Origin of the sequence: Nocardia sp. NBC_01499, assembly GCF_045040275.1 — a bacterium.
In the GTDB taxonomy this organism is placed as follows: Bacteria; Actinomycetota; Actinomycetes; order Mycobacteriales; family Mycobacteriaceae; genus Nocardia.
The window spans coordinates 3,968,191-4,024,714 of the sequence record NZ_CP109426.1 but is presented as its reverse complement, the minus strand read 5'-3'; the positions used below and the strand labels follow the sequence as shown (position 1 = coordinate 4,024,714).

The following is a 56,524-nucleotide window of genomic DNA, read 5'->3' as shown; positions in this document are numbered from 1 at the left end:
CGGCGACGACGTGCGCATGTACGGCGTGCAGGTCGGCAAGGTCGACGGCCTATCACTCGACGGCGTGCAGGCGCGAGTCCAGTTGTCGCTGAAGACCGATGCGCCGATCTACGACAACTCGAAACTGGCCATCCGCTATCAGAATCTCACCGGACAACGCTATGTCGACCTGCAGCAAGAGCCGCAGCCCGGCAAGCGCATCCCAGCCGGCGCGACCGTCGGCGCCGACCACACGGTGCCATCCTTCGACGTGACCAGCATGTTCAACGGCCTGAAGCCGGTGCTTGCCACCATCTCTCCGGAGGAGATCAACCAGTTCAGCGCGAGCATGGTCGCGCTGATCGAGGGGGACGGCAACGGGATCGGGCCCGCGCTCGAAGCCATCGACAAACTCGCGGCGCACGTCAAGGACCGTCAGACGGTGATCGACAAGGTGCTGCAGAATCTGTCCGATCTGCACGAGACGGCGGGCGGGAAGATCCACTACATGGTGCCGATTCTGGCCAGGCTCGCTGATGTCATCTCCGGGCTGCAATCCAATATGACCGGGTTGGCGCAGTTCGCGGCGGCCGCGCCCTCGGTGCTCGGCCCGCTGAACAACCTGTTCGACTCGCTCGGTCTGCAAAGCCCCGACGACGTGGACGCGTTGATACACAAGATCTTTCCCGATCCCCAGCAGGCCCTCGAGGTGTTCGACAAGCTGCCAGGGCTGCTTGCCGGTTTCGACGCGGCCATCCCCAAGTCGGCCGTTTCGGGCTGGAAGCCGCAGTGCGCCAAGGGACAGGCTGACGTGCCGCAGGTGCTCGGCGTACTGATCGCAGGACAGCAGGTGGCGGTATGCGCTGGTTGAGCACGTTGTTCGCCGACCGCCGGGTGATCGGTGAGCCGGAAAAGAAGCGGCGCGAGATCCGGCTCGGCCTGATCGGCGTTGTGCTGGTGGCGATTCTGGCCGTCGCGGTCGGCGTGCTGTATGCCGTCCCGTTCGGCAAGAAGACCTACACGGCCGAGCTGTCGGAGGCACAGTCGGTGAAGTCCGGTGACGATATCCGCGTCGCGGGGATCAGCGTCGGCACGGTGAAATCGCTGGAGCTGAAACCGGATCGGGTACTCATGCGGTTCACCGTCGACTCCAACGTCTTCGTCGGCGACCAGTCAACGCTGGACGTGCGCATGCTCACCATCGTCGGCGGTAACTATGTGGCGCTGTTCCCGTCTGGGGCAAAACCGTTGGGCGCCAAGCATATTCCGACCGACCGGGTCCGGCTGCCGTACAGCCTGGTGCAGACCTTCCAGGACGCGGCCGAGCCGCTGCGCAAAATCGACGGAGATACCTTGCGGCGCAACCTCGCCGCGCTCGGTACCTCGGTCGCGCAGGCACCAGACACCTTGCGCACCACCCTCGACAGCGTCAACAGTTTCGTCGACGATCTCAATCGCCAGCACGTGATGATCTCCAAGGCCATCGCCAACGCCGACGAGTACACCACCATGTACGACGGCGCCAAGGGCTCGCTCGGCAGGCTGGTGCAGGCCACCAACCTGCTGGAGGACCTGGTGCTCGGCAAGCGCGCCGAGCTGGCCGAGGGTATTCGCCTGTTGAATCAGGTGATCAGCAAGGCTGCGGCGATCGCGCCGACCTACGCCGAGGCGAAGCCGAAGCTGCAGCCGCTTTTCGACGCGCTGCCGCGGATGGAGGAGCTGCTGAATCGACTGGATCCGGTGATCGGCTCCGTGCAGGACATCCAGCAGAAGGTGTCGGCGATGGCCATTCCGGACGGTGGCGTGACGGTCGATCAGTCCGGTCAGACCATCACCGCGCCCCCCGCCGCGATCGCGCGGGTGTGCGTGCCGCTACCGGGGAAGGATTGCTGATGTTGCACAAGGTCCTTGCCTCACGGGCGTTCATGTCGGTCTCGGGCGCGGTCGTCGCGGTCATGCTCGTCGTCGTCGGCTATTTCATCGCCTTCGATCCGCTGAAGAAGACCGAGAGCTACTGCGCGATCATGCCGGACACCGTCGGCCTGTACGTCGGCAATCAGGTGACCATGCGCGGCATTCCGGTGGGAACGGTGACATCCATTGCCGCGCAGGGCAAATCGGTGAAGGTGGAGTTCGCCGTCGAGGCCGACAAGCCGGTGTACGCCGACGCGGGCGCCACCACGCTGGCCGACAGCATCGTCGCGGCAAGGCAACTGGCCGTGGTGTCGAGCGGTAAGAACACCGCGCACTGGAACTCCGCGCAGTGCATCACCAAGACGATGACGCCCAAGAGCGTCACCGAGACGTTGAACGCCGTCGCGCAACTGTCGGCGGAGATCTCGGGTCCGGACGCCAAGACACCCGACGCGCTCGCCAACGGGTTGTCCCAATTGAACGCGGCCACCGCGGGAACCGGGCCGCAGATCAACGAGATCATCAAGCAGTTGAGCGGCGCGATGGCCGCACCCGACGCCGATATCGCGCATCTGGTCGGTGTCTTCGACGCCTTCTCCTCGGTCGGTAAAAAGGTCGAAGAGCATTGGGGCGACATCGAATCCATGTTCACGCGGTTGGCGCCGGTGCTCGTCACGGCCAGGGAAGACCTCCTCGAACCGGGCGCGAGCGTGATCGATGGTCTCGCGCAGCTGCTTCCGGTGCTCAACGACCTCACCACCGCCTTCGGCGGCCCGCTCGGCAAGGCGCTCGACTTCACCGTGCCGCTGGTGAAGTTCCTGAAGGCAAGGGTCGGTTCGCTGGCCCAGGTCGTCTCGATGATGCCGGTGCTGACCGACGCGTTCCGCTCGGTCGGTAACTCCGGGATCGCTTACGCCCCACCGAAGGTCGCGATTCCGCAGCCGAACGCCGACCTGGTCTGCGCGGCGGCGAACGCCATCGCGCCGGGGCGCTGCACCGCGGACGGCGGTCTGGTGCAGGTCGATATGGCGGCCCTGGTGTTCGGATCGGCAGGTGCGCGATGAAGATCCAGCGAGACGGGACGGGGCGGTTGCACATCGTATTCCAGCGGAGCGGCGAAAGCCGTACGGGTGGTGCGCGATTCGTTGTCGGCCTCGCGGCGGTGCTGGCGGCCGTGCTGCCCGCCGCCGGCTGTGCCTTCGACCCCTCGTCGGTTCCGGTGCCCGGCGCCGAGGTCTCCGGCGCTACCTACAACATTCAGATCCAGTTCGAGAACGTGTTGAATCTGCCTGCGCGGGCAAAGATCATGGCCAATGGCGCTCAGGTCGGCACGGTTTCCGATGTGTCGGTGGTGGATCCGGCCAAGGCCGGTGGGCGCGGCGGCTATGTGGTTGTCGATGCCCGCATCTCGAAGTCGGTGCGGCTGCCCGCGGCCACCCGCGCCGAACTGCGGCAGAACACGGTGCTCGGCGATATCCACCTCGCGCTGATCACGCCGCCGAATGGCTTCGACAAGCTGCTGCCCGAGGGCGGCACCATCGGTCTGTCGCAGACGAAACCGCCAGTGCAGCTGGAAGATACGATGGCCGCGCTGGCCACCTTCACCCAGGGCGGCGCGGTGCAGCAGGTGCAGGACACCATCGAACAGCTCAACGACGTGCTGCCCAAGGACACCGCAAGGACCAAGCAGATCGGCAAGACCATGGCCGACGACGCCGTCGATCTGGGCAATCATCTGGACAAGCTCGATTCGCTGCTCGACGGCATCGACAACAACTCCAATGTCCTGCACGAGATCCGTCCCGAGCTCGCGCAGCTGCTCAGCCAGGAGTCGGTGGACCAGATGAACGGCATCGCCCCGTCCATCATCGGGGTGACCAAGATCTTCAACGCGCTCGGCCCGATCGGCACCTCGCTCACCTGGCTCGGCCCGCTGCTGACCAGCGCCGACGGCACGGTGCAGGCATTCCTGCCGTTGCTCGCCTCGGCCAAGCCGCTGGATCTGAGCCAGCCGTCGAATCTGCAGACCTTGGTTTCGCTGATCCGCGACAAGATCATTCCGTTCGCGGAGCACGGCCCGAAGGTGAACATCGTCGGGGTGAAAACCGAAGGCGCGGTGCCCATTCAGGAACAGACGGACCGAATCATCCAGACGCTACGCATGATCGGAGTCGTCCGATGAAGCTCGGACATCTCGCCTCGCTCGGCGGCATCGCCGCCATCATCGTGCTGGGCGCGGGCTATCTGACCTTCGGGGTGGTGCGGGTCGATCCGCTGGCCGACTACACCCACGCCACCATGGTGCTCGCCAATTCCGGCGGGCTGGCTGTCGGCTCGCCGGTGCTGCTTACCGGCATGGAGGTCGGACGGGTCAATTCGGTGACCAACAGTGTCGGCGGCATCGAGGTCGGCCTGAAGCTCGTCGCCGACCGCCGGGTGCCCACCGATAGCGTGGTCACCATCGAGCATCTGTCGGCGCTCGGCGAGCCGTACGTCGAGTTCCGGCCGAATTCCGATGGCGGACCGTACATTCGGGACGGACAGCAGCTCAAGACCGCGAATGTGCGTACGCCGCTGTCGATTCCGGAGGTCGCCCGGCTGGCCACCCGAACGCTGAACCAGCTCGATCCTAAGGTCGTCGGCTCGCTGGTGAGCACGGCCGAGCAGTCCCTGGTCGGCACCGACGCCGCGATCCCCAACCTGGCGCGCGCGGGCGATCTGCTCGCCGCGGCCGTCATGAGCCGCAACCCGCAGATCGTCTCGCTGCTCAACAGCCTGCAGAGCACGGCGACCAATATGGACTGGGTCGGCCCGTCCTTCAGCGCCGCCGCGCCCGAGTGGACCAAGTTCGCCCAGGCGCTGAGCAATTTGGTTACCCACGTTGGCGGCATGGTCGACAGCGAGCCGGTCGATCAGTACACCACCGGCAATGGGGTCGCCCCGTTCACCGAGAAGACCATCGCCGCGTTGCGTGAGCTCCAACCGGAATTGAGCTCCCTGGCGCCGATCCTGCGTCCGCTGGTCGACGCGACCGTCTCGGCCGCACCGCGGATCGACCTGTCCGCCCTGATCTCCCAGGCCCTAGCCGAGGTCGACGCCGATGGCGCGGTCAAGGTGCGGGTCGCCATCAAATAGGAAAGGAGGCCGCGATGTCGAACGACGTTGTGACCGAACCGAAGCCGACACCTGATGAGGAGAACGCCAGCGCGCCAGCGCCCGTGGCGACCAAGAACGCGCGGACCGTGTCGATCCGCCTGTCGACGGTCGCCTTCGGTGCCGCGGGGGTGGCGCTGGTCGCCGCGACCGCGGTGTTCGCCTCGCTGTGGGTATCGGCGCGCGGTGACCTGAGCGATCGCGACGCCGCGGCCGAGGCCGACAAGCACGCCGAGCAGATCGCCACCGACTACGCGGTCGGCGCCTCCAATATCAACTTCCAGGATGTCAACGCCTGGGTCGCCAAGCTCAAGACCAACACCACCCCGCAGCTGGCCGGCAAGTTCGACGCCACCGCGCCGAAGCTGCAGGACATCCTGGTTCCGTTGAAGTGGACGTCGACCTCGACCCCGATCGCCGCCAAGGTGATGAACACCGACAACGGGATCTACAAGGTGAATGTCTTCCTGAATGTCACCTCGACCAGCGCCCAGACGCCCGAGGGCGCGCAGACCACGGTCACCTACACGGTGAACGTCGATCCGAACAACGGCTGGAAGGTCGCCGATGTCGGTGGGGTGGCCGGCGCGCTGCCCAAGCAGTGACGCGCGACTTCGAACCGCGGTGAACACGCGCGTCGCCAGCAACCGAGTTTATCGGTAGCTATTTCTTGTAAATGGTCTCTACCTGCGTAAATGAAATTCTCATAAAGCGATCATCGACCCAGCAACCTTCGGGTAGCGTCCGGTGAAGATCAACATTCGTACCGGTATTTCCCTGTCCGACAGTGAAGGCGGTTTCGATGGTGACACCCGGCGGCAGTCACGAACCCGAAGACGGGAGCGGGCCCGACAACCGCGCCCTGGTCATCGCGGCCGTGCTCGCCGCCGTCCTGGTGCTCGTGGTCGCGATCGGCCTGCTGCTGCGGTCGAATGAGGACCCGAAGGACGTCAAGTCGTCGGCGGCGACCGCCTCCGCGACCTCCACGAGTCCGTCACCCAGCACCGCCGTCACCCAGGCACCGGTCAGGGTGAGCCCAGGTCCGGCGACCCCGGTCGCCCCCGTGCCGCAGCCCGCCCGCAAGCTCGGCGACGACTGCTCTGCGGGTGGCATCGCGGCGCAGTGGGACCTGCGCGCCGGCCAATGGGCGTGCGTCCCGCACGGCCAGGGCGGTGCCGCGCACCGGATCGGTGACGACTGCTCACACGACGGCCTCGCCGCCCAGTGGGGCCGCGGCCCCGACGGCCGCTTGACCTGCCTTCCACAGCCGCAGGGCCGAGACGACCGCCAGGTCGGCGCGGACTGCTCACACGACGGCATCGCCGCCCAGTGGTCCCTGACCCCCGACGGTCAGTGGGTCTGCGTCCCACAGGAACAAGGCGCCCCCGAACCATTACCCGCCCCGCCGGTGAATCCGGGCCCGCCCCCTGCCAACCCTGGACCACCGGCCGCGAATCCGGCACCCCCGCCTGCTAACCCAGGACCACCGGCCGAGAATCCGGGACCCCCGCCTGCCAACCCAGGACCCCCGCCTGCCAACCCAGGACCACCGCCCGCGAACCCAGGACCCCCGCCTGGAATTCCGGGGCTGCCGCTTCTCAACCCTGGACCACCGCCCGCGAATCCGTGACCGCCGCCCATCGACAGAATCTGCACCCTGACTCGGGATTCGCACTCGGGCGGATTCAGGCGGTCGTTGCAACACCGGGTGGATTGGTCGGGTTCGAGAGTAGTTCGTCGAGTGCTTCGGCGGGGTTGGCCCAGTTGAGGGTTTTGCGGGGTCGGTTGTTGAGTTGGGCGGCGACGTAGTCGAGGTAGTCGGTGGGGAAGATCGAGAGGTCTTGTCCTTTGGGGAAGTATTGGCGTAGTAGGCCGTTGGTGTTTTCGTTGGTGCCGCGTTGCCAGGGTGAGTGGGGGTCGCAGAAGTAGATGTCGAGATCGGTGGCTTCGGCGATCTGGGCGTGGTTGGTCATTTCCCGGCCCTGGTCCCAGGTCAGTGTTTTGCGCAGGATCGCTGGGAGCTGGCTCATTTTGGTGATCATCGCTTCTTGGACCGCGAGCGCGGAGTGATCGGTGGGTAGGTGCAGCAGGATCACGAACCGGGTCATCCGTTCGACCAAGGTGCCGATCGCTGAGCCGTTGTGGGCGCCGGTGATCAGGTCGCCTTCCCAATGTCCGGGCACTGCCCGGTCCTCGACCTCGGCGGGACGTTCGCTGATGTTGACCATGCCCGGGATGCGTGAGCCTCGTTGCCCGAGCGAGCGACGGGGTTTGCGCACCGCGCGTCCGCTACGCAACTGTTGATGCAGATCACGACGCAAACCACCGCGGCCTTGGACGAACAAGGCCCGGTAGATCGTTTCGTGAGACACCCGCATCTGCTCCTCGTCGGGAAACTCCGCCCGCAGCCGATGGGCGATTTGTTCGGGACTGTACTTCTCGGCCGACCAGTCATCGACGTGACGAGCCAACCGGCCATCATCAGCCAGCTTGCCGGTTTTAGGTCGTCGCGCCCGAGCCTCGGCGCGCTGCTGGGCCACACTGGCGCGATAGTGCACCTGCTGGACAGGTCCCCTGCGCAGCTCGGCCCCGATCCGATACTCATGCCGATACCTGATCGGGCGGCCATACCGGTGCGGGCTGGCATTACGGCGGATCTCCCGCGAGATCGTCGAGGCCGCGCGACCGAGCCGATCCGCGATCGAACGCACCGACTCTCCCCGCTCGACACCGACCGCGATCTCCTCACGCTCGACCACACTCAACCGAGCCCTCGCCTTGCCTGAACCCGCCACCACCACACGAGGTTTCACCCCACCAGCCTCAACGAACAACCGATGACCGGTTCTATCCGACACCCCCACCGCCACCCCCGCAACCGACGGCGAGACCCCCTCACCCACCAACCCCCAAAACTGCCTCAACACAGCACCCGACACACGAACCATCACAACACTCCCTGATCAACAGTGTTGCAATGACTCCCTGAATCCGCCTCGGAATAGGGCCCTATTCTCGGTGCGGATCCCGAGTCTGGGTGCAGATCTTTACCGTTGCTCGCGCCCGGCGCCGACTAGGTCGACCATAAATCGATCGACACGGCTGGGATGCTCGTTGTCGTGATTGTTGTGCCCGAATTCTTCGCTACTCGGCTGGCCGACCAGGAGGGGGCGGCGGCCCGTGCGTGGCTTGATCGCCTGCCTGACCTTGCGGTGCGGTGCGCCGATCGATGGCGGCTCACCTTTGATGGGCCGTCCATGCACGGTTATGGCGGGCTTGTGCTGCCTGTTCGTCGCGCGGACGGTAGCCCGGCCGTGCTCAAACTGAACTATCTGACGCCCGAAACCAAGGACGAGCCCGTCGCGTTGGCCGCGTGGCAGGGTGACGGCGCGGTGCTGCTCTACGAGAGCGACGCCGAGAACGGGGCGATGCTGCTGGAACGTCTCGACGGCGATCGCTCACTGCACACCGAGCCGATCGACGATGCCGTGCGGATCACCTGTGAACTGTTGCGTCGATTGGCTGTCCCAGTGCCACAAGGGATTTCGCGGAACCTGCGGAACGAGTCCGCTGGCTGGGCGGAGGAATTGCCGCGCGAGTGGGCACGGCTCGGCGCACCGTATCCGCGCAAGATGTTGGACGCGGCCGTCGAGGTCTGCACCCAGCTCGGGCCCACCGCGGATCAGCTGCTGGTGAACGAGGACCTGCATTTCGAGAATGTGCTTGCGGCAGAACGTGAGCCGTGGCTCGCCATCGACCCGCAGCCGCTGGCCGGCGATCCCGAATTCACCACCCTGTCCCTATTGTGGAGTCGCAGAACCGAATCCGCGCTCGACGACCGCTTCGCCGCCATTGTCGACATCGCCGGACTCGATGCCGACCGAGCGCGGGCGTGGACGCTCGTGCAGTGCGCGCGAAACTGGCTGTGGTTCGCCGAGGAGGAAGACTGCGACGACCCCGGCTACCCGTCCGTCCAGGAGATCGGGCCGTGGGCGCTGCGCTGATCCACATCGCCAACCTGATGGCGAAGACCGGCACCATCAACCGCGTCCAACTGGCGGTCCTCGGCATGCGGGGTCGGTGAAATTAGCTGGACACAGCTGAGAGGCTCGATAGGTGATCATTGTTCCCGAGGGTTTCGCCGAGCGCCTTGCCATGTACGAGGGGGCGGCGGCGCGGGCATGGCTGGCCGCGCTGCCCGCACTTGCCGAGGAATACGTGCGACGCTGGGACCTGAGCGTCGACGGTCCTGTGATGCACGGCTGTGTCGGGTTGGTGCTGCCCGCCACCAGGGCGGACGGCAGTTCGGTTGTGCTGAAACTGAGCATCGTGACGCCGGAGACCCGCGACGAACCGCTCGCGCTCGCCACCTGGGACGGTGCTGGCGCGGTGCGCTTGCTCGACAGCGATCCCGAGCGCGGCGTCCTGCTGCTGGAACGCCTCGATTCGACACGATCCCTGGTGACCGAGCCGATCGACGAAGCAGTGCGGATTGCCACCGGTCTACTACGCCGCCTCGCGATCCCAGCTCCGCTCGGCCTCGGGCGGGACCTGCGGCACGAGGCCGAGCGATACGCGGCGGAACTGCCGAGGGACTGGCAGCGCCTCGGTGCGCCGTTCCAACGCAAGCTGCTCGACGCGGCAGTCGATGCGTGTAACCAATTGGGCCCCAGCGCAGCTCGGCTGCTGACCAACGAAGACCTGCATTACGAGAACGTGTTGGCCGGGACACGCGAGCCATGGCTGGTGATCGATCCCAAACCGCTCATCGGCGACCCCGAATTCACCACCCTGTCCCTGATCTGGAACCGCCGATCGGAATCGGCACTGGACAAACGGTTCGCCGCGATCGTCGACGGCGCCAGCCTCGACGCCGATCGTGCCAGAGCGTGGACACTTGTTCGCGCCGTGCGGAATTGGCTGGACTTCCTCGATGACGACGACCTAGATGACGACGGCTACTTCGCGGTGCAAGAGATCGCACCGTGGGCGCTGCGCTGAGTCTGCCTGCTATGCGCCGAAATTGGGTACGACGAACCGTTCGACCAGCACCCGCTCCGTGGCGAGATCGGCTGCGGGCCAAAACGACAGTGACAGCACCACCCGGACGATCCAATGCCCAGCGACGGGGTCGCCGCTGGCGATTCCGCTGAGCGCGAGAGCGGCATCGGCGAGCCGTTCCGCCTGGTTCCCGGTGCGGCCCAATGGTTTCCGAGCATCTTCGTCCGACGCCACCTGCCCCGAGGGCGCGTCAGGGAATCGCGGCCTCGATCTGGGCGAGGTGAGCGGCGAGGATCTCCTCGAACGCGGCGCGGCGGTCGACCCCGAGGGGGCGGATCTCGCGGGCGAAATGCGCCAGAGCGGGGTAGCGGTCGGGGTCGGCGCCGAGGACCGCGACACGGAACTGCTCCATGCCCTGTTCGTACTCGACGGGAGTGAGGGTGTCGATGCCAGCGTCGGCGGCGATCAGCGCGGCGAGAAGGATGACGATCCGGTGGTAGCGGGACGGAATCTGCGCATCGGGCAGGCCAGCGGCCCGTAAGGCTTGGAGTATCTCCTCCATGACCAGCCGGGAACCGGTGCCGCCGGACGCGTAACGCCCCCAGATCGCCGCGAGTTGGGGGTGCTGGCCGAAGGCCTCGCGCAGGCGAAGGGCCGTGGCGGTGACGCGCTGCTTCCAGTCGCCCTCGGGGCGGTAGTCGTCCATGGCGGCCAACAGGATTCGGTCGGCGACCGCGCGCAGCAATTCGGTCTTGTTGCGGAAGTGCCGGTAGAGGCTGGAGGAGTCGGTTCCCAGCGCCGCGGCGAGCTTGCGCACGCTGAACGATTCGGCGTCGCTCGTGCGCAGCAGCTCCGCCGCCGTGTCAAGGATTTCCTCGGTCGACCAACGTCGTCGGCCAGTCATCTCGCCCCTCTCGTCCTGGCTCAGTCTAACTTATGCACTTGATGATGCACGCGGTGCGTGCAACACTGATGCGCATGAGCGAGACCCTTGCTGTGACACGGCCACCGGAGCCGGACTTCTCGGCGATCACGACCGAGGAACTCATTGCCTACCGCGAGGCGGAGAACCGCTGGCGGGCGTCCAGCGCGGCGCTGCCGATCCTCGGGGAGCCGGACCCACGGGTCGCGATCGAGTGGCACGACGTCGCGCTGCCGGGCCGCGACCTCCCGGTCCGGGTGTACCGGCCGACGTCGACCACCCGGACCGACCTGCCACTCGTGATCCATGTGCACGGCGGCGGTTTCGTGGGCATTGCGGCGCAATGCGACTGGACCAACAGCCACCTCGCCGCCAATCTGCCCGCACTCGTCGTCTCGGTCGAACACCGCCTCCTCGCCCCGGACAGCCCGCTCGCGAACGCCGCCGACGACGGCTGGGACGTGCTCGACCACGTGCTGCGCCACGCCGCTCAGTGGGGCATCGACCCGACGCGCACGGCCGTCTTCGGCGAGAGCTGCGGCGCGCTGATCAGCGCCCTGACGGCCATCCGCGCCCGGGAGGCTGGCCTGCGGCTCGCGGCTCAAGTGCTGGTCAACCCCGTAATCGACGTAACCGAGACGATGTTCGACTACCCCTCGATGGCCGAGTACGCGTACCGCCCGACCCGGGCCCTACCGCTATTTCAGCTGTTCCAGCGGCTCGCCGTCGCGCCGGGAACCGACGCCCGCGCATCCTCGCCGCTGTCCGCGCACGACCTGAGCGGGCTCGCCCCCGCACTGCTCGTGGTGCCGACCCTGGACGCGGTCGCCGATCACGGCCGCCGCTACGCCGAGCGACTGCGGGCGGCCGGGACGACCGTCCGGCTCACCGAATACCCAGGAGCGCGGCATGCGTTCCTCACCTTGCCCGGTGTGGAGCCGCAGGCCGAAATCGCTCGAGCGGAGATCCTCGAGTTCCTCCGCGCGGCCCTGGCAGTGTGACGAAAGGACGCGGCGCGTCAGTGTGGGTGCTGCGCAGCGTATTTCGCGCGTTCGATGGCCCGGCGGCGGGTGCGTTCCGGGTTTTCCAGGTCGGCGGGCAGGCCGTGCTCGGCGAGGCGGTGGGCGCGGTTCATCGGCATGAAGGCCGCCGTGTAGAACAGCGCGAGGAGCACGGCGAGCAGCACCATCGAACCGCGTAACCACAGCTCACCGGGGAAGAGCAGGAAGACGACGAACAGCGGGGTGAACGGGATCATGCCGCGCAGGATGTGGCGGCTGGTCGCGTACTTTCCGGCGAGGTCGTTGCGCACCCAGTCGATCATCGAATCGGGCAGGCGGCGACCGAAAGCGTAGCCGATCCACTGAATCGGGTTGGGACGCCGCGATTGTCGGGACATGCGCAATCTCCTAACGGGTAGGGCTAGACCGCAACGGATCGACGTGCGGCCGCGTTGACGCGAGTGAGCACGTCGCGAAGTTCCTCCAGGTCGGCGAGGGTGACGCCGAGCCGCTCGACCACCGAGGGCGGGATCAGTTCGGCCTGCTTGCGCAGGGCGACACCGGCCTTCGTCAGGTTCACGACCAGGTTCCGTTCGTCGCGGCTGTCCCGTTCGCGGGTGATCAGCCCGGCGCTTTCCAGCCGCTTGAGCAGCGGTGACAGCGTCGGTGAGTCCAGCTGGATCGCCTCGGCGATCGCCTTCACCGACATCGGCGCCTCGCCCCACAGCGCGAGCATCACCAGATACTGCGGGTGGGTCAGCCCGAGCGGTTCCAGCAGCGGGCGATAAACGCCGAGCACCGCGCGATTGGCCACCGCCAACGCGAAGCACACCTGCCGATCGAGCTGCAGCGGATCGTCCATCTGTCCTCCTGTCGAACCGGCCTCAATGTTAACGCACAAATAGTTAGTGCATGAACTATATGCGCGACATCACGTCGGAGAAGCGTGGTTCCGGCGCGAGTGATCATTAGTTTGAGACGCATGCACAACGAGGCGGGTCGCATCCACGAGCTCGACGCCGTGCGCGGATTCGCCCTGTGCGGGATCTTGGTGGTCAACATCTGGCAGCTCACCGACATGGCCGAGGTGCGCGCGCCCGGCGAGATGGTTCCGCTGCGGCACCTGCTCTCGGTGCTGTTCGAGGGCCGGTTCTTCCCGATCTTCTCGTTCCTGTTCGGGCTGAGCTTCGCGTTGTTCCTCGACGGCGCGGCCCAGCGCAGCGATCGCCCGCGACTGATCCTGGTCCGCCGGCTGGTCGCGCTCGGTGTCCTCGGGCTCATCCATCACCAATTCCAGCCCGGTGAAGCGCTATTGCCTTATGCGCTAGTCGGATTGGTGATCCTGCTGCCCGCCGCCAGCCTGCCGCGCCTGGCAGTGCTCGTCCTCGGGCTCGCGGGCACGGTCGGCGTCGCGGTCACCCTCGGCGGCGGCTTCGGCCTCGTGCCAGGACTGTTCCTGCTCGGCCTTGCCGCCGCCCGCTACGACCTCGCCGACACCCTCGACGAACGCGGCTGGCAAATCGCTGCCCTCTTCGCCCTCGCCCTACCCGCCGCGGTCCTGACCGCGATGTGGGAATACCGCACCCCCTACCTCGACCTACTGACCAGCAACGCGCCACCCATCGCCGGCCTACTCGGCGCCCTCGCGTACCTGACCGGACTCCTGCTGGTCCTGCGCACCGAGGTCGGCGCCGTGCTCTCCGAGGTGCTCGAGCCCATGGGCCGAATGGCCTTGACCAACTACGTCTGCGCGACAGCCCTGATCCTGCTCGCCGAACCACATCTGCGCCTATCGGATTCCGACAAGTACGGCATGCTCCTAGCCCTGGCCGCCGCCATCATCGCCATCCAGGCGATAGCCAGCCGGACCTGGCTGAAACTCTTCCGCTACGGCCCCCTCGAATGGATCTGGCGCTGCCTGACCTGGTGGGAACTCGTCCCCGCCCGCCGCACCCCAGAACCCATCCGCTACTTGTAACCCCCAGCGGCACTCACCCCAACTTCACCGGCAACGTAAACGGCCCACGATGCCGAAACCCCGAGCGCCACACGATATCTCGCTCGTTCACGGTTAGCGTGGTGCCCGGCCAACGGGTGAAGATGTGGTCGAGCACCGTTGCGGCCAGCGTGCGTACCAGCGCGTTACCGAGGCAGGTGTGCAGGCCGCAGCCAAGGGCGAGTTGTGCGTGGGGTGCGCGGGTGAGGTCCAATTCGTCAGGGCGGTCAAAGATTTCGGGGTCGCGATTGGCTGCGGCGAGACAGAGCAAGACCGTCTGGCCGGTGCGGATGGTCTGGTCGCCGATGGTCAGATCGGTGGTCGCGAAGCGTGGTCCGGCGAGGATCTGCGGTGACAGGTAGCGCAGCAATTCGTCTACCGCCGAATGCTTTTCGGTGGAGGTGCGCAGGATCTCCACCTGATCAGGGCGGCCGAGCAGGGTCAGCACCGATCCGGCGATCAGGTCGACCAGCACCTCGTACCAGACGAAAAGTAGATAGAACAGCAGCCCGGCAAGCTGGTCGGCGTTCGGCGAGCCGGTGTCGTCGTGCGCGGCGACCAGCCTGCTGAGCAGAGTGTCGGCGCGTGCCGACCGACCCTGTTCCGTTGTCGCGGTGATGATCGCGTGCATAGTGGCGAGGGTGTCCCTGGCACGCGGGGGAGTGGCCGAGGCAAGCAGTGTCGAATTCGCCCAGCCGAGCAGGCTTTCGCGTTCGGTCGGACCGAGCCCTAGTAGTTCACCGAGCACAGCAGCGGGCAGCGGAACGGCCAGCCGTTCGACGAGATCAACCTCGGTGCCCGAATCCAGCTCTTGCAGCAGGGAATCGACCAACTCGGGAGCGCGGCGTGCCCATTCGCTGAGCCGCCGCGGCGACAGCTCGCCCGTCACGAACCCGCGCAAGCGCGCATGGTCGGCGGGCTCGGTGACGAGGAATGCGAGCAGCGACGGCGGGACCGCGAAACCCTGATAGTCCTCGGGCCCCGCTCGATGAACGTTGGTCGACAGCCGATCGTCCAACAGCCCGGCGCGCACATCGCGATACCTGGTCACCAACCATGCGGGCGGCCCATCCGGAGTCCGAATCCGATGCACCCCACCTTCGGCATGCAGCCGCGCGAGCGTCGGCCACGGATCTGCCGCGAACCCGGCACCGAATACGTCCGTCACCCGATCATCATCTCGCATTGCGCGCCAAGACTTCTCGATGGCCCGATACCCGTCGCCGACGGGACAACCGCTACCGGGCGGCAAATCTCGGGCTGTCGGTCCGGCGCGGCGGGCGAGGAACTGTCGCGTTTCATCGCAGACTGGACGGTCATGGACCAGTTGGTGCTGATGTTCGTCATCTTGTTTGCCGCGATCTTTGCTGAGCCGCTCGGTAAGCGGATCGGGGTTGCGTCGGCGGTGTTGATGACGGTGTTCGGGTGTGTGGTCGCGCTGGTTCCGTTCGCGCCGCGGATCAATATTCCGCCGGATCTGATTTTGCCGCTGGTGTTGCCGCCGCTGCTGTACGCGGCGTCGCGGCGGACGTCGTGGCGGCAGTTCGCGGAGAACTGGGGGTTGATCGCATTGCGGGCGGTCGGTCTCGTGGTGGCGACGGCCGCCGCGGTGGCCGCGGTCTTTCACGCCTGGTATCCGGGGTTGCCGATCGCCGCCGCCGTCGCGTTGGGGGCGTTGGTCGCGCCGCCGGATCCGGTGGCGGCCACCGCGTTGGCGGGCAGTCTCGGGCTGCCGCGTCGTCTGGTGGTGGTACTGGGTGGTGAGGGGCTGTTCAACGATGTCACCGCGATCGTCATCTACGGTGTCGCGGTTCAGGCGGTGGTCACCGGCCGGTTCTCCGCGCCGAGGGCCGCCGCGGAGTTCGTGCTCTCGGCGGTGGTCGCGATCGCCGTCGGGTTGGTGCTCGGCTGGGCGGGCAGCCGGTTGACCAACTATCTCGCGGAGGCGACCTGGCAGGTGGCGTTGAGCCTGCTGCTGCCGTTCGCCGCCTATGGACTCGCCGAGGCGTGGCACGGCTCGGGCGTGCTCGCCGTGCTGGTCTGCGCGCTGTATCTGACCGATGCCGTCACCGAATTCGGTGACTCGGCCTACCGGCTGGTCGGAGCTTCGTTCTGGGACATCATCGAAATGTTGTTGAGCGGCTTCGCTTTCGGCCTCATCGGCTTGGAGCTCGGCGCGGTACTCGACGCGACCGGCCATGAGTGGCCGAAGCTGCTCGGTGGCGCGGGCGCGGTGGTCGCGGTCGTGGTCGCTCTCCGCCTGGTCTGGCTGTTGACCACCTGGGCGATCGGCCGAGCCTGGTGGCCCAATGCCGATGAGCCCTACACCTGGCGGGAGACGGTCGTCACCTGGTGGGCTGGGATGCGCGGGGTCGCGACCGTCGCACTGGCACTGGCCATTCCGTTCGTGACCGACGACGGGAAGGACTTTCCCGGCCGCACCGAGATCCTGTTCACGGCCTTCGTGGTCGTGCTGTTCACCCTGCTGCTGCAAGGACCGACGCTACCGCTCGTCGTCCGGCTCACCGGCGTGCACGCGGACACGCAGAAGGAACGCGAACTCGAGCGCCAACTGTGGGAACGCGTCATCAAGGCGGAGATGGCCCGCCTGAAAGAGATTGCCGCCGAACAAGATCTACCCGACGACGTCTACGAACGCCTCCGCGACGGCTTCCGGCAGCGGATGGCACGCGCCGACCCGCAAGCCGCCGACGCGGACGCCAAGTCGGACGCCGCACGAAACATCAAGCTGGCCAGGAAGGTACGCGACATCCGTGAGGACGTCATCGAGGCGGGACGTCGCGAAGCCCTCAACGCCCGCCGCGAACCCGGCATGCCGCCGGACCTGGTCGACCGCGTGACAAGGCGCCTCGACCTCGGCAGGCGCTGACCCCCGGCGGCATCGAGTTCACCAGGCGGACAACAAGATCAGCTGGCCGCGACGCCGGTGTTCCGGATCGCCTCTAGCACCTCGTTGTAGGTGAGGTCGGAGTTCACGGTGGCCGACTCTGAAGGCACATTGATGTTGACGTAATCGACACCGTTGACGCCGCGCAGCGTGGACTCGATGGCGGAGGCGGACTCGTGGGTGACGTTGGGCAAGGAGAAGGTGTACGAACTCATGAACACCGGATAGACCGTATCGACGCGCGTAAACGCCGACGAACAGTCGAGTTCGATTCCCTACGTTTGGTCGTCGTGTCCCCGGGAATAGCCGGGATGTCATACAACTCGACACAACAGGATTGTCATGATCATCATCATCGGGCTCGTCGTCTTGATCGCGGCAGTGATCGTCGGGGTCGCCGCAGTGGTGGCGAACAACGGCGAAACCAACTTCCTATCAAGTGATTTCGCCGTCTTCGACTACCACTTCCACGGCTCCAGCGGTCTGCTGTTCGGCTACGGCATCATCCTCGGCGCGATCGGCATGCTGGGCTTGGCCCTCCTGCTGACCGGTGTCTGGCGTGTCTCCCGCCGAAACATGGTGGCACGTCGCGAGCTCAGACAATCCCGCCGCGAAATGGCGGCGGTCCGGCGCGACCTATCGGACGGTACACCGCCGACCGGTAAGACGCTCGTACCGCGGCCGCACCGCGAGCCCGTCTGGAGTCGATTCGTGCGCCGTCCGGCCACGGCTCCCGCCGGTGACACACCGCTCGTCGAAAGCACGCCTCGCGTGCAGGCGTCGGCGTCGAAATAATCATCGAGAAAAGGAAATACGACCATGATTATTCTCGGACTTGTCCTCCTCATCGCGGGGTGGCTGCTCGGAATCGGATTGCTCACCACCGCAGGCATCATCATCCTGGTCATCGGCCTCGTGCTGATGGTTGCCGGATCGGTCGGCCGCCCGGTCGGTGGTCGGCGCTGGTATTACTAGGGACCGACCATGAATAAGTTCGAAGACAGAATCGCGCACCAGGTGCAAGCCGCCAGGGGCAATGCGAAGAAATACCTCGGCCGGGCGATGGGAAACCGCCGCCTGGAATCGGAGGGACGTCGAGAACAGGCTCGCGGCAACGTGAAACGCGCCGCGGACAAACTACGGGACGCGTTCAAGCGCTGACCTGATGGCCGGTGTTCAGCCGAGGGGTATATCAAGCCCCTCGGCTAACACCGGCCATGACGCTTTCAACGCGTCCTGCCAGTAGCCCCACGAGTGGGTACCGGTCGGCTGGAAGTCGTAGGTGGCTGGAATGCCCAAGGTGTCCAACCGATTTCGCATGTTCCGCGTGCACCAGTCGGCCGCCGCCTCGATCACACTGCCACCGGCGACCTGGTCGACGAAGCCGTTCGGGCCCTGCTGCACGTACTGTCCGCCCGGCACGTCGTACATGCCCGGCACACCGGTTCCGCTGGACAGGAACAACTTCAGTCCGCGTAACTTGTCCGCGTGCAGGTACGGATCATTGGCCGCCCACATCGGATCATCCGGCGGCCCATACATATTCACGGTGTTGCCGCCGCCCCACATCTGCACGGCCAGGTTCACGAAGCTCTGCCCGACCGGATCGCTGATCTGCGCGCACCCGCTGTATGCCGCAACCGCGCGATACAGCCCGGGTTTCGCGATCGGCAGCTGCAACGCCGATGTCCCCGACATCGACAGTCCCGCAATGGCGTTGACGCCATTGGTGCCGAACTCGCTATCGATCAGCGGCGGCAGTTCTTCGGTGAGGAAGGTCTTCCATTTGTACAGGCCGAGTCTCGGGTCGGGCGCCCGCCAGTCCGTGTAGTAGCTCCACTGTCCGCCGACCGGCTGCACCACATTGACGTCCTTCGTGCCGAGGAAGGTCAATGCGTCGGTGTTGCGCTGCCAGGTGGCCTCGTCCTCGCCGCCACCACCGCCGTTGAGCAGATACAGCGTCGGCCGGGGCACCGAGTTATCGGCCGCCCGTTGCACATTCACGGTGATGTTCTGCCGCATGGCCGCCGAATAGACCTGCAACTGCACGGTCCGGTCATTCACCGGGTGTGATTCGGTGACCGAGGGGCCCTGCGCCGCCGCGATCTTGGATGCGTACGCCGGTGCACCCGTGCCGATCATCAGCACGGCGGCGAGCAGTGCGCTCGCCGCGTAAGTCCTTCGGCGACTTGGTGTTCCGGTGCCGAACATAGGCAGCACCCACCTCCGTCCTGCTAGCCGGACCGGGGCGGCGAACGATCGACGCGGCATCGATCGCGAACCCGGCGGCGTCGGCCCCGGTTTCGGCCGACGCACCAGGCCACCTCCAGCGCCCTTTACCCATATCCCGAGGCGGAGGCGTGTCCACCGACGGAGCCACCGTCGCGGACCTGCACGCACCCCAATGATAGCGGCAGATTCGCTGGGTGATCCTGGTGCGCGTAGCGGCCTCAGGTGCCGCGTGCCGCGACCAGCATGTTCGTCAGAATGTCCAGGTAGTCGGGCGCCCGCTCAGCAGGGCCGCGCATCAGAGCCCGGCCACGCCCGCGAGTTGCCCGATGCCGTAGGTGACCGCCATGGCAAGCGCCCCGCCGATCACCACGCGCAGCACCGCCCGACCGCGGTCGCTGCCGCCGAGGCGGGCACTGACCGAACCGGTGACCGCCAGCGCGACGAGCACGGCGGCGAAGGTGATCGGAATCCGCAGCGGCACCGGTGGCAGCAGGATCGCCAGCAACGGCAGCAGCGCGCCGAGGGTGAACGACACCGCCGAGGAGATCGCCGCCTGCCACGGATTGGTCAGTTCGTTGGGGTTGAGCCCGAGCTCGGCCTCGGCGTGCGCGGTGAACGCGTCGTGCGCGGTGAGTTCCTCGGCGACCTTGCGCGCCGTGTCCGCGGACAGGCCCTTGGCCTGGTAGATGCCGGCCAGCTCGGCCAGCTCGAAGTCCGGTTCCTCGCGCAGCTCGCGCTGTTCCTTCGCCAGCAGGGCGCGCTCGGAATCGCGCTGGGTGCTGACCGACACGTACTCGCCGACCGCCATCGAGATGGCGCCAGCGGACAGCCCAGCGATGCCCGCGGTGAAGATCGCGTTCGTGCTGGTCGTCGCCGCGGCGACGCCGACAACCAGGCCCGCTGTCGACACGATGCCGTCGTTCGCGCCGAGCACGCCCGCACGCAACCAGTTCAGCTTGGACGCCAGCCCATCACCGTGCGGCTCGTGCGGGTGCGCGCCTGCGGACGCGCTCGTCGTTTCGTCCATGCTGCGAAGACTAAACGAAGCTCGCCGGTGCGCCCGTTCAACAGCCCGGAGACAGGAACGCCCGCAGATATCCCGCCGACTGCCTGATGTACATCCACGCCCAGAAGCGCAGCCCCGAGTCGCTCGGGCTCGCCACCATGGTCAACTCGCCGTCGAAGCATTTCGACACGATGTAGCGCGCCCGCGACACGTGCGGGGTGTAGGTCACCACGATGATGTGATGCCAGCCGTATTGCTGTGCGCGCCGCCTGATTTCGTGCGCCTCGCCCTCGGTGGTCCACGGGTCGGGCACGAAACAGCTGACGGTGAAGTCGAATCGGCCCGCGCAGTACTTGTCCATCTCGTGATCGTCGAGGCCGGTGGACCGTGAAATCAGCAGGGTGGGAGCGTATCCGCGTTGCGCGAGATCGAGCCCGACGTCGAAGCGCTCGTAGGCGGTGCCGCCGAGCACGACGATGGCGTCCGCTTTGCGCAGCGGATCGGTTTGCGGATAGACGTACACCGGCAGACCCGCGAGCCCGATCAGCAGGACCAGGCCGAGCAGCGCTCCGAAGAAGATTCCAGCTCGTCGCAGCCCGGTCACCAGCCCGACGATACCGAAATCCCGGGACCGGCCGGTGCCACGCGGGCCGGAATACCGGCCACTCTTAGTGTGTTCCATTCTGTGGAATGGAATGTATCGATGTTCTTGACGAGAAAGTTCTGTTGGTCAGCGCAAACTGATCGTCCGTGCTGTCCTGAAAACATGACATAGAATGGAGTATCTCGTGGCCGAAGCGCGCCTGGTAGAGCTGTTCGACCAGCTCGTACGGGTGGAGATCCTGCTGTGGAACGCGGTCGAACGCCGTCTACGTGACGACCATGCGATGCCGCTGCCCTGGTTCGAGATGATGCGCGTCGCCGACCGGCGAGGTGGGGCACGGGTCCGGGATATCGCCGAGGCCATCACCATCACCGAGGGCGGTGCCAGCAAGCTCGCCGATCGGGTGCAGGCCGCGGGCTACGCGGAACGACAGCGTGATCCCGTCGATGGGCGCTCGTCGCGAATCACGTTGACGCCCAGCGGAGAACGCGCGCTGCGTGCCGCCACGGAGACGGTCGAGGCCGAACTGGCCGAACGGATCGGCGCCGTGCTCGGCACCGATTCCGTCGATCGGCTCGACGCCACTTTGCGGCTGCTGCGCACCGCCACCCTGTCCGCCGCGCCGACGGCGCAGCTCGAGAAGGAGTAATCGAATGTCCGCGATTCCCACCACCATGCGGGCCGTCGTACTGGACGGTCCAGGCCCACTGGAAGCCTTGCGGATTCGGGAACTACCGGTCCCGACGCCGCAGCCGGGTGAGGTGCTCATCCAGGTAAAGGCGTTCGGGCTCAACAGGTCCGAACTACACACTCGGCTCGGCCTTGCCGAAGGCGTCACCTTCCCTCGGGTGCCCGGCATCGAGGCGACCGGTGTCGTCGCGGCCTGTCCCGGTGGCGAATTCGAGGTCGGCCAGCAGGTCGCCGCGATGATGGGCGGCATGGGCCGGACCTTCGACGGCGGATATGCCGAGTACACGTGTGTCCCTGTGGCCCAGGCGATTCCGTTCACCAGCACACTGGACTGGCCCATCCTCGGCGCCGTCCCGGAGATGCTGCAGACCGCGTACGGCTCGCTGACCGTCGGGCTCGATGGCCAATCCGGCCAGTCGATCCTGATCCGCGGCGGTACCTCCTCGGTCGGGGCGGCCACCGCAGTCCTCGCCAAACGACGCGGCATGATCGTCTTCGCGACCACTCGTAGTCCGGCGAAGACCGACGCATTGAAACAGCTCGGCGTCGACCACGTGCTCATCGACACCGGTGAGGTAGCCGACCAGGTCCGCGACATCCAGCCCGGCGGTGTCGACACCGCCCTCGAACTCGTCGGCACCCCGACACTGCCGGATACCCTGCGCGCCACCAGAATCCACGGCGTCGTCTGCTTCACCGGCATGCTGTCCAACGAGTGGATCGTCGAGAACTTCTATCCCATCGGCTATCTCCCGCAGGGTGTCCGCCTCACCGCCTACGGCGGCGACGCGAGCGACCTGCCCGCCGACGTCCTGCAAGACTTCCTCGACGCGGCCGCCACCGGGCAGATCACCATCCCCATCGACCGCGTCTTCACCCTCGACCAGATCCGGGAAGCCCACGGCTACCTGGAATCCGGCGACGCCACCGGCAAACTCGTCGTCGCGTTCTGAGTGTCGGAGTCCCAGCTGATTCGGTAGTCGTACATCCAACTCAACGGGGCGACACCGGTTTTGGCGGCCTTCTTCAGGAAGTAGGGGGTGAGCAGCCGGACAAGCAGCCTGGCGAACCCGTTGGACGCCTTGTCGCCGCTGGTCTCCGCGCCGTGCCGGACCACGCGTTCGACACGGCCGCGGCGCCGGAGCTCGTATTCCGTCAACGCGGCGGCGGTGCCGGGGATATCGCGCAGGCAGATCGCCAGTGTCACGGCATCTTCCACCGCGATGGACACACCCTGACCGGATGAGGAGGCCACGGCGTGCGCGGCATCGCCGACGATGACCATGGTGTCGTTGTGCCACGTCCGCACCGAGGGCATGTCGTACTGGTTGAAGCCGGAGACGAAGGTGGCCTCCGGTGTCGCGGCGACAATGCGGGCGGCCGGAGTGTGGTCGACCGACAGCAGCTCGATGAGCCGATCACGCCACTGCGCCGGGCTGGTGGTGGCGAGTTCCTCGCGCAAAAGTTCCGCCGCGCGTGGCACATTGGCGAACCACCAGATCTCGCCGTCCGGGGCGACCAGGTAGCCGAAGAACGCCTTCTTGCCGAAGATCATGCTGTAGATGCCTGGCCGGAGGCCGAGTTCGGCGTACAGGTCCCGGTTGGTGACGAAGCCGCCGAGCCCGTAGATGCCGAGGTAGTGCGCCCTCGGTGCGGTCGGATCGATGATTTCCCTTGTCCGGGAGCGGATTCCGTCGGCACCGATCAGCACGTCGGCGTCGATCGTGCTGCCGTCGGCGAACCGTGCGCTGACCCTGCCGTCCGGCGTCCGCGTCGCGTCCACCAGCCGCTTGTCGTACTCGTAGCGCACGCCACGCCGCGCCGCCTCGGTATTGAGTGCGCGATACAGGTCGCGCCGCTTGACGCTGTGCGTGGTGGTGCCGTCCGGCAGGGTGCCGCCGATCGGCATGTCCACGATGTGTTTGCCCGCGCTGGACGAGAACGACAGCGTGCCGGTCGGATGTCCCGTTTCCGTCACGACGTGCTCGGCGTCGAGCAGCGTCAGTGCCGAGAGTCCGTTCACCGCGACCGTCAGGTAGGCGCCGATCTGCTCGGCCGCCGCCTCCTGGTAGGCCTCGCAGACGATCGGTTCCAGCCCTGCCTGCTGCAAAGCCATCGCTGTGACCGGACCGGCGATCCCGCCACCGATGATCAACGCCTTCTTCATGGTGTGCCTCCGAAACTTCTCTTGACTCTAATGTATCTTGGTAATCAAGACATAAGTAGTTTGACCATCAAGAGGTTTGAATGTCAAGAGAAAATCTGGAAAACCTACGTGAGCAGGTCGGACGTGAATCGCAGGCCTTGCAGGCCGCCGTCGACACGGTCGACTCGGCGGCCGCTGTCGTCCTCGGCATCAACCGGACCGACCTGCGCTGCCTGGAGATCCTGATGGCGGGCGACTCGACGCCGAGTGAGCTCACGGCCGCCCTTGGCCTGACCAGCGGCAGCGTGACCACGATGCTGGATCGCCTCGCCAAGCTCGACTACGTCGTCCGCGGTCCCGAACCGGGGGACCGGCGCAAAGTGCTGGTGCGGATCACCCAGGAAGCCGCCGCGAAGGCCTGGCGGATCTACGGGCCCATCGCTGAGGAGGGCACGACCGACGTGGCGCGCTATACCGCCGACGAACTACGCACCATCCTGGACTTCTTGCGCCGGTCCCGCGAGCTCCAAGAGCGACACCACGACCGGATCACCGCCCTGCCCAAGGACTTTCGACGCTGACGAAGCCGTGGCAATACCGCTGGCATCGTGGCGCCGCGACCTGATCGAGGTCGTGTCGGAGGTGCGAACTGATGCCTGTCGAGTCGACCGATGGTCGTAGCGGGGCCCGCGCTTGCTCGCGCACCCCGCGAGCGCGAGTCGGCGCGGACCCCGGCCGACCGCTCGGTCCCAGTTCCGGGCGGTCGTGAGTCCGCACGACCCCTCCTGGTCACACCATTGGCGATGGTGGACACATCGACACAGCAGGATGCCAGCCGCGGCTCAGCGACCGATAAATACCGAATAAACGTTCGTTATTTGAGGCCGGAGCTGCCGGGTCATTCCGCGCCGGGACCGAACAGCCGGTCGATGGTCGGCGGCGAAAGTCCCGCGCGACGGAAGATTTCGGCGGCCTCCCCGAACTCCTGCTCGGCGCGTTCCCGCCGACCCCGCGCCGCAAGCGCGGCGGCATGCAACGCCATCGCCCTGGCTCGATCGATCGGATCGGCGGCCTTGGTCAGCAGCTGGAGCGCACCGGCGGCATGGATCTCCGCCTCGGCCACATTGCCAGCCTGCAAATGGATCTGCGCCAGCCTGGTGCGCGCCCAGCCCTCCCACAACCGCACCCCGTTGTGCTGCGCGGCACGCACCGCGTCGGTGCCGAGTTCGATCGCGCGCCGGTGCTCGCCGCGCATCGACAAGGTGGCCGCCAGTTCGTGCGTGGCCCAGCCGAGCGCCACCGGGTTGGACGACTCACGCGCGAGCGCGATGGCCCGCTGCGCCATCTGCACCGCTTCGTCGTATTGACCCGCCTCGCAATAGGTTCGGGTGACCAGCGCCAGGCACCACGCCTCCATCGACCGGTCGCCGAGGGCGCGGGTGAGGTCGGTGGCGTGCTCGAAATGCCGATGCGAGACGTCCGCGTCGCCCAGCCGTCGAGCCGCGACGCCGAGCAGCACCGACGCGAGCACCGAGAGCCTGCGGTCGGCGTCGTTCGCGGGCGGCCCGGAGACGGCGCGCAGATGCGGCAGGCTCGCCTCGACCTCGCCGAGCCCGACCTGGAGCAGCGCGCCGAGGGCGGTCCTGATGCGTCGCTCGGCGGCCAGGTTGTCCTCGATGATGGCGGTGTCCAGCAACGACTCCAGCGCGCGGGACAGCTCGCGCGCGCCGGTGCCGGCGTCCATCAACTCGGCCATCACCCAGGCGAGGTCGGCCGCGACGTCGAGCGCTCGCCCGCCGATCCGCGCCGCCTGCTGATGCAACGCGATGATCACCGGGCGCTCGATGTCGTTCCACGCCTGGCCATCCGAGCCGCTGTCGAACGCGCGGCCCGGCACGGTGGTCGGGACGAGCAACCGGGTCGTATTGCTGTAGTCGATCGCGCTGAGCAGATTCTTGGCGCTGGCCAGGTGATAGTCGAGAACCCGGACCAGCACGGCGGATTCGTCCTCGTCGGCGACGCCGCGCGCGAAAAGCCGCAGCAGATCGTGGAATCGGTAGCGGCCACGCGCGGTGGTCTCCAAAAGGCTCAGGTCGACCAGGGATTCGCAGACCTCCTCCGCATCGAGCGGGGAAATGCCGAGGATCGCCGCGATTGCGTCGATGGACAGATCGGGCACCTCCGCGAGCGCCAGCGTGCGAAATGCCGTGGCCTGCGGTTCGGTCAGCTGTCGGTAGCCGAGCCGGAACACCGCCTCGACCGCGAGATCGCCCGTCCTCAGCACGTTCAGCCTGCTCTGCTCGTCGGCCAGCCGGTCGGCGAACGACGCGATGGTCCACTGCGGCCGCACCGCGAGCCGGGCACCGACAATGCGAACCGCCAGCGGTAGCAGGCCACAGTGCGCGACCACCTCGCGCGCCGACTCCGCCTCGGCGGCAACGCGATCCGCGCCGAGGATGTGCACGAGCAGCGCGATCGCCTCCGCCGTTTCGAGCACATCGAGCCGGGTGCGGGTCACCGCGGGCAGCTCGGTCAGCGCGGACCGGCTGGTGATCAGCACCGCCGGCCCGGCGAGCAGCGGCGCCACCTGCGCGTAGTCCCGCGCATTGTCGAGCACCATCAGTATTCGCTTGCCGGACAGTCGAGTTCGCAGTTCGGCGGCGCGTTCGTCGACGGTGGACGGAATATCGCCCTCGGCGGTGCCGAGTGCGCGCAGAAAGCCACCGAGCACGGCGCCAGGGGGCGTCGGCAGCGGGTCGACGCCGTGCAGGTTCGCGTATAACTGCCCGTCCGGGAACCGATCTCGCACTCGATGCGCGACGTGCAGGGCGAGGGTGGTCTTGCCGACACCGCCCATCCCGCCGACCGCGGAGATCGCCACCGCGCTGCCCGCGCCGGTCAGCTGCGCGGCCAACTCGTCGACCAGCCGCTCGCGACCGGTGAAATCGGCGATGTCGGGCGGTAATTGGGCGGGCACGGGTTCGGTCGGCGCGCGGGGCACCGCGATCACCGGCATCGCGCCGCGCAGGATCCGCTCGTGCACCGCGGTCAGTTCCGGCCCCGGCTCGACGCCGACGCCGTCCACCAGGGCCTGCCGCGCCTGCGCGTACGCGTCGAGGGCGTCGGACTGGCGGCCGCAGTTGTACAGCGCGGCCATCAGCAGCGACCGAAACCGTTCGCGCAGTGGATGTTCCGCGATCAGCGCGGCCAGCTCGACGACGGCGTCGGAGCTGCGGCGGGTCTCGATGTCGAGGGCGAGCCGATCCTCCAGGATGGCGAGCTGCCACTGCTCGAGCCGCGAACGCTGCCGCTGCGCGAACGGGCCAGGCAGCCCGCTCAACGCGGCGCCCTGCCACTTGCCGAGCGCGGCAACGAGATTCGCCCGAGCCACGGCGGGCTCGCGGTCGCGGACCTGTCCTGCCACCGCGACGAGCCGCTCGACCTGCGCCACATCGGTCGACTCGGGTGGTATCCGCAGCGCGTAGCCGTCCCCGATCGATACCAGCACCGTCGACGGGCCATGCGCTACTCGATCGGGTTCCAGTATCCGGCGCAACTGCCCGACGTGGGTGCGCAGCGCGGCGACCGCGCGCGGCACCGGCCGCTCACCCCAGATCCCCTCGACCAGCTCGGCCGCCGTCACCGCGGCACCGGCACGCAGCAGCAGGGCCGCTAGCACGGCCCTGCGCTGTGGCGGTCCGAGCTGCAGCGGTTCCTCCCCGCGCCACGCCCTGACCTCGCCTAACAGAACGAACTGCAACAACCGACCTCCCGAACGCTGGGAGTGTACGTGCCGCCTGCTCGGCCGGGGTGGATCCGGTCCCTGTCAGTGCGCCGAAGCCGGCGGTCCTGCGCCGCGAACGGGCGCCTGACCTCCGGCTTCGGTAAAGCGATCGATGGTCAGGTTGTCGATCGGGTGCTGCGGAAAGTGAGCGCGACGAGGAAGGTCAGCACGGCGATGCCGACCGCCGCCGCGAACGCCGTCGTGATGCCGCTGACCAGAACCTGTGGCGCCGATCCCGTCGCACCGCGGGCCGCCGTGCCGAACACCGTGACCAGAATGGCCAGGCCGAGCGAGGAGCCGGTCTGCTGCAGCGTCTGCAGCGCACCGCCCGCCGCACCGGCCTCGCTGGGCGGCACGCTGGACATGATGATCACGCTCAGCGGCGAAAACGCCAGTCCGATACCGAGTCCCATCAACAGCATGGCCGCGAACAGCAGCGGGAAGTATCCGCTTTCGGTGCTCAGCTGTGTCAGCAACGCCAGTCCGGACCCCATCAACACGGTGCCGATCAGGGTCACCGGCTTCGGCCCGAAGCGCGGCAGCAGCCGCGGGATCAGCCTGATCATCGTGAACATCAGCAACGCGGTCGGCAGGAACGCGAAACCCGTTGCCAGCGCGCTCAATCCGCGCACTTCCTGCAGATACTGGGTCAGGAAGAAGAACATCGACATGCCAGCCATCGGCCCGAGGAACATATTGGCGTAGGCGGCGGCGCGATTGCGGTCGGTGAACAGGTGCAGCGGCAGCAGTGGTTGTGCCGTGCGCAGCTCGATCGCAAGGAACGCCGCGAGCAGGATCACGCCAGCGGCCAGCGAGATGTCGGTGGTCTCGCTGCCCCAGCCGTTCGACGCGGCGCTGATGAAGCCGTAGACCAGTGCGGCGACCCCGGTCGTCGCGGTCACCGCGCCGGGTAGGTCGAGGCGGGCGGGCTGGCGCACCGCGTCGGGCAGGTAGCGCAGCGCGAGCACGACGACGACCAGCCCGAAGGGCACGTTGATGAACAGCACCGACCGCCAGCTCAGCCATTCGGTGAGCAGGCCGCCGAGGATGAGACCGATCGCGAAGCCCGCGCTGGACATGCCGGAGAACAGGGCGAGCACCCGAATCCGGGTTTTGGGTTCGCTGAACGTGGTGGTCAGCAGCGCGAGCGTGCTCGGGCCTGCCATGGCGGCGCCGATGCCCTGCACGACGCGCGCGACGAGCAGCCAGGTCGCCGACGGCGCCAGCCCGCCCGCCAACGAGGCCAGGGTGAACAGGGTCGTTCCCGCGATGAACAGGTTGCGCCTGCCGAACAGGTCACCGGCGCGCCCGCCGAGCAGCAGCAGTCCGCCGAAGACCAGGGTGTAGGCGTTCATCACCCAGGACAGCCCGGTGGCGCTGAAGTGCAGGTCGGTTCGGATGCGCGGCAGCGCCACATTCATCACGGTGATGTCGAGGATGATCATCAGCTGGCAGGTCAGCAGGGTGGCAAGCACGAGGCCGGAGCGGAACGGCCGACTTCGGCGAACGGACGTGGGGGTGCCCGCGGAGATGGTGTTCGTGGACAAGAAGCGCTCCATCGAGTCGTGAGCTAAACGGAGAGAGTCTCCGTTTCCGATGGAGCTATCATATGGAGAGGTTCTCCGTTTACGCAAGACTAACCGGAGACTTCATCCGTTTCCAGTGGAGGGACCGTGGACCAACCTTCGGCGGCGCGGCCGATGCGGGCCGACGCGCGGCGCAACTACGCGCGGATCGTCGAGTGCGCGCGTGAGGTGTTCGGCGAAGACGGGCCGGAGGCGCCGCTGGATGACATCGCGCGCCGCGCCGCCGTCGGACCGGGAACGCTGTACCGGCACTTCCCGAATCGCGAGGCGCTCATGGAAGCGGTGTACCGCGACAGCATCGAACGGCTGAGTAGGCGCGGCTACGAACTACTCGAAACCCAGTCCCCCGCAGACGCGTTCGAGCAGTGGATGCGCGAGCAGGTGGCGTTCGTGATGGACCGGCGCAGTCTCGCAACCACATTGAAGGCGTTGATCGACCACGACTCCGAGGTTTTCACCCTGTGCCGGGGATTGATCAACGACGCGGCCGCCGCCCTGCTGAAATCCGCGCAGGACGCCGGTGTGATCCGCACCGATATCGAGGCGCGCGACATGCTGAGGCTTGGGCACGGCATCGGGGCCGCCTGTGAGAAGACGCCGGAGGCGGCCGAACGGCTGCTCGGTGTCACCCTCGACGGGTTGCGCGTTTGCCGCTAGTCGGCACGCTCGGTTGTTCGCGGCGTATCGCGGTCGGCGTTGTGCCCCACCATCTTCGGCAGCAGCGGGTGAAGGTCGACTGCTCGGAGAGTCCGATGACGGAGGCGACCTGGCTCATCGGCATATCGGTGGTGGTGAGGTAGCGGCGCGCTTCGTCGCGGCGGACGTCGTCGAGGATGGTGGCGAACGAGGTGCCCTCGGCGGCCAAGCGGCGTTGCAGGGTGCGCGGGTGGACGGTCAATAACCTTGCGACGGCACCGATTTCGGGCGGGATGGTGCCGAGTAGCTGTTGCACGGTTGCGCGCACCTTCGGCACCACCGAGGCGTCGATGCCGCCCGCCTGCTCCGCCAGGAACGCCATCGCCAAACGATGCAGGTTCTCGTCACCGCCGCTCAGCGGTAGTGACGGCAGATTTCGCGGCACCCGAAGCGCCGCGTACGGCCGGTTCGTGCGCACCGGTGCGCCGAAGAATTCCGCGTAGCGGGCGATCGGTGCGGTCGGCCGGTACGGCAGCTCGACCGAGAGTAATCCGTAGTGGTCCGCGACCAACCGTTGAATTGTGTGATGTACGAACGCAAGTCCGAGATCTGTGGCCTGGATGGGGGACAGCATTCCTGGCTTGACCCCGTAGTGCAGCGCGATCACGCCGCGGTCGCCGTACGGGTCCGGTTCCGGGGTCAGGATGAGTGCGCGGGCGTGCAGGAACAGATATCGCGCCGAGCATTCCAGGACGTGTGTCAGCGACGGCGAGTTCCGGATGGCCAAGGCCAGCGGGCCGAGCATGTCGAGGTCTTGGCGGCGGGAAATGCGCAAGCCGAGATCGGGGCAGTCCAGCCGCTGTGCGGCCAGCTCCAGCACCGCGGCCAGGGCTTGGTCGGGGATCAGCAGGTCGTCGGTGTCGAGCGCGGCGATCGGCAGGCCGCAGGCGGCGGCGAACTGTTCGGCGTCACCGCCCAGCTCCGCCACCGTCGCGCGGAAGCCGCGCAGCCCGGCCGATCGGATCACCGTCATGTCGTCCAGAATCAAATACTTGTCGCGCAAAGTCAAGAACGCCGGTCCGCGCGGTCGCACACTGGAACCATGAACGAGACCGTCGCAGCTCCGGAACACCTCGACGTCGTGATCGTTGGCGCGGGGTTGTCCGGTATCGGCGCCGCCTACCGGTTGCAAACCGAGTGCCGCGGCAAGACCTACGCCATCCTCGAGGCCCGCGACGCGATGGGCGGCACCTGGGATCTGTTCCGCTATCCCGGTATCCGCTCGGACTCCGACATGTTCACCCTCGGCTACGCGTTCAAGCCGTGGCGCGATGCCAAGTCGATCGCCGATGGGCCGTCGATTCTGCGGTATATCAACGAAACCGCCGCCGAGTTCGGCATCGACCGGCACATCCGCTATCAGACCAAGGTGGTCGCCGCCGACTGGTCGAGCGAAACCGCCCGCTGGACACTGACTCTCGAAGAGCGCGACGCGGCGGGTGTCACTTCGCGGCGCGAGCTGACCTGCGGCTTCCTGTACGCGTGCGCGGGCTACTACAACTACGACCACGGCTACACGCCCGAATTCCCCGGCAGCTCTTCGTTTTCCGGTCAGGTGGTGCATCCGCAGTTCTGGCCGGAAGACCTCGACTACGCCGGTAAGCGCGTCGTCGTGATCGGCAGCGGCGCCACCGCGGTCACCCTGGTGCCGTCGATGGCCGAGCAGGCCGAACTGGTGACCATGTTGCAGCGCAGCCCGACCTGGATCAGCGCGGTCCCCGGCCGTGACAAACAGGCCGACAAGATCCGCGAGCTGCTGCCGCCGAACCTGGCGCACCGGGTGATTCGCACCAAGAACATCCTGTTCACGATCGGCTTCTTCCAGTACTGCCGCCGCCGTCCCGAGGCCGCGCGCAAACTGCTCACCGGCCTCACTACCCGAATCCTCAAGGACGAGAAGGTCGTAGCCGAGCACTTCACGCCGAGCTACAACCCGTGGGAGCAGCGACTGTGCGCTGTGCCCGACGCCGACTTCTTCAAGGCGATGAAGAAGGGTAAGGCCGAGGTCGTCACCGACCACATCGATACCTTTGTGCCGGAAGGCATTCGGCTGAAGTCCGGCCGAATCCTGCGGGCCGACATCGTCATCACCGCCACCGGTCTGCAGTTGCTGCCCTTCGGCGGCATCATCCCGAGCGTCGACGGTCAGCAGGTCACCCTCGCCGAGCAATTCGTCTGGCAGGGCGCCATGCTCACCGGCCTGCCCAACTTCGCCTTCTGCGTCGGCTACACCAACGCCTCCTGGACCCTGCGCGCCGACCTCAGCTCCCGCCTAGTCTGCAAGATCCTCAACCACATGGACCGCCGCGACTACGCCGCCGTCGTCCCCAAGCCCGACGGCGAACTCAACGAACAACCCCTGCTCGACCTCGCCTCCGGCTACATCCAGCGCTCGATCGGCGACTTCCCCCGCCAAGGCGATCGCCGCCCTTGGAAGGTCCGCCAAAACTACCTCCTCGACTCCGCAACCACCCTCCGCACCGACCTCACCAAGACCCTCACCACCACCCCCAAATCGGCAGTGCGAGAACCGGTCCTATCGGTAGCCCGCTGACCCCCGTCGAACGGGACATGACGGCGGCCCGACCCCGCGTGTCGCCGCCACCATGTCCCCTTCGACGGGGCGATTGGCGCCGGGTTCGGGGATCTTGTCGATAGGCTCGGTATAGACCGCTTGCCTACCTGGAGGAGACCCGTATGTCCGACTGGAACTCGCAGATCATCGAGGAATTCCGTAACAACGCAGGCAAGGTCGGCGGGCCCTTCGAAGGGGGCGACCTCCTCCTGCTCACCACCACCGGCGCCAAATCCGGCCTCTCCCGAACCAACCCCGTCGCCTACGTCCGCGACGGCGACAACCTCGTCATCATCGCCTCCAAAGCGGGCGCCCCCACCAGCCCCGACTGGTACCACAACCTGCGCGCCAACCCAGAGGTCACCGTAGAAGTAGGCACCGAAACCCACAAAGCCACCGCAACTCCCATCACCGAAGGCCCAGAACGCGACCGCCTCTACGCAGCCATGGTCGCCGTAATGCCCGGCTTCGCCGAATACGAGGAAAAGACCGACCGTGTCATCCCCGTAGTCACCCTCGCCATCGAGAACTGACGAATAAGGTCGCAACCATGCGATACGCGATATCGATTCCACAGCATCCTGCTGATGGTGCCTTTGCGCCGGACGAGCTTCGGAGGTATTTGGGGCGGGCGGAGGAGTTGGGGTTCGAGAGTGCGTGGATGACGGAGCAGGTGTTGGGGGCGGCGCCTGGTTTGAGTCCGTTGGAGACGTTGGCGTTCGCGGCGGCTTGTAATGAGCGGTTGCGGGTGGGGTGTGCGGTGTTTGTTACGCCGTTGCACAATCCGGTGCATTTGGCGAAGCGGATCGGGACGGTGGATCAGTTGAGTCGGGGGCGGCTCGAGGTCGGGGTTGGGATCGGTGGGCGGGCGCGGATGTTTTCGGCATTCGATGTTGGTGTCGAGGACAATCTGGTGCGGCGGTTCAATGAGGGTCTGCAGGTGATGAAGGCGCTGTGGACTCAGCCGGAGGTCGATATCGACGGCGAGTTCTGGCAGTTGGACGGCGCGAGGATGGAGCCGAAACCGTTTCAGAAGCCGTACCCGCCCTTGTGGTTCGGTGGCAGTAAGCCTGCCGCGTTGCGGCGGGCGGTTCGACAGGGGGATGGGTTCTTCGGGGCAGGGTCGTCGACGACGGCGCGCTTCGCCGAGCAGGTTCCGGTCGTCCGCGCCGCACTGGCCGAAAGTGACAGGGATGCAGCGGATTTCCGCATCGCCAAGCGGGTGTATATCGTGGTCGATGACGACGTCGACCGCGCACAGCGCCGGATGACCGAAGCGCTGATCGCCCAATACGGTGACTTCGGCAAGACTTTGCTGCCCGTCGCGGCCTGCGGCTCACCGGACACGTGCGCCGAGGAACTGCGCGCCGTGGCCGCCGCCGGCGCCGAAATGATCCTGATCAACCCACTTTTCGACTCGGCAGACCAGATGGAACGGATCACCGCCGAGGTCCTGCCACAAGTCAGCTGATCCTGCCTCAGTCCGACGCCACCCAAATCCGCAGCGGGCCAACGGGTGTGCAGCCGTGGTGGATGGCTGCGGTCACCTCCCAAGGGCCCGACGCGGCAGACGGCCCTTGGTCGGCCGGTCGATAGATCCACTGCGCCTCGAACAGAATATGGAAGCCGTCCCGGCTGAGATCCAGGCAGGCGAAACTGTCCTTGATCGAGGCCCCTGGCGTGCTGCGGTCGATTCGCGCCAGCAGCTCCGCCGCGGACGTACGTGGACTGAGCGACACCGCATCTGGATACAGCGGAGGGGTGCGCTTGGCACTGGTCCACGCGGCGGCATCGAGTTCGCCGATCAACCCATGCGACCGGCACACGGCATCGCACCACTCGGCATTGTCGAGCGCGGCAGCACGCACCCACTCGCTCTGGTCGATCACGCTCAGATCGTGGCATATTCGCGGTTGGTGTCCCACTGGAAAATCGCTTCTCGCCTCCCCGAAACTGGGGCATGATCGGCTCGGTACCGAATCATGTTGTTCTGACGGGGATTTCGTATGGATTGGGTAAAGCCGTTCTTCGATACCGCGCCGGTGTGGTGGGGACCGCAGACGGTACGGGAGTCGGATCGGCAACGTGCGGAGTCGATAGCGCGGTTGGCGGGGCCAGATATCGAGCGGGTCCTCGAATTGGGCGCGGGCAGTGGCACAACCGCGGTTGTCACCGCGGATCTCGGCTACTCGGTAGTGGCGGTGGAACTCAGTTCCGTCAGAGCGCGGCAGGCGACCGAGCGTGCGGCCGAGGTGCGGGGTCGCGACCTGCGGATCATCGAAGGGGATTTCTACCAGGTCGAACTCGGTGAGCAGTTCGACTGCGTGGTCTATTGGAATGGTTTTGGTGTCGGTAGCGATGCCGATCAGCGTGCGCTACTTCGCCGGGTCAGCGACGAATGGTTGCGACCAGGCGGGGCGATGATCGTCGATGTGTTCAGTCCGTGGAAATGGGCCCGTGTCGCAGGCGAACTCGAACACGAGAAGTACGCCGTCGACCTGGCGAATTCGAACGACTACGACCCGATAACCAGCCGCTTCACCGACAGGTGGTGGCCGGTTGGCAAAGAGTCCGAAGCGGTCGAGCAGTTCGGGCGCTGCTACACGCCCGGAGATCTGATGCTGTTGGTCGAGGGCACCGGCCTTGTTGTCGAGCGGATGGAACTCGATGGCACGGAAATTCGGATGGGCCAGCGATATTCGGCGGCTCATCCGCTGTGGGACGCCTGGGAATATCAGGCGGTGTTGCGGCGGGAAACCATCTGACGTTCTGAATCGCCGAGTCGAGCAGTTCGAGCGGTGCTGCCCGCCCCGGTATCTGGTGCCTTTGGTCGGTGGCACCGATCCGGCACAGTGATGCGCATGCGTATTGCGGTGTATCTGGCCCATCCCCAGGGCGACAGTTTCAACAGGGCGCTCTTCGAAGCGGTGATCGATGAATTGCGAAGTCGAGCGGTCGAGGTTGTGTCGCACGATCTGTATGCGGAGGGCTTCGATCCGATGCTGGCCGCGGGGGAGACCGAGACCGTGGACAGCACGCTGGCGGCCGACGTCCAGGTTCGGCGATACCAGGACGAACTGGCCGAGCTCGATGCCCTGATATTCGTGCATCCGAACTGGTGGGGCATGCCACCGGCGATTCTGGCGGGCTGGGTGCAGCGGGTACTCACCCCGGCCGTGGCATACAAGTTGGACGACGCGGCCGGGGAACCGGTCGGATTGCTGCACGCGAAGCGGGCGCTGGTGCTCAATACCTCCGACACCACCGCCGACCGCGAGCGCGACGTCTTCGGCGATCCGCTGCATCAGATATGGGCGGCCTGCGTGCTGCCCTACATCGGCGTGGAAGACGTGCGGCGCAAGGTATTTCGGACAGTGACCGACTCGACCGAGGAGATGCGCACCACCTGGCTGCACGAGGCCCGCGAGCTAGCGGCCGCACTCGCCGCGGACCTGTAGGACGACTCCACCTGAGCAGATGTTCACGTGACTTGATTGTTATCTCAAACAACAAATTGGTCGCTAGAACAGGTTGTGCTGTGGGTCACAGTCGAATATGTTGCAGCGAACAACATTCGCTCGACCTCGACCGCCCGGGCACTACCGGGGCGGTGGTTCCACGAAAGGCCCCCTCATGCGTAAGGGCATTCTCGGCGTTGCGGCCGTCTCGGTCGCCGTGCTCACTTCGTTGACTTTGACCGCCTGTGGTAACGACTCGAAGGGCTCGGGGGGTGGCGGCGGAGCCAAGGTCGGGGTGATCCTGCCGGACAGCAAGACGTCGGCCCGCTGGGAGACGGCGGACCGGAAGTACCTGCAGCAGGCGTTCGACGCCGCGGGCGTCAAGGCCGACATCCAGAACGCGCAGGGCGATAAGACCGCCTTCCAGACGATCGCCGATCAGATGATGACCAACGGCGCGCAGGTGCTGCTGATGACGAACCTGGACAGCGGCACCGGCAAGGCCGTGATCCAGAAGGCAAAGGCGCAGGGCGTCACGGTCATCGACTACGACCGGCTCACCCTCGGCGGCGGCGCCCAGTTCTACGTGTCGTTCGACAACGTGAAGGTCGGCAGCCTGCTCGGCGAGGGCGTCGCGAAGTGCCTGACGGACAAGAACGCCGTCAAACCCGTTGTCGCGTACCTGAACGGCGGGCCGACCGACAACAACGCCACGCTGCTGAAGACCGGCTACGACGGGGTGCTGAAGCCGAAGTTCGACGCTGGCCAGTACGTGAAGGGCCCGGACCAGGCGGTGCCGGAATGGGATAACACCCAGGCGGGCACCATCTTCGAGCAGATGCTCACCGGCACGCCGAACATCGGCGGCGTGGTGGCCGCCAACGACGGACTCGCCAACGCCGCGATCGCGGTGCTGAAGAAGCAGAAGCTCAACGGACAGGTTCCGGTGAGCGGCCAGGACGCGACAGTGCAGGGCTTGCAGAACGTCCTGAAGGGCGACCAGTGCCTGACCGTGTACAAGGCGATCAAGAAGGAAGCCGACGCGGCGGCCGAGCTTGCCATCGCGCTGACCAAGGGGCAGCAGGGTCAGGCCAACGGCACGGTGAAGGACCCCGAGGCCAATACCGACGTGCCTTCGGTGCTGTTGGAGCCCAAGCCGATCTACATCCAGCAGGTGAAAGATGTTGTCGCGGACGGCTATGTCACCAAGGCCGACCTGTGCACCGGCGATATCGCGAAACTCTGCGCGGACAACGGCATCTGATCGACCAAGCCCCTCCCGCCGTTTCGATGAGGGGACGGCGGAGGGGGCACCTTCTCAGGAGCAGCACCATGAGTGAAGCATCGCGCGGCGATTCGATGAGGGGCGGTGGCCGGGTGCCGGGTGGGCCGAATACGCCGGTAGTCGAATTACGCGGCCTAGAAAAGAGTTTCGGGCCGGTTCACGTCCTGCACAACGTCGCCTTCTCCGCCTACGCGGGTGAGGTGACGGCGTTGGTCGGCGACAACGGGGCCGGAAAGTCCACGCTCGTCAAGTGCATCGGCGGCACCCACCCGATCGACGCCGGCGAATTCCTGTTCGAGGGCAACCCCGTTCAGGTGCACAGCCCGCGCGACGCGGGCGCGCTCGGCATCGAGATCGTGTACCAGGATCTCGCGCTCTGCGACAACCTCGACATCGTCCAGAACATGTTCCTCGGCCGCGAGAAGAAGACCGGGATCGTGCTCGACGAGTACGCGATGGAGGAACTGGCCGGAAAGACCTTGGCCAGCTTGTCCGTTCGGACGGTCAAGAGCGTCCGGCAGCAGGTGTCGAGCCTGTCCGGCGGCCAGCGGCAGACGGTCGCGATCGCGAAAGCCGTGCTGTGGAACAGCAAGGTGGTGATCCTCGACGAACCGACCGCCGCGCTCGGCGTGCAGCAGACCCAGCAGGTGCTCGAGCTGGTCCGCCGGCTCGCCGACAGAGGCCTTGCGGTGGTGCTGATCTCGCACAACATGAACGACGTCTTCGCGGTCTCCGATCGGATCGCGGCGCTATACCTGGGGCGGATGGCCGCCCAGGTCCGGACCTCCGATGTGACCCACGGGCAGGTCGTAGAACTGATTACGGCAGGCCGCAGCGGCGCACTGGGTTTGGACGCGAATGGAGTCAAGGGATGAGCGAGCGGAGCGAGCGAACAATGAACGCAGCCGCCCCGGCGGTCATGCCGGAGCCGAGCGTCAGCGAGGTGCAGGCATGAGCGCCACTGTGACCGAAAAGCCTGATACGGCACCGGTTTCCGACCTAGTGAACACCTACGTCGGGCGCGTGCGCAGCGGCGATATGGGCGCGCTTCCCTCCGTGCTCGCCCTGATCATCCTGTCCTGCGTCTTCTGGGCCGCGCGCCCGGTCTTCATGTCCGAGGCCAACTTCGCGAACCTGTTCACCCAGGGCGCGGCGATCGCGGTGATCGCGATGGGCCTGATCTTCGTGCTGCTGCTCGGCGAGATCGACCTGTCGGCGGGATTCACCAGCGGCGTCTGCGCGGCGGTGCTCGCGGTGTTGCTCACCGACCGTGGCTGGCCCTGGTACCTGGCGGTCCTGGCGTCGCTGCTCACCGGTGTGGTGATCGGGCTGACGATCGGCACGATCGTGGTGAAGATCGGCATTCCGTCGTTCGTGGTGACGCTCGCGGCATTCCTCGCGCTGCAGGGTGTCGCGTTGAAGATCATGGACAACGGCCGCAACATCTCCATCCGCGACGACACCATCCTCGCCATCGCGAACAAGAATGTGCCGCCGTTGATCGGCTGGCTGATGTACCTGGTGCTGGTGGCCGGGTTCGCGTTCCTGCAATACCGAAAACTGCGGGCCCGCAACAAACTCGGGCTCACCGGCGAGACCGCGCCGGTGATCGTGGCGCGGATCGTCGGCGTCGCAGTGGTTCTCGGCATCGCGGTGCTCGTGCTCAACGGCGAACGCAGCCGCAACCCGGAGTTGCACTCGCTCAAGGGCATGCCGATCGTGGTCCCGCTGATCGCGATCCTGTTGCTGCTGTGGACCTTCGTGCTCAATCGCACGTCCTTCGGCAGGCACATCTACGCCGTCGGCGGCAACGCCGAGGCGGCAAGGCGCGCCGGCATCACGGTGGACCGCGTGAAAATCACTGCCTTCGTGCTGTGTTCGACGATGGCGGCGGTCGGCGGCCTCGTCGCGGCCTCCCGCGCCAACTCCGTCGACCCCAACACCGGCGGCAGCAGCGTGCTACTGCTCGCGGTCGGCGCGGCGGTCATCGGCGGCACCAGCCTGTTCGGCGGCCGCGGCCGCATGCTGGACGCGGTGCTCGGCGCCGCCGTGGTCGCGGTGATCGACAACGGCATGGGCCTGATGGGCTACAGCGCGGGCACGAAATTCGTTGTGACAGGATTCGTGCTGCTCTTGGCGGCCGGGGTAGACGCGTTGTCGCGCAAGCGCACGCTACGAACCGGATAACCAACCGAGGATCGGTCTATGCGAAGGAGGCCACCGTTACGACTGATTTCGCAGGTACATGGGTAACTCGTCGGGCACGCCCAAAGCTTAGGCGCCCCTTGGCCGCCGGCCCGCGAACTAACCTTCGAGGCACCCACGACCGGCAAAAGGCGCGGAGAGGCGGGTGAGGGCAGCCCCATCTCCTGATGAGATCCGTAAGAGCAATCTGGCTGTGTTGCTCCGGCACGTCCATCGTGACGGTCCGGTTTCGCGGGCCACGCTCGCGGAGCGAATGGGGCTGAACCGCAGCACCATTCTGGCGTTGACGGCCGACCTCGCCGCGGTAGGGCTGGTGCGCGAGGAACTGCCGGGACAGACCGGCAAGGCGGGCCGTCCCTCGCTGGTGGTGCGGCCGGAATCGGATCGCGTGTACGTCGTCGCGCTCGATGTCGGCGCCGACCGGCTCGCCGCGGCGCGGGTCGGCTTGGGCGGCTCGGTCCTCGATCAGGTCGAAACCACCCGCCCGCGTGGCACTTTCGACCCGGACGACGTGATCGCCACGCTGGCGGCGATGGCGCGCGACATGATCGGCAAGGCCGCCCGCGATGCCGTGTGTGTCGGTGTCGGCGTGGCGTTCTGCGGGATGGTCAGGGAGGAGGACGGCGTCGTCCGCTACGGACCGAACATCGGCTGGGTCGATGTGCCGTTCGGCGCAAGCTTGACTCGCGAACTCGACCTCGGCCTGCGTGTCGCGGTCGGCAACAACGCCAACCTCGGGGCGCTCGCCGAACGCGAACGCGGTGCTGCCGCCGGTCTCTCCGACCTGATCTACCTGCACGGCGACGTCGGCATCGGCGCGGGCATCATCATGGGCGGCCAGCTGCTCGGCGGCGAGGGCGGCTACGCGGGCGAGGTCGGCCACATGATCGTCAACCGGGACGGACGCGCCTGCGCGTGCGGATCGCGCGGCTGTCTCGAGGTCGAGGCGGGCGAGCTCGGCCTGATCGCCGCCGCCGGGCGCACCGACCCGGCGGGCCGGGCCGCGGTCGAGGCGATCGTGGAGGACGCGGCCCGCGGCGACTCGACGGCCAGGGACGCATTGCACCAGGTGGGGGACTGGCTCGGCTACGGCGTCGCCAATCTGGTCAACATCTTCAACCCGTCGATGGTCGTCTTCGGCGGCGTGCTTCGCGAGATCTACCTCGCCTCGGCGGCCCAGGTGCGCAGCAGGGTCGCGGTCGACGGCCTGCTCGCGGTCCGCGAACGGGTGCGGCTGCGCACCTCGGCGCTCGGCGGCGACGCGACCTTGCTCGGCGCGGCCGAGCTTGCCTTCACCGACGTGCTGACCGATCCGGTGCAGACGCTGGCCAGGATCTCGGCCGCGCGCACCTGAAACCGGGTGCGGGCCAACCAAGGTCACCCGCGAGCTTCCCGCTGGTCACCAAAGCCGACTACTATGCGCAGACCACCGTTCGGGTGATCAAGCACACCACACTCGAGTGGGTCGGCCGATCTGATGACGGTGATTTCGAGCGTGAGCAATTAAAGGGGTTTCGATGGACAGGCCGGCGTGGGCGCCCGAAGGCGTGGATATGCAGCAGGCGAGCCCGGCACGGATGTACGACGCGCTGCTGGGTGGTTCGCACAACTTCGAGATCGACCGCAGGGCCGCCGAGCAGGGCAAGGCGCTCGTGCCCGACCTGCCACGGCTGGCGCTGAGCAATCGGGCATTCCTGCGCAGGGCGGTGCGCTTCCTTGCCGATTCCGGTATCCGCCAATTCCTCGATATCGGGTCGGGGATCCCGACAGCCGGAAATGTGCACGAGGTCGTGCAGAGTATTGATCCCGATATTCGCGTGCTCTACGCCGACATCGATCCGGTGGCCGTCGCGCATTCGCGCGCGATCCTGAAGGGCAACAGCCGGGCCGGTGCCATCGAGGCCGACCTGCGCAAGCCCGCCGAACTGCTCGACAGGGCGGACGATACCGGGCTGATCGATTTCGACCAACCGGTCGGTCTGCTGTTGGTCGCGGTATTGCACCTGCTCTCGGACGGCGACGAGCCGGTCAAGAAGGTGGCCGACCTGCGCGCCGCCGTCGAACCGGGCAGCTACGTCGCTATCTCGCATCTGACCTCCGAGATGCGCCCCGAGGACGCGGGCAAGTTGGGCGCCAACGCGTCCGATAAGAGTCGAATTGGCATCCATTTCCGTAATCGCGACGGAATCGTCGCTATGTTCGATGGATGGGAGCTGGTCGAGCCCGGCGTGGTCGAATTGCCGGTCTGGCACCCGGAGTCCGAGCGGGATCTGCACGAGGCACCGGGCCGTTCGCTCGGTCTGGCCGGTGTCGGTCGAAAGGTCTGAAGCGCGAACACGAACCAGCAGGGGGTCCCTGAGTGGGGTCGCACGAGCTAGCGATGCGGTGGGCTGAAGCGCTCGACGGCGCGGTAGCCCCCACTCTGACGCGGACTCAGATCGAAGCGATGCTGGCCGGGCTCGGTGAGGCGTTGGAAGCGGTGGTGCTCGGCACCGCCGAACTTACCGTCGCCCGCGACGCCGCATCAGTGCTGGTCGCCGCGAACTATCGGGACGCGATGGCGGTCAGTCGCTCGGTGGTGGTGATCTGCCACGACCTGGTCGACGACATCTGCCCGACCAGGACCGAGCCGCACTACGAGCGCGTCCGCGATCGCGCGGTGGTCGCCGCGGCCGAGTTCGCGGCGGGCTTCACCGCGGCATTGCGGACGGCGGCGCTTGCCGAACAGGAGGCCACCTTGGTGGCGACCCTGGCGGCCGCGCAGGAGGCCGAGGCGAAACGGCAGCTGTCGGAGGCCAGGTTCGCCGCGGTCTTCGCTGGCGCGTCGGTCGGCATCGGCACCATCGACGTCACCGGTCGGGTGCTCGACGCGAACGTCGCCATGGCCGAAATGCTCGGTCTGCCAGTGGAAGTCATGCCGGGCCGGACGGTGGACGACCTGCTCGGCCCGGCGAATATCGGCTACGCCTTCGCCGAGCTGCAGCGGCTGCTCACCGGGGCGTCCGACCGCTTCCGGCTGGAGACCGACCATCTGCGCCCGGACGGCACCGTCACCACCATCGACCTTTCGATGTCGGCGGTGCGCGACAGCGCCGGACAGGTGCGGTTCCTGATCGGGGTCGCGGTCGACATCACCGAACGCAAGCAGCTGGCCGACCGGCTGTGGCACGACGCCAACCACGACAGCCTCACCGGCCTGCCCAACCGCACCCTGTTCTTCGACCGGCTGGCGAACGCGAGCCCCCCGATCGGCGTGTGCTACCTCGATCTCGACGGGTTCAAGGAGATCAACGACGTGTGGGGACACACGGTGGGGGACAAGGTACTTCGCGTGGTCGGCCAGCGACTACGCACGGCCGTCAAGCCGGTCGACGGACTCGTCGCGCGGCTCGGCGGCGACGAATTCATCGTGTTGATCGAAAAGTGTCCGTGCGCAGGCAAATTGACCGAAGTATCCGGCTGGCTGTCCAACGCGCTTGTCGAGCCGATGGAGGTGGAGAACCACCTCGTTACCGTCGCCGCCAGTATCGGCACCGTCTATCTCGACGATGTGCCCACTGCCCCAGACCAACTCATGCACGCGGCCGATACCGCCATGTACCGCAACAAGGCCGCGCAGGGCATGCGTGAGTCGCGATTCCGGCAGCGGTAACCGTCAGCGGGCGTTCAGCGCGCGGAGTAGATGGTCGGCCAGCCGGTCGAGGTAGTCCGGTTCGGCTTCGGCGTGCCGGACGTTCAACCGCCAGAACATCGGTCCCGCAATGAGATCCAGCGCCAATTCGATGTCGGTATCGGCGGGCAGCTCGTCGCGTTCGATGGCGCGCTGCAGCAGCCGGCGCGCCAGTGCCCGCCTCGGTTGCCCGATGGTGGTCCGAACCGCCTGCGCCAGAACGGGATTGCGACCTGCCTCGGCGGTGAGGTCGGGCAGGATGGCCGCCATTCTCGGGTGGGTGAGCCAGGTGTGCAGCACGTCGAGGGCGGCCACGAGGTCGGTGCGCAGCGCGCCGGTGTCGGCGAATTCGGCCAGCTCGACGCTGAACTCGCCGAGCACCGCGACCACCATGTCCTGCTTGGACGGCCAGCGCCGATAGAGGGCGCTCTTGCCGACGCCCGCGCGCTTGGCCACCGCCTCCATCGACAGCTTGGCGTAGCCGCTCGTGGCGAGCTCCTCCATCACCGCCGCGATGACGGCGGTGGTGATCTGCGGTTGCAGCACGGCGGCACCGGTGGGGACGCGTCGGGGCTTCTCGGGCATGGCCGCAGTATACGGAATGGACGAGACGGTGCCGTCCCGACTATATTAGGACGGGACGGTACCGTATCGTCCAAATGAATGGGAGGGTCTCATGCCCCAATCGGCACGTACCCCGGCCGAGGTCGTAGCGGAGGCGTTACGGCTGCTCCTGGCGAAGGACATGGTCGGATTCGCGGGACTCTGGGCGGAACGGGGCGGCATCGAATTCCCGTTCGCGCCGCCCGGGTACCCGACGGAGGTGATCGGGCGCGCGGCGATCGAGGACTACCTGCGCGACTACCCTGAGCAGCTCGATATTCGCGCGATCGACGCGCCGACCGTGCACGTGACCGGTGACCCCGAGGTCGTCATCGTCGAGTTCGCGGCCGACGGCGTCGCCGTGCGAACCGGGCGGCCGTACCGGATGCGGTACATCGCGGTGATCACCGTGTGTGGGGGCGAGATCGTGCATTACCGCGACTACTGGAATCCACTCGCCGCCGCCGAGGCGCTGGGTGGCGCCGGTGAGCTCGCGTCGTTCGGTATTACGGAGGGAAATCTATGAGTGAGCCGACCATTCTGGTTACCGGTGGTACCGGGACCACCGGAAGCAGGGTTGCCGCAGGACTGTACGCGGAGGGTGCGGAGGTGCGGATCGCCAGCCGGAACCCACAGGGCGACAAGCATATTCGATTCGAGTGGCACGAGCCCGAGACATACGGCCCCGCACTGGCCGGAGTGGACGGCATCTATGTGGTCCCGCCGATCGGTGCGGCCGATCCGGCGCCGATCATGGAACCCTTTCTGGCCCAGGCGATGCGGGTCGGTGTGCGGCGAGTGGTGCTGCTCGGCTCGTCGGCGATCACTGACGAGACACCGGGGCTGGGAGAGGTGTACGGCCTGGTCCGCGGTGCGGCGCCGGAATGGGCGGTGCTGCGGCCGTCGTGGTTCATGCAGAACTTCGTCGGTGGGCGCCCGCTTGCGGTCGGCATTCGAGCAACGGGCGAGATCGTCACCGCGACCGGTGACGGCCGGGTGGCCTTCGTCGACGCGGAGGACATCGCCGCCGTCGCGGTGCGCGCACTGCTGGATCCGTTGCCGCACAACACCGATCATGTGATCACCGGACCGGAGGCGTTGAGTTACGTGCAGGCCGCCGTCATCATCGCCGAGGAGACCGGGCGCGCGGTGCGGCACCGGTCGGTCGGCGTCGCCGAATTCGCCGCGCTGGTCCATGAATCCGGTGTGCCCGCCGACTACGCGGCGTTTCTCGCCGGTCTCGATGACGATATCCGGCATGGTGCCGAAGACCGCGTCACGTCGGTGGTGCAGGACGTGACCGGCCGGGATGCCGGATCATTCCGGGCATTCATCGCACGCAACTGGTCGGAGCTTGCGGCGGACATGGCGGCGGAAGTTGTTGTGCTGCCCGGCGGTTCAGTGTATTGAGCGTGGCTGCTCACGTTCGGCCAGGCTGCCCGGCCCGCCGTGGTCGGCGACCGCGACCTGTGGAACCGCTACCGCGTCATGGGCAAGAGCACCCCGCCGTATCCGGTCTCCGCGGCTACTCGGCCCAGGCTGACATCCGCTGGTTAGTCGGTTGGTGTCGGTGCCTGCTGGCAGGGTGATCGGATGACCGAAAACATTTGGCCGGTAGTCGAACTCAGGCAGTACACGCTGCGCCCAGGAACCAGGGACGTGTTGATCGAGCTGTTCGATCGGGAGTTCGTAGAAACGCAGGAAGCCGTCGGTATGCGTATCGTGGCGCAGTTCCGCGACGAGGACGACCCGGATCGATTCGTCTGGATTCGTGCCTTCCCCGACCTGGCCACGCGCGGTGCCGCGCTGACCGCCTTCTATGTGGACGGGGCGGCGTGGCGGACACACGCCCCCGCGGCACGAGCGACGATGGTCGACACCGACAACGCGCTGCTGCTCCAGCCCGCCTCGGCGACCTCCGGGTTCACGCTGGCCGGTGAGCGTCCCGGAGTGCACGCGACCGACCTGCCGCAATCGCGTGTGCTGGCAACGATCTACTACCCGGATACACCGCCAGCGGAGTTCGCCGAATTCTTCGACAAGCGAGTTCGGCCGGTCCTGGTGGAGACCGGCGCGCCGCCGATCGCCTGCTACCTGACCGATCCGTCGCCGAATACCTTTGCGCCGCTGCCGATCCGTGCGGAGACCGTCTTTGTGTGGTTCGCACTGTTCGACAACGCCGATCGGCGGGCCGAGCACATCGACAGGTTGGCCGACTCGCGGGCCTGGACTGCTGAGGTGCGGCCGGAGTTGACGAAGCGATTGTCCGGTCCAGTCGAACAACTGCTCCTGTCGCCGACTGCGCGATCTCTGCTGCGCTGATACCCCCGCCCCTGTCGACACGCCCAGCAGGATTGTGCAATAGCGAAGGAACTGTTCGACCGACCACGGTGCGGGTTTTGCTTCTGTTAGAACCGAAACGACTGAGACAGTGCGCTGGAGTCGTGCCGAGAGTGGTTGGTCAGATGAAGATCTCGTCTATTTCGATGATCGGTGTCGTATTCCTCGGTGCGCTGTGCGGGACGCCGATCCGCGCGGCGGCCGATACCGGGTCGGCGGGGATATCGCCCGAAGTGTTCACCGTGACAACGACTGCCGACGGCGCGGCGGCGAATCCGTTCGACGGCCTGTGCCGCACCGATTCCGGTGCGTGCACGTTGCGGGCCGCGGTGCAGGCGGCGAATGTGCGGCCTGGCAGCACCATTCGGGTTCCGGCGGGACGGTATGAGCTGACCATTGCGCCGAACTTCTGGAACACCAACGGCCCGTTGATCGATCCGGCCACCGGTGACCTCGATGTCAACGCCGACACCACCATCGAGGGCGCTGGCCAGGACCGCACCGTCATCGACGCGGGGCACCGCGACCGCGCCGTGTTGACCACGGCGCGTGTCTCGATCTCCGGGCTGACCATCACCGGTGGCAACGCGACCGAGCACGAGATCCCGCTGTTCGAGACCGGCGGCGGCGGAATCGCGAACTCCGGCAAGCTGATTCTCGATCATGTGACGGTCACCGGGAACGCCGCCGACTACGGCGGCGGCATCTTCAACATCCCCGTCGCCGACATGAAGGCCACCGACAGCAGCATCACCGCCAATGCGGCGGGCGAGGCCGGGGGCGTCCGCTGCGACAACACCTGCACCTTCACCCGCACCGAGATCATCGGCAATCGCGTCGTCGACCCACACACCAAGTGGTACCGATTCGGCGGATTCGCGGGCCGCGGCGGCGGACTCGACATCCGTGGCGTCGGCGAGGTGGTCCTCATCGACACCCACGTCACAGGCAACAGCGCCGACGAGGGCGGTGGCGGCATCAACATCGCCCCCGGCTATCTCGACGTCTTGCCGTACCAGTTCACCGATGCCGTCGATCCCGGTATGGGCCACCTGATCCTGCGCGGTTCGACCATCGCGCAGAACACCTCGGGCCTCGGCGAGCAGAACTGCAAGAAGGTGTTCGCCATCATCATCTCCACCGGCGGCAACCTCAGCAACGACCAGTCCTGCGATCTCACCGCCGCCGGCGACGAGGTCCGTCCCGACGCGGGCTGAAACCGCCACAACCAGAAGGTAATTCGCGATGGGTTCGTTCAATGTAGGCGACTGGATGACCGTTCTCGGTCAGGCCTTCGCCTGGGTGATGTCGATGCTCGTGTCCGGGGCCACCGCCGGATCGTCCTAATCAACTGGCCTGGCGCGCGGCGGGGTAGGTCCGGAACCCGCGCACGAGACTTCCGGTAGCGCGGCTACTCGCGGCGTGAACCGATGTGTCCCGCAGCAGCAGTCCCGGGTCGTGGTCGAGCAGGCGCCGCTCCAGATCACGCAGGGCGGGGCCGGGCTCGACGCCGACCTCCTCCCTCAGCAACGTACGCACCTTCCGCAGCTCCGCCAGCGCGTCCGATTGCCTGCCACTGCGGACAGCCCGACAACCAAGAGCTCCCAACGACGTTCGCGATACGGCGCCTGAATGACGGCTTCGCTCAACGCCGCAACGGCCTCGGCGGTGTCGCCACACGCCAACCGGGCGGCCTGCAACTCCTCGATCGCCAACTCGCGCAGCTCCGCCAATTTTGCCCGCGCCCCGAGCAGTTCCGGCGAATCCCCGAGCTCGACCCACGGCTGTCCGCGCCACAGGGCGAGCCCCGCGCGCAGCGTATCCACCGCCTCCGCCGCATCGCCGTCGAGCAGCGCGCGCAGCCCCGCGCCGACCAGATCGGCGAACTGTCCGTGGTCGGTCTGCTCCGATGCGAGCACGAGCCGGTAGCCGCAACGATCGAGCTCGAGAATCCGGTCAGCGTGCGCCCCGAGTGCGGCGCGCAACCGGTGCACGACGACCCGCACATTGGCGCTCGGCTGATCGAGCGACCCGCGACCCCAAAGGTATTCGGCGAGAACATCATTCGGCACGGACGCGCCCGCCGCGAATGACAGCGCGGCAAGCAGTTGACGCGGGCGCGGACCACGCAGATCGATCGCGACGCCGTCGACCTCGACCTCGATCGGTCCGAGGACCCGGCAGATGACCGACGCCTCATGATGAATCCCGAGGACGCCGCTCACCGTGCGCCCGACGCCCTCGACTCGAGTGTTCTCCAGGGTTGTCAAGATTCCTCCGCACAGCGTTTTGTCCGGGTATGGGTACCCAGATTAGGAGGGACCACCTGCGGAAACATCGTCCTGTATGCCGATGTTTTTCCGTCCGCGGTCGGCTACATTTAAGAAGGATCGGAAGGGGATTCCGACCACTATTCCCGAGCTGGATTGCACCAGAGTGTCAGCGAGGTTCCGGGAAGGCGACTATGCGGCGCCGACCTCGCTGACCGCGTCGAGATGCGCGGCGAGCAGGCGCACGCGGCGCCGCTGTTGCCCGGTGGTCTCCACCGGATGGTGGATCTCGATGCTCAGTTGGTCGTCGAAGGTGCTGATGATGATGGTGCCGCTCGGCTGCTGTAGGCGATGCCCGGACTTGTCCGGTTTCGCGATCATCACCGTGCGAAAGTCGTTGATGCGCAACCCTTCCGGCAACCGGGGCCGGTCGATCCTGCCCCAGTTGGTGGCCAGCACGATGCCGGGGGCCCTCGGCGGTGGGCCGGACGCGATATCGGGGATGTGCAGCGGTGTCTGCTGCACGATGCCGCTGGCGAGGCCGCTGCGCAGCGCGTCGCTGATGCCGCGGGCCAGGCCGATCAGCGTCGATCCGGCGCCGGGGGTCGGGACGAAGTCGGCGAAGCCGAGGACATTCGTTCCCTCGGTGTGGCCGATCGGGGGAGTGACCCGGTTGCGCAGGTCGACGGAGTAGGTGTAGCTGAGCTCGGTCAGCGGCAGCTCGCGCAGTTCGGCCTCGGTGAGCAGGATCGCCGCCGAGGCAAGCCCGTTGATCGTCGTCCCCTCGCGGTGTGCGAGGTCGGCGAGCGCGGCGGTCTCGCGCTTGGTCAGGCGGCAGCGTGCGGTCAGCGGCAGTAGATAGGACTCGTCGTCCGCGACGGGTGCGATGGTGCCGGGCGACTCGGTGACCAGCAACGGCCGAGCCGACACCGGCAAGCCGGACATCTTCTCGACGCATCTGGCGAGCAGCAGATCCTCGACCGCGTCCGGAAAACGGTGCGAGGTGAGCGTCGGCGCGCGGCCGCCGCTGATCTCGGTGTAGCAGGACCACATCTCGGCGAGCACCGCGAGCGAGTGGCACGCGTCCGCGACGCTGTGGTGGGTCACCAGCGTCACCCCGGTGCTGTCGCCGTCGCGCACCACGCACAGCGCGGCCAGCGCGGTGCGCTGGTCAAGCAGCGCACCGCTCAGCAACTGCTCGGGATTGCCGTCGACGACGGTGATTTCCGGTGTGCCGCCAGCGGATTCGACGAGGATGTGTCCGTGCCCGTCGGCCTCGAGATGCGCGCCGAGCGCCGGATAGGCGCGCACCACCGCGTCGAACGCAGCGGACAGCGCCGCCAGATTCAACCGACCGGACAGTCGCATCGAGTAGCCTACGAGGACTTCACTACCGGCGAAGATTTCCTCGCTCGGCGCCAACGGCCGGATGACGGTAGCCGTGGTCATGTCGAAATACCCTCCACATGAGACTGCCCATCGAGGCTAGCCCGAATATCGCGCCCTGCATGGCCTTTCGGGGGCATCGCCTCTGTGTGGTGTATCGCGCATACCGAACGAGCTGTTTCCGGTCGTTGCCACAACGAGACCATCCTCGACGATCAGCCACTGCCCGCACACGCAGCGCAGGTAGCGGACGCGGCCGTGCGCGGACACGACCGTCGGCGTCGGCCAGGAACAGGAGGGGCAGGTCAGGTCCATGGGCCCAGCCTGATGTAATGACCTAGTGCATTTCAACCCTTACGGTGGCGCGGCCGCCGAACTGGCCGCCCGGCTGGTGAACGCGGGTCAGGACCAGGATCTGCGGGAGCTGCTTGCCGCCTCGGATTACAAACCGCTCGGTACATTGACCGTCACGCAGACCGCGGAACTGCGCAGGTGGATCGGCGAACTCGACGCGGTGTTCGACCAGCCGACGGTGCGGCGGCTCAACGCGTTGCTCGCGAAAACAACCAGTCAGCCCTATATCTCGACACACGATGACCGAATGCCGCACCTGCACTTCGCGCAGGAGACCGCACCCGTCGACGAACGCGTCAAGGCATACACCGCGGTCGGCCTGGCCTCGCTGTTCTGCGACGACCCGAATCGCATCGGCCGCTGCGCCCGCGACGGGTGTGGCGACGTGTTCATCGATACCTCCCGCAACGGCAGACGCCGGTTCTGCTCGTCGCGGTGCTCGAACCGAGTGCACGTTGCCGGGCATCGGTCCCGGCGAGCGGGCTGAGCCTCAGTACGCCTTGTCCGCCGCCACGACGCGCCCGGATTTGATTGCGGCAAGCAGAGTTTGGTGATCGAGGTCGGTCTGGTCGGCATAGGCGACGGCGAAGTCGATCATGGCGCGGTCGAAGGTGTCACTCGACCCGAGGTAGGAGGCGATGGCGACGCGGTCGCCCGAGCGTGCGTGCGCGCGGGCCAGGGTGTGGCCGCACAGTGCCGAGTAGTCACGCAGGTACGAGCGCGACATCTCCTCGATGTCGGGGGAGCCCTTCATATCTCGCAGCTGGCGCCAGTAGTAGTGACGGCCGTCCGGGCCGGTCGCCCAGCCGAGGAAGATATCGCTGGCGGCCTGAGTGAGCCGCTGCCCGTGCACGACTCGATGTCCCTGGTTACGGAACTTGCTCGCCGCGGTGTGCGGCGTGAGCACCGACTGCTCGGCCTCCTTCGCCTGCAAGAACAGCGGGCTGCCGCTCATTCGCCCGGCGAGCAGGGCGACGAAGCATCGGGTGCCGACGCTACCGACGCCGACCACCTTGACGGCCAGATCCAGCATCTCGTGCCGGTCGAGCAGCACCCGGCGCTCCTCGGCGAGCGTGCGGCGGTAGTCGCTGAACACCTTCTGGATCGTGTCGGCGTCGATCTCCCCGATCGGGATCAGCAGCGGCGGGCGGTGCCGGATGCGCGGGACACCGTCGGCGTCCGGCTCGGTCAGTTTTTCCAGTGCCTGGAGGTTGGTGCGTGCCCGTGCGTCGGCGAGTGCTTGCTCGACGCCCTTGCGGCGCTTGGGTTTTTGAGCAAGGGTCGCCAGCTGGTCGGCGTCGACCTTCTCGTACCAGACCGCCAATTCGCCGAGCCCGGCCAGGCGGATCATCGCCTCCCGATAGGCGAGAGCCGCAGCGCCGACGGCGGTTTCGGCATCGGTATCGGCGAACCCGTTGGCCCGCGCGGCGACCGCGATGCTGGCCGCCAGCCGCTTGACGTCCCATTCGAAGGGGCCGGGCAACGTCTCGTCGAAATCGTTCAGGTCGAAGACCAGTGCGCGTTCCGGCGAGGCGAACAGGCCGAAGTTGGACAGATGCGCGTCACCGCAGAGCTGGACGGTCAGTCCGGTGTTGGGGGAGGCCGCCAGGTCGGCGGCCATGATCGCGGGCGCGCCGCGCAGGAACGGAAACTGTCCCGCCGCCATCCGCGCGTACCGGATCGGCACCAGCTCGGGCACCCGGGTCTTGGCCTGGCGTTCGAGCAGGGCGATCGGATCCGCACGGTCGACCGGCGGCTCCCATACCCCCAGCGCCCGCCGCCCGGCCCGTTTACGCGCGCGCCGTCCCCTCTCGGCCGCGCCCGGTTCCACAATCGCCAAGGTGTCCGCCATTGTGCCAGTTTGTCACCCAGTGGCAACCGATGAGCAAATTTGCCGCGAGTGTCGGCTTTTGCTGGCGGATAGGACACCGATCGGAGGTGCTGACCAGTTCGGAAATGAATGCCGCGCGCCGACCGGATCCGGCACCGCGACATCGGGTTCGGCGCTCGAGCGGTTGCGCATCGGCGGGCGGTGATCAACAGTTGTTGTCCAACGGTGTAGTGACGGGAGGCCGACATGGACCACGCCGATGTGGTTGTCGTCGGTGCCGGATATGCGGGACTGTCGGCGGCGCGGGCACTGCGGGCGGCCGAGCGCGAGGTTGTCGTGCTCGAGGCCAGTGGGCGGGTCGGTGGCCGGGCGCTGACCGACCGGATCGCGGACGACTGGGCCGTTGACCTCGGCGCACAGTGGATCGCGGGCGGCCACACCCGATTCGCCGCGCTGGCACAGGAGTACGGCGCGCAGACGTATGCCGCGCCGTCAGACGGGGCGAATCTGCTGGTCGAGGGTGCGGTGCGGCGGCCGTTCGCCGGTGCCCGCCCGCCGCTGCCGCCGCTCGTGCTTGTCGTTCTCGCCCAGGCCATGTGGCGGATCGAGCGGCTCGCCGCGCGCATAGATCTCGCGCGCCCGTGGACCACGCCCGGTGCCGATCGGCTCGACGCGATGACCGCGGCGACCTGGCTGCGCCGCAACCTGCCCGAGCGTCGCGCGAGGCATGTCGCCGAGGTGATGATCGGTGAGGAATTGTGCGTCGACGTCGGCAGCGTCTCGATGCTCGCCCTGCTGAGCACCATTCGCGCGGCGGGCGGTGTCGACGCGGGCGCGACGGCCGACGCGGTCACCCGATTGTTCGTCGACGGTGCCGACGGGCCAGCCCGCTCGATGGCCACCGAGTTGGGTGACGCGCTGCGGTTGCATGCCGCGGTCACCTCGATTCATGAAGTGGCGGAAGGGCTTTCGGTGCGCGGCGAGTTCGGCGAGGTCCGTGCCGCGCAGGTGATCGTCGCGCTGCCGCCCGCGCTGGCCGGTCGAATCGGCTACGACCCGCCGCTGCCCGCCGCCCGCGATCACCTGACCCAGCGGATGCCGATGGGTTCGGTGCTCAAGGCGTTCGCCGTCTACGAGCGACCCTTCTGGCGCGATGACCGGCTCACCGGCCAGGCCTTGAACCTGCACGACCCGGTCCCGGTCACCTTCGACGCCACTCGCCCCGGTGGGCCCGGCTGCCTCGGCGCCCTCATCCCCGGTCGCGCGGCCCATCGCCTGGCCGCGCTCGCCGCCGACGAACGCCGGACCATGATCATCGGCTCGCTCGTGCGCGCCTTCGGCTACGCGGCGCGCGAGCCGATCGACTGGCGCGAGAAGGTCTGGGCCGACGATCCGTATACCCGCGGCGGCTACGGCGCCTTTTTCCCACCCGGCGTGCTGACCAGCATCGGGTCGGCGCTACGGCAGCCGATTGGCGCGATTCATTGGGCGGGCAGCGAAACGGCCACAGAATGGGCGGGATATATCGAGGGAGCGGTGCGTTCCGGCGAACGCGCGGCCGCCGAGGTGCTCGCGTCTTATCGTCGCGCGGCCGTGGGGTAATGCACTGATACCGGTGTTGCGCTGCGGTTTCCGGACGTTGTTGCGCTTCGTGAGCGGTTATTAGTCAGTCGTCCAGTTTGAGATTTGAATCATAGACTAATTAAGAATTACCGTATAGAAGCTTTTACGCATCCCTGACGCGTCGCTCGATTTCCGGAGCAAAAAGGTGCGGTTGACCTGGGTGAATGGCCAATAGTGATCTCCGTTATGTTGACTGAGATTCCGCCGTGCGCGAACCATGGACCGCATGGCACATCTAGCAAACGTTCAGCAAAGCTTGGTGTGGCCGAGCCGCACCTTCCCGGCCGCGCTGCTGGTGTTGTGCACAGTGCTGGTCGGCGGATGGTTCGCCGGGCCCGGCTCAGCGGCCGCGGACCCCGGCCTTTCCGGTTGCGTCACGGACTCCTCGGTTGCCAATGAACTGACAGTCACCTGTGACCCCGGCTCCGGCGTCGGCGAGCACGCCTTCATCCGCTGCCGCGACGTGCTCGGCATGCCGCACACCCATATCGGCGCGACCATCGGTACCGGTGGCGGATGGTCAAGGGCGAATTGCGCCCCGGCCGAAACCGGTCCGGTCTGATCCGGGCGGGGCTCTGACCCCGATATCGCCTTCCGCGCCGAGCCCGCGAACTCTCGACTACAGGGCCATGCGCGCATCGTAACCAGCACGTCCGACGAGACGGGTTCACGGAGAGGCTCCATCAATGCGTGTAGTCACCAAGGAACGTCAGCGCGAAACCAAAGCATCAGCCAAGCACCGCAAGAGCGTCGACAAGTCCCGGCGCGGTATGTACGCCGCAGCCACGTTCGCGTCCATGGCGACCGCCATGATCGGCGCCGGTCACGCTTCGGCGGATATCGAGTTGCCCGCGCCGCCTGCCGATCTGAACGGCATGTTGTCCGGCGCCGGTGATGTGGCCGGGCAGATGCTCGACCCCGGGCAGCAGGACGCGGTGAACAACGCGCTCGGCGCGGCGAGCCAGGCCAGTGCCGACACTCCCTTCGGTGATCAGGTGAACGCGGCGATCGACACCTATCGCGCGGGCGGCGCACCGCCACCCGGACCGTCCTGGTTCGACGGCTCCGGCGGTCAGGGCGGTCAGAATTCCCCCGCCGCGGCCGTTTCCGAGGTGGCGGGCCGCGTCCCAGCGCCGGTCGCCGACCTCGCGGCTACCGTCGCGCAGATCGCGGGTTCGGGGATGCAGCTCGATCAGCTGGCCACCTGGGCAAACAAGACGTTCCCCGACGGTCCGTTGCGTGGCCCGGTCAACGACCTGCTCGCCTTTGCCGAGCAGGCCACCGAACTGGCGGGCACGCGCCGCAGCGGCGCGAACCCGGCCATCGATGACCTGATCGACCAGGCGCGCACCATGTTCGGTTTCCCGAAGGACGGACCCGATCCGGTCAAGAAACTGCGCGACCTACTGACTCCGACTGTGGGACAACAGGATCCAGTGGCACAGCAGCTGCCGCCCGGCCTGCTCGCGATCGCCGCGCCGGTGCTCGGCCTGTTCGCGCCCCAGCTGGCCGGTATGGCGCCGGTGCTCGCGTTCCTCGCACCGCTGCTCGCGCTGGCCTCGAACCCGGTAGCAGGGATCGGCGCGGTACTTACTCAGATCCGTGCGGCCGCGCGCGGGCTGGTGTCCGATGCCAGGCACCCGGCGGCGTTGCCGCTGCTTGTGCTGCCGGTGATCGCGCTGCTCGCGGTGGTACCGCTGCTGTTCGCGGGCGGCATCGGGGTAGCCGCCCTACTCACGCTCGGTGCGGTGGTGCTCGGCGCGATTCTGTTGGCGCCGTTGGTGATCGGTGCGTTGATCATCGGCGGGCTTGTGCTCGCGGTGCTTGCCATCCCGGTGCTGATCGTGCTCGCGGTGATCGCGATTCCGGTGCTGCTCATCGCGATTCCGGTCGCCATTGTCGCGTTCTCGGTGCTGGCGCCGGTCATTCTGGTCGGCGGTATCGCCGCGATCGCGGTGGCCATCGTCGGCGGAATCGCCCTTGCCGTAGTGGCATTGGCCGCTGGGCTGGTCCTGAGTGTTGTCGGGTTCGTGGTGCTTGCCGTGGCCGCGCTGCTGGCTTCGGTGTTCGTGCCGTTCCTCGGTCTGGTGGTCGCGCCGCTGTTGTTCACCGGTGCGCTCGCCTTCCTGGTGGTCAGCCTCATCGCCACGGCCGTTGCCTTCTTCGGCGTGCTCGGTGTCGCCGGACTCGCCACCGCCGCTTTGATTGTCGGCGTCGGCCTGCTGTCGCTGTTGACCCCGTTCGGGCTGATCGCCATTCCGATCGTGATCGCGCTCGCCGCGGTCGCCCTGGTGGCGTTCGGCGCGGTCGGTCTCGCTGGCGGCATCATTCTGGCCGTTGTCGCACTCGCCGGGCTGCTGGTGCTCTCGGTGACGGCAGGGGCCGCGGTGACCGTGCTGCTCGCACTCGCGGTGGTGGCCACCGCGATTCAGCTCGTCGCGGCGGCCGTGTTCTGGGCCGGGCTCTCCGCTGCGGCCATCGTGTTCGCCGCGCTCGGTGCGGTGGGCGTCGCGCTCGCGGTGGTCGGCGGCCTGCTCGCGACCATCGCGCTGGTCTTCGCCGTTCCGGTGCTCGGGCCGCTGTTGGCTCCGCTGCTGTTCATCGGCCTGGTCGCCATTCCGGCGGCGGTGGGGCTCGCGATGGTGTTCGGCGGTTTCGGGGTGCTCGCGTTCTCGGTATTCGCGCTGACCGGGACGGTCCTGTTGGCGATCGCGGCGCTTGCCTCGGCCGCGCTGGTCGCGACGCTGGTGTTCATGGTCACCATGCCGTACGCGATCCCGTTCATTCTCGTTGCCGCGCTTGCCTTCTCGATCATCGCGGGTGCTGGCATCGGCGTGGTCGCCGCGGCGTTTGTGGTGGCGACCTGGCTCGGCGGCGGCGCCATCGTGCTCGGCCTGATGGCGTTCGCACTCGCCGTTGTCGCGACGGTGTTCGCGGGCGGGCTGGTGGTCTCGGTGCTGTCGTTCGTCATGCTCACCCTCGCGGCGCTCGCGGCGATCGTGATCAACCCGCCGCTCGCGCTGATCGCGCTGCCGCTGCTGTTCGGCGGGGTGCTGCTCGGCACGCTGGCGACCCTCGGCACGGTGGCCGTGGTCAGCACGCTGCTCGGCGGATTCGCCGCGGCGCTCGGGCTCGGCCTGGTGGCCGCGTGGGTGTTCTTCGGGGTGCTTGCGCTCGGCGCGTTCGTGGCCGTGTCCGCGCTGTTCCCGCCGCTGCTGGTGGTCACGGTGCCGCTCGCGGCCGCGGCCTTCGCGGTGATGGCGGTGCTCGCGATCGCGGCGCTCGCGGTCGGCGGTGTCGGACTCG

At 67.0% G+C, this 56,524-nt stretch carries 57 protein-coding genes and 1 pseudogene (2 of these 58 running past the window's edge); 39 read left to right on the top strand and 19 right to left on the bottom strand.

All coding sequences use genetic code 11. The features are described from left to right. From OG203_RS18535 to OG203_RS18505, 7 genes are all read left to right on the top strand, one after another. A protein-coding gene (locus OG203_RS18535; RefSeq protein ID WP_405166909.1) for an MlaD family protein crosses the window boundary here: on the top strand, positions 1-850 show its 3' portion. It extends 152 nt beyond the left edge of the window; the window shows 850 of its 1,002 coding nt (coding positions 153-1,002); its start codon lies off the left edge, out of view; its stop codon occupies positions 848-850. Then, positions 838-1,872, top strand: coding sequence for an MlaD family protein (locus OG203_RS18530; RefSeq protein ID WP_405166908.1), 1,035 nt, complete (start codon positions 838-840; stop codon positions 1,870-1,872). Before OG203_RS18535 ends, OG203_RS18530 begins: the two co-directional genes overlap by 13 nt. Next, complete coding sequence (locus tag OG203_RS18525; RefSeq protein ID WP_405166907.1) at positions 1,872-2,957, top strand: MlaD family protein; 1,086 nt, start codon at positions 1,872-1,874, stop codon at positions 2,955-2,957. The genes OG203_RS18530 and OG203_RS18525 overlap by 1 nt, the downstream gene beginning before the upstream one ends. After that, positions 2,954-4,075 carry an MlaD family protein gene (locus tag OG203_RS18520; RefSeq protein ID WP_405166906.1) on the top strand — a complete coding sequence of 374 codons (1,122 nt, stop codon included), beginning with the start codon at positions 2,954-2,956 and terminating at the stop codon, positions 4,073-4,075. The genes OG203_RS18525 and OG203_RS18520 overlap by 4 nt, the downstream gene beginning before the upstream one ends. After that, a complete protein-coding gene (locus tag OG203_RS18515) occupies positions 4,072-5,028 on the top strand; it encodes an MlaD family protein (RefSeq protein ID WP_405166905.1) in 957 nt (318 codons plus the stop codon). The genes OG203_RS18520 and OG203_RS18515 overlap by 4 nt, the downstream gene beginning before the upstream one ends. 14 nt (positions 5,029-5,042) lie before the next feature. Then, positions 5,043-5,651, top strand: a complete 609-nt coding sequence (locus tag OG203_RS18510) for a hypothetical protein (protein WP_405166904.1) — start codon at positions 5,043-5,045, stop codon at positions 5,649-5,651. A 197-nt stretch (positions 5,652-5,848) separates the two neighbouring features. Next, positions 5,849-6,676 carry a hypothetical protein gene (locus tag OG203_RS18505; RefSeq protein ID WP_405166903.1) on the top strand — a complete coding sequence of 276 codons (828 nt, stop codon included), beginning with the start codon at positions 5,849-5,851 and terminating at the stop codon, positions 6,674-6,676. Between the two features lie 55 nt (positions 6,677-6,731). Here OG203_RS18505 and OG203_RS18500 read toward each other — a convergent pair whose 3' ends face one another. After that, positions 6,732-7,859, bottom strand: a complete 1,128-nt coding sequence (locus OG203_RS18500; protein WP_405166902.1) for an IS30 family transposase — start codon at positions 7,857-7,859, stop codon at positions 6,732-6,734. A gap of 306 nt (positions 7,860-8,165) precedes the next feature. Between OG203_RS18500 and OG203_RS18495 the strand changes: the two genes are divergently transcribed. Then, positions 8,166-9,050: an aminoglycoside phosphotransferase family protein gene (locus OG203_RS18495; protein WP_405166901.1), complete on the top strand. Its 885-nt coding sequence runs from the start codon at positions 8,166-8,168 to the stop codon at positions 9,048-9,050. 112 nt (positions 9,051-9,162) lie between these two features. Then, positions 9,163-10,047, top strand: a complete 885-nt coding sequence (locus OG203_RS18490; RefSeq protein ID WP_405166900.1) for an aminoglycoside phosphotransferase family protein — start codon at positions 9,163-9,165, stop codon at positions 10,045-10,047. Between the two features lie 9 nt (positions 10,048-10,056). Here the strand turns inward: OG203_RS18490 and OG203_RS18485 are convergent, their stop codons facing one another. After that, positions 10,057-10,251, bottom strand: coding sequence for a hypothetical protein (locus OG203_RS18485; RefSeq protein ID WP_405166899.1), 195 nt, complete (start codon positions 10,249-10,251; stop codon positions 10,057-10,059). 46 nt (positions 10,252-10,297) lie between these two features. Continuing rightward, positions 10,298-10,951 carry a TetR/AcrR family transcriptional regulator gene (locus OG203_RS18480; RefSeq protein WP_405166898.1) on the bottom strand — a complete coding sequence of 218 codons (654 nt, stop codon included), beginning with the start codon at positions 10,949-10,951 and terminating at the stop codon, positions 10,298-10,300. 74 nt (positions 10,952-11,025) lie between these two features. Here OG203_RS18480 and OG203_RS18475 point away from each other — a divergent pair, with 74 nt between their 5' ends. Further along, a complete protein-coding gene (locus tag OG203_RS18475; RefSeq protein ID WP_405166897.1) occupies positions 11,026-11,970 on the top strand; it encodes an alpha/beta hydrolase in 945 nt (314 codons plus the stop codon). A 17-nt stretch (positions 11,971-11,987) separates the two neighbouring features. On the opposite strand, the gene OG203_RS18470 is transcribed toward OG203_RS18475, so the two are convergent. Then, entirely contained in the window at positions 11,988-12,368 is a 381-nt protein-coding gene (locus tag OG203_RS18470; RefSeq protein WP_405166896.1) for a DUF5313 family protein, read from the bottom strand. A gap of 23 nt (positions 12,369-12,391) precedes the next feature. Then, entirely contained in the window at positions 12,392-12,832 is a 441-nt protein-coding gene (locus OG203_RS18465; RefSeq protein WP_405166895.1) for a MarR family winged helix-turn-helix transcriptional regulator, read from the bottom strand. Between the two features lie 120 nt (positions 12,833-12,952). Here OG203_RS18465 and OG203_RS18460 point away from each other — a divergent pair, with 120 nt between their 5' ends. After that, positions 12,953-13,948 (top strand): DUF418 domain-containing protein, encoded by a 996-nt coding sequence (locus OG203_RS18460; RefSeq protein WP_405166894.1) that lies wholly within the window; start codon positions 12,953-12,955, stop codon positions 13,946-13,948. Positions 13,949-13,961: 13 nt separating this feature from the next. Here the strand turns inward: OG203_RS18460 and OG203_RS18455 are convergent, their stop codons facing one another. Further along, complete coding sequence (locus tag OG203_RS18455; protein WP_405166893.1) at positions 13,962-15,134, bottom strand: cytochrome P450; 1,173 nt, start codon at positions 15,132-15,134, stop codon at positions 13,962-13,964. Between the two features lie 150 nt (positions 15,135-15,284). Between OG203_RS18455 and OG203_RS18450 the strand changes: the two genes are divergently transcribed. Then, a complete protein-coding gene (locus tag OG203_RS18450; RefSeq protein WP_405166892.1) occupies positions 15,285-16,856 on the top strand; it encodes a Na+/H+ antiporter in 1,572 nt (523 codons plus the stop codon). A 38-nt stretch (positions 16,857-16,894) separates the two neighbouring features. Here the strand turns inward: OG203_RS18450 and OG203_RS18445 are convergent, their stop codons facing one another. Beyond that, positions 16,895-17,089 (bottom strand): heavy-metal-associated domain-containing protein, encoded by a 195-nt coding sequence (locus OG203_RS18445; protein WP_405167907.1) that lies wholly within the window; start codon positions 17,087-17,089, stop codon positions 16,895-16,897. A gap of 127 nt (positions 17,090-17,216) precedes the next feature. Here OG203_RS18445 and OG203_RS18440 point away from each other — a divergent pair, with 127 nt between their 5' ends. Genes OG203_RS18440 through OG203_RS18430 form a run of 3 tightly spaced genes read left to right on the top strand, consistent with a single transcriptional unit; the run spans position 17,217 to position 18,035 of the window. After that, a complete protein-coding gene (locus OG203_RS18440) occupies positions 17,217-17,669 on the top strand; it encodes a hypothetical protein (protein WP_405166891.1) in 453 nt (150 codons plus the stop codon). 24 nt (positions 17,670-17,693) lie between these two features. Beyond that, entirely contained in the window at positions 17,694-17,849 is a 156-nt protein-coding gene (locus tag OG203_RS18435) for a hypothetical protein (protein ID WP_396997687.1), read from the top strand. A 9-nt stretch (positions 17,850-17,858) separates the two neighbouring features. Further along, on the top strand, positions 17,859-18,035 hold the full coding sequence (locus tag OG203_RS18430; RefSeq protein WP_405166890.1) for a CsbD family protein: 177 nt from the start codon (positions 17,859-17,861) through the stop codon (positions 18,033-18,035). A 15-nt stretch (positions 18,036-18,050) separates the two neighbouring features. On the opposite strand, the gene OG203_RS18425 is transcribed toward OG203_RS18430, so the two are convergent. The 3 genes from OG203_RS18425 to OG203_RS18415 form a co-directional block, all read right to left on the bottom strand. Beyond that, positions 18,051-19,085: an alpha/beta hydrolase gene (locus OG203_RS18425; RefSeq protein WP_405166889.1), complete on the bottom strand. Its 1,035-nt coding sequence runs from the start codon at positions 19,083-19,085 to the stop codon at positions 18,051-18,053. Positions 19,086-19,401: 316 nt separating this feature from the next. Next, a complete protein-coding gene (locus tag OG203_RS18420) occupies positions 19,402-20,133 on the bottom strand; it encodes a VIT family protein (RefSeq protein WP_405166888.1) in 732 nt (243 codons plus the stop codon). Positions 20,134-20,170: 37 nt separating this feature from the next. Then, the gene (locus OG203_RS18415; RefSeq protein ID WP_405167906.1) at positions 20,171-20,716 is read right to left on the bottom strand and encodes a YdcF family protein; all 546 of its coding nucleotides are present in this window, start codon (positions 20,714-20,716) and stop codon (positions 20,171-20,173) included. Positions 20,717-20,900: 184 nt separating this feature from the next. Here OG203_RS18415 and OG203_RS18410 point away from each other — a divergent pair, with 184 nt between their 5' ends. Both OG203_RS18410 and OG203_RS18405 read left to right on the top strand, forming a co-directional pair. After that, complete coding sequence (locus OG203_RS18410; protein ID WP_405166887.1) at positions 20,901-21,365, top strand: MarR family winged helix-turn-helix transcriptional regulator; 465 nt, start codon at positions 20,901-20,903, stop codon at positions 21,363-21,365. 4 nt (positions 21,366-21,369) lie between these two features. Beyond that, on the top strand, positions 21,370-22,359 hold the full coding sequence (locus tag OG203_RS18405; protein ID WP_405166886.1) for a zinc-binding alcohol dehydrogenase family protein: 990 nt from the start codon (positions 21,370-21,372) through the stop codon (positions 22,357-22,359). On the opposite strand, the gene OG203_RS18400 is transcribed toward OG203_RS18405, so the two are convergent. Next, positions 22,311-23,573 carry an FAD-dependent oxidoreductase gene (locus tag OG203_RS18400; protein WP_405166885.1) on the bottom strand — a complete coding sequence of 421 codons (1,263 nt, stop codon included), beginning with the start codon at positions 23,571-23,573 and terminating at the stop codon, positions 22,311-22,313. The two genes, OG203_RS18405 and OG203_RS18400, sit on opposite strands and share 49 nt — an antisense overlap. A gap of 80 nt (positions 23,574-23,653) precedes the next feature. Here OG203_RS18400 and OG203_RS18395 point away from each other — a divergent pair, with 80 nt between their 5' ends. Beyond that, positions 23,654-24,133, top strand: a complete 480-nt coding sequence (locus OG203_RS18395; RefSeq protein WP_405166884.1) for a MarR family winged helix-turn-helix transcriptional regulator — start codon at positions 23,654-23,656, stop codon at positions 24,131-24,133. 317 nt (positions 24,134-24,450) lie between these two features. Here the strand turns inward: OG203_RS18395 and OG203_RS18390 are convergent, their stop codons facing one another. Then, positions 24,451-27,312, bottom strand: a complete 2,862-nt coding sequence (locus OG203_RS18390; protein ID WP_405166883.1) for a BTAD domain-containing putative transcriptional regulator — start codon at positions 27,310-27,312, stop codon at positions 24,451-24,453. A 140-nt stretch (positions 27,313-27,452) separates the two neighbouring features. Beyond that, positions 27,453-28,883 (bottom strand): MFS transporter, encoded by a 1,431-nt coding sequence (locus OG203_RS18385; RefSeq protein WP_405166882.1) that lies wholly within the window; start codon positions 28,881-28,883, stop codon positions 27,453-27,455. Positions 28,884-29,009: 126 nt separating this feature from the next. Between OG203_RS18385 and OG203_RS18380 the strand changes: the two genes are divergently transcribed. Then, a complete protein-coding gene (locus OG203_RS18380; protein ID WP_405166881.1) occupies positions 29,010-29,579 on the top strand; it encodes a TetR/AcrR family transcriptional regulator in 570 nt (189 codons plus the stop codon). Here the strand turns inward: OG203_RS18380 and OG203_RS18375 are convergent. Then, positions 29,548-30,591 carry an AraC family transcriptional regulator gene (locus tag OG203_RS18375; RefSeq protein WP_405166880.1) on the bottom strand — a complete coding sequence of 348 codons (1,044 nt, stop codon included), beginning with the start codon at positions 30,589-30,591 and terminating at the stop codon, positions 29,548-29,550. The two genes, OG203_RS18380 and OG203_RS18375, sit on opposite strands and share 32 nt — an antisense overlap. 69 nt (positions 30,592-30,660) lie before the next feature. Between OG203_RS18375 and OG203_RS18370 the strand changes: the two genes are divergently transcribed. The 3 genes from OG203_RS18370 (at position 30,661) to OG203_RS18360 (ending at position 33,664) form a co-directional block, all read left to right on the top strand. Beyond that, positions 30,661-32,172: a flavin-containing monooxygenase gene (locus OG203_RS18370; RefSeq protein ID WP_405166879.1), complete on the top strand. Its 1,512-nt coding sequence runs from the start codon at positions 30,661-30,663 to the stop codon at positions 32,170-32,172. A 143-nt stretch (positions 32,173-32,315) separates the two neighbouring features. Next, complete coding sequence (locus OG203_RS18365) at positions 32,316-32,726, top strand: nitroreductase family deazaflavin-dependent oxidoreductase (RefSeq protein WP_405166878.1); 411 nt, start codon at positions 32,316-32,318, stop codon at positions 32,724-32,726. Between the two features lie 17 nt (positions 32,727-32,743). After that, a complete protein-coding gene (locus tag OG203_RS18360) occupies positions 32,744-33,664 on the top strand; it encodes an LLM class flavin-dependent oxidoreductase (protein WP_405166877.1) in 921 nt (306 codons plus the stop codon). Between the two features lie 7 nt (positions 33,665-33,671). On the opposite strand, the gene OG203_RS18355 is transcribed toward OG203_RS18360, so the two are convergent. After that, complete coding sequence (locus tag OG203_RS18355) at positions 33,672-34,082, bottom strand: hypothetical protein (RefSeq protein ID WP_405166876.1); 411 nt, start codon at positions 34,080-34,082, stop codon at positions 33,672-33,674. Between the two features lie 117 nt (positions 34,083-34,199). Between OG203_RS18355 and OG203_RS18350 the strand changes: the two genes are divergently transcribed. From OG203_RS18350 to OG203_RS18315, 8 genes are all read left to right on the top strand, one after another. Next, a complete protein-coding gene (locus OG203_RS18350; protein WP_405166875.1) occupies positions 34,200-34,958 on the top strand; it encodes a class I SAM-dependent methyltransferase in 759 nt (252 codons plus the stop codon). A gap of 96 nt (positions 34,959-35,054) precedes the next feature. Next, entirely contained in the window at positions 35,055-35,651 is a 597-nt protein-coding gene (locus tag OG203_RS18345; protein ID WP_405166874.1) for an NAD(P)H-dependent oxidoreductase, read from the top strand. Between the two features lie 175 nt (positions 35,652-35,826). Continuing rightward, a complete protein-coding gene (locus OG203_RS18340) occupies positions 35,827-36,915 on the top strand; it encodes a sugar ABC transporter substrate-binding protein (protein WP_405166873.1) in 1,089 nt (362 codons plus the stop codon). 95 nt (positions 36,916-37,010) lie between these two features. Further along, entirely contained in the window at positions 37,011-37,811 is an 801-nt protein-coding gene (locus tag OG203_RS18335; protein WP_405167905.1) for an ATP-binding cassette domain-containing protein, read from the top strand. A gap of 76 nt (positions 37,812-37,887) precedes the next feature. Then, the gene (locus tag OG203_RS18330; RefSeq protein WP_405166872.1) at positions 37,888-39,123 is read left to right on the top strand and encodes a sugar ABC transporter permease; all 1,236 of its coding nucleotides are present in this window, start codon (positions 37,888-37,890) and stop codon (positions 39,121-39,123) included. 163 nt (positions 39,124-39,286) lie between these two features. Further along, a complete protein-coding gene (locus tag OG203_RS18325) occupies positions 39,287-40,495 on the top strand; it encodes an ROK family protein (protein ID WP_405166871.1) in 1,209 nt (402 codons plus the stop codon). Between the two features lie 163 nt (positions 40,496-40,658). Continuing rightward, entirely contained in the window at positions 40,659-41,468 is an 810-nt protein-coding gene (locus tag OG203_RS18320; protein ID WP_405166870.1) for an SAM-dependent methyltransferase, read from the top strand. 53 nt (positions 41,469-41,521) lie between these two features. Continuing rightward, entirely contained in the window at positions 41,522-42,793 is a 1,272-nt protein-coding gene (locus tag OG203_RS18315; RefSeq protein WP_405166869.1) for a diguanylate cyclase domain-containing protein, read from the top strand. A 3-nt stretch (positions 42,794-42,796) separates the two neighbouring features. On the opposite strand, the gene OG203_RS18310 is transcribed toward OG203_RS18315, so the two are convergent. Further along, positions 42,797-43,396 (bottom strand): TetR/AcrR family transcriptional regulator, encoded by a 600-nt coding sequence (locus OG203_RS18310; RefSeq protein WP_405166868.1) that lies wholly within the window; start codon positions 43,394-43,396, stop codon positions 42,797-42,799. 91 nt (positions 43,397-43,487) lie between these two features. Between OG203_RS18310 and OG203_RS18305 the strand changes: the two genes are divergently transcribed. From OG203_RS18305 to OG203_RS18285, 5 genes are all read left to right on the top strand, one after another. Beyond that, entirely contained in the window at positions 43,488-43,940 is a 453-nt protein-coding gene (locus tag OG203_RS18305; protein WP_405166867.1) for a nuclear transport factor 2 family protein, read from the top strand. After that, the gene (locus tag OG203_RS18300) at positions 43,937-44,824 is read left to right on the top strand and encodes an NAD(P)H-binding protein (protein WP_405166866.1); all 888 of its coding nucleotides are present in this window, start codon (positions 43,937-43,939) and stop codon (positions 44,822-44,824) included. The genes OG203_RS18305 and OG203_RS18300 overlap by 4 nt, the downstream gene beginning before the upstream one ends. 6 nt (positions 44,825-44,830) lie before the next feature. Next, positions 44,831-44,971 (top strand): DUF4873 domain-containing protein, encoded by a 141-nt coding sequence (locus tag OG203_RS18295; protein WP_405167904.1) that lies wholly within the window; start codon positions 44,831-44,833, stop codon positions 44,969-44,971. A gap of 36 nt (positions 44,972-45,007) precedes the next feature. Next, entirely contained in the window at positions 45,008-45,736 is a 729-nt protein-coding gene (locus OG203_RS18290; RefSeq protein WP_405166865.1) for an NIPSNAP family protein, read from the top strand. Between the two features lie 143 nt (positions 45,737-45,879). Beyond that, the gene (locus OG203_RS18285; RefSeq protein ID WP_405166864.1) at positions 45,880-46,971 is read left to right on the top strand and encodes a CSLREA domain-containing protein; all 1,092 of its coding nucleotides are present in this window, start codon (positions 45,880-45,882) and stop codon (positions 46,969-46,971) included. A 130-nt stretch (positions 46,972-47,101) separates the two neighbouring features. Here the strand turns inward: OG203_RS18285 and OG203_RS18280 are convergent. Further along, a pseudogene (locus OG203_RS18280) lies at positions 47,102-47,979 on the bottom strand (BTAD domain-containing putative transcriptional regulator). 237 nt (positions 47,980-48,216) lie between these two features. Continuing rightward, entirely contained in the window at positions 48,217-49,473 is a 1,257-nt protein-coding gene (locus tag OG203_RS18275) for a phthiocerol/phthiodiolone dimycocerosyl transferase family protein (RefSeq protein ID WP_405166863.1), read from the bottom strand. A gap of 277 nt (positions 49,474-49,750) precedes the next feature. Between OG203_RS18275 and OG203_RS18270 the strand changes: the two genes are divergently transcribed. After that, on the top strand, positions 49,751-50,251 hold the full coding sequence (locus OG203_RS18270; protein WP_405166862.1) for a CGNR zinc finger domain-containing protein: 501 nt from the start codon (positions 49,751-49,753) through the stop codon (positions 50,249-50,251). A gap of 3 nt (positions 50,252-50,254) precedes the next feature. Here the strand turns inward: OG203_RS18270 and OG203_RS18265 are convergent, their stop codons facing one another. Then, a complete protein-coding gene (locus tag OG203_RS18265) occupies positions 50,255-51,616 on the bottom strand; it encodes a DUF2252 domain-containing protein (protein WP_405166861.1) in 1,362 nt (453 codons plus the stop codon). A 225-nt stretch (positions 51,617-51,841) separates the two neighbouring features. Between OG203_RS18265 and OG203_RS18260 the strand changes: the two genes are divergently transcribed. The 3 genes from OG203_RS18260 to OG203_RS18250 form a co-directional block, all read left to right on the top strand. Continuing rightward, positions 51,842-53,197, top strand: coding sequence for a flavin monoamine oxidase family protein (locus tag OG203_RS18260; protein WP_405166860.1), 1,356 nt, complete (start codon positions 51,842-51,844; stop codon positions 53,195-53,197). 247 nt (positions 53,198-53,444) lie between these two features. Beyond that, positions 53,445-53,780, top strand: coding sequence for a hypothetical protein (locus OG203_RS18255; protein WP_405166859.1), 336 nt, complete (start codon positions 53,445-53,447; stop codon positions 53,778-53,780). A 124-nt stretch (positions 53,781-53,904) separates the two neighbouring features. Next, on the top strand, positions 53,905-56,524 hold the 5' portion of the coding sequence (locus OG203_RS18250) for a hypothetical protein (RefSeq protein ID WP_405166858.1). Its footprint extends 2,489 nt past the window's final position; 2,620 of the gene's 5,109 nt are visible here — the first part of the coding sequence; it begins with the start codon at positions 53,905-53,907; the stop codon falls past the right edge of the window.

Coding starts and splice junctions, on each gene's coding strand:
- OG203_RS18530 (WP_405166908.1), top strand. CDS start 838: ATGCGCTGGTTGAGCACGTTGTTCGCCGACCGCCGGGTGATCGGTGAG.
- OG203_RS18525 (WP_405166907.1), top strand. CDS start 1,872: ATGTTGCACAAGGTCCTTGCCTCACGGGCGTTCATGTCGGTCTCGGGC.
- OG203_RS18520 (WP_405166906.1), top strand. CDS start 2,954: ATGAAGATCCAGCGAGACGGGACGGGGCGGTTGCACATCGTATTCCAG.
- OG203_RS18515 (WP_405166905.1), top strand. CDS start 4,072: ATGAAGCTCGGACATCTCGCCTCGCTCGGCGGCATCGCCGCCATCATC.
- OG203_RS18510 (WP_405166904.1), top strand. CDS start 5,043: ATGTCGAACGACGTTGTGACCGAACCGAAGCCGACACCTGATGAGGAG.
- OG203_RS18505 (WP_405166903.1), top strand. CDS start 5,849: ATGGTGACACCCGGCGGCAGTCACGAACCCGAAGACGGGAGCGGGCCC.
- OG203_RS18480 (WP_405166898.1), bottom strand. CDS start 10,951: ATGACTGGCCGACGACGTTGGTCGACCGAGGAAATCCTTGACACGGCG.
- OG203_RS18475 (WP_405166897.1), top strand. CDS start 11,026: ATGAGCGAGACCCTTGCTGTGACACGGCCACCGGAGCCGGACTTCTCG.
- OG203_RS18470 (WP_405166896.1), bottom strand. CDS start 12,368: ATGTCCCGACAATCGCGGCGTCCCAACCCGATTCAGTGGATCGGCTAC.
- OG203_RS18465 (WP_405166895.1), bottom strand. CDS start 12,832: ATGGACGATCCGCTGCAGCTCGATCGGCAGGTGTGCTTCGCGTTGGCG.
- OG203_RS18460 (WP_405166894.1), top strand. CDS start 12,953: ATGCACAACGAGGCGGGTCGCATCCACGAGCTCGACGCCGTGCGCGGA.
- OG203_RS18450 (WP_405166892.1), top strand. CDS start 15,285: ATGGACCAGTTGGTGCTGATGTTCGTCATCTTGTTTGCCGCGATCTTT.
- OG203_RS18445 (WP_405167907.1), bottom strand. CDS start 17,089: ATGAGTTCGTACACCTTCTCCTTGCCCAACGTCACCCACGAGTCCGCC.
- OG203_RS18440 (WP_405166891.1), top strand. CDS start 17,217: ATGATCATCATCATCGGGCTCGTCGTCTTGATCGCGGCAGTGATCGTC.
- OG203_RS18435 (WP_396997687.1), top strand. CDS start 17,694: ATGATTATTCTCGGACTTGTCCTCCTCATCGCGGGGTGGCTGCTCGGA.
- OG203_RS18430 (WP_405166890.1), top strand. CDS start 17,859: ATGAATAAGTTCGAAGACAGAATCGCGCACCAGGTGCAAGCCGCCAGG.
- OG203_RS18425 (WP_405166889.1), bottom strand. CDS start 19,085: ATGTTCGGCACCGGAACACCAAGTCGCCGAAGGACTTACGCGGCGAGC.
- OG203_RS18420 (WP_405166888.1), bottom strand. CDS start 20,133: ATGGACGAAACGACGAGCGCGTCCGCAGGCGCGCACCCGCACGAGCCG.
- OG203_RS18405 (WP_405166886.1), top strand. CDS start 21,370: ATGTCCGCGATTCCCACCACCATGCGGGCCGTCGTACTGGACGGTCCA.
- OG203_RS18400 (WP_405166885.1), bottom strand. CDS start 23,573: ATGAAGAAGGCGTTGATCATCGGTGGCGGGATCGCCGGTCCGGTCACA.
- OG203_RS18395 (WP_405166884.1), top strand. CDS start 23,654: ATGTCAAGAGAAAATCTGGAAAACCTACGTGAGCAGGTCGGACGTGAA.
- OG203_RS18375 (WP_405166880.1), bottom strand. CDS start 30,591: ATGACGGTGATCCGATCGGCCGGGCTGCGCGGCTTCCGCGCGACGGTG.
- OG203_RS18370 (WP_405166879.1), top strand. CDS start 30,661: ATGAACGAGACCGTCGCAGCTCCGGAACACCTCGACGTCGTGATCGTT.
- OG203_RS18365 (WP_405166878.1), top strand. CDS start 32,316: ATGTCCGACTGGAACTCGCAGATCATCGAGGAATTCCGTAACAACGCA.
- OG203_RS18360 (WP_405166877.1), top strand. CDS start 32,744: ATGCGATACGCGATATCGATTCCACAGCATCCTGCTGATGGTGCCTTT.
- OG203_RS18350 (WP_405166875.1), top strand. CDS start 34,200: ATGGATTGGGTAAAGCCGTTCTTCGATACCGCGCCGGTGTGGTGGGGA.
- OG203_RS18345 (WP_405166874.1), top strand. CDS start 35,055: ATGCGTATTGCGGTGTATCTGGCCCATCCCCAGGGCGACAGTTTCAAC.
- OG203_RS18340 (WP_405166873.1), top strand. CDS start 35,827: ATGCGTAAGGGCATTCTCGGCGTTGCGGCCGTCTCGGTCGCCGTGCTC.
- OG203_RS18335 (WP_405167905.1), top strand. CDS start 37,011: ATGAGGGGCGGTGGCCGGGTGCCGGGTGGGCCGAATACGCCGGTAGTC.
- OG203_RS18330 (WP_405166872.1), top strand. CDS start 37,888: ATGAGCGCCACTGTGACCGAAAAGCCTGATACGGCACCGGTTTCCGAC.
- OG203_RS18320 (WP_405166870.1), top strand. CDS start 40,659: ATGGACAGGCCGGCGTGGGCGCCCGAAGGCGTGGATATGCAGCAGGCG.
- OG203_RS18315 (WP_405166869.1), top strand. CDS start 41,522: ATGCGGTGGGCTGAAGCGCTCGACGGCGCGGTAGCCCCCACTCTGACG.
- OG203_RS18310 (WP_405166868.1), bottom strand. CDS start 43,396: ATGCCCGAGAAGCCCCGACGCGTCCCCACCGGTGCCGCCGTGCTGCAA.
- OG203_RS18305 (WP_405166867.1), top strand. CDS start 43,488: ATGCCCCAATCGGCACGTACCCCGGCCGAGGTCGTAGCGGAGGCGTTA.
- OG203_RS18300 (WP_405166866.1), top strand. CDS start 43,937: ATGAGTGAGCCGACCATTCTGGTTACCGGTGGTACCGGGACCACCGGA.
- OG203_RS18290 (WP_405166865.1), top strand. CDS start 45,008: ATGACCGAAAACATTTGGCCGGTAGTCGAACTCAGGCAGTACACGCTG.
- OG203_RS18285 (WP_405166864.1), top strand. CDS start 45,880: ATGAAGATCTCGTCTATTTCGATGATCGGTGTCGTATTCCTCGGTGCG.
- OG203_RS18275 (WP_405166863.1), bottom strand. CDS start 49,473: ATGACCACGGCTACCGTCATCCGGCCGTTGGCGCCGAGCGAGGAAATC.
- OG203_RS18265 (WP_405166861.1), bottom strand. CDS start 51,616: ATGGCGGACACCTTGGCGATTGTGGAACCGGGCGCGGCCGAGAGGGGA.
- OG203_RS18260 (WP_405166860.1), top strand. CDS start 51,842: ATGGACCACGCCGATGTGGTTGTCGTCGGTGCCGGATATGCGGGACTG.
- OG203_RS18255 (WP_405166859.1), top strand. CDS start 53,445: ATGGCACATCTAGCAAACGTTCAGCAAAGCTTGGTGTGGCCGAGCCGC.